The organism is Rahnella sp. BCC 1045 (assembly GCF_019049615.1).
GTDB classification, from domain to species: domain Bacteria; phylum Pseudomonadota; class Gammaproteobacteria; order Enterobacterales; family Enterobacteriaceae; genus Rahnella; species Rahnella contaminans.
Window position 1 is genome coordinate 1 of record NZ_JAFMOZ010000121.1, and the last position, 57,671, is coordinate 57,671.

Annotated in this window: 32 protein-coding genes (1 of these 32 running past the window's edge); 22 read left to right on the plus strand and 10 right to left on the minus strand. The window is 55.9% G+C overall.

Going from position 1 to position 57,671, the window contains the following annotated elements; genetic code table 11:
- Window positions 1-1,000: 1,000 nt before the first annotated feature.
- From J1782_RS10055 to J1782_RS10070, 4 genes are all read left to right on the plus strand, one after another.
- Window positions 1,001-2,227: a TolC family outer membrane protein gene (locus tag J1782_RS10055; RefSeq protein WP_254303038.1), complete on the plus strand. Its 1,227-nt coding sequence runs from the start codon at window positions 1,001-1,003 to the stop codon at window positions 2,225-2,227.
- Between the two features lie 108 nt (window positions 2,228-2,335).
- On the plus strand, window positions 2,336-20,317 hold the full coding sequence (locus J1782_RS10060) for an Ig-like domain-containing protein (RefSeq protein ID WP_217153073.1): 17,982 nt from the start codon (window positions 2,336-2,338) through the stop codon (window positions 20,315-20,317).
- Between the two features lie 107 nt (window positions 20,318-20,424).
- Window positions 20,425-22,602: a type I secretion system permease/ATPase gene (locus J1782_RS10065; protein WP_152326372.1), complete on the plus strand. Its 2,178-nt coding sequence runs from the start codon at window positions 20,425-20,427 to the stop codon at window positions 22,600-22,602.
- The gene (locus J1782_RS10070; RefSeq protein WP_152326317.1) at window positions 22,602-23,777 is read left to right on the plus strand and encodes an HlyD family type I secretion periplasmic adaptor subunit; all 1,176 of its coding nucleotides are present in this window, start codon (window positions 22,602-22,604) and stop codon (window positions 23,775-23,777) included. Before J1782_RS10065 ends, J1782_RS10070 begins: the two co-directional genes overlap by 1 nt.
- Window positions 23,778-24,541: 764 nt before the next feature.
- Here J1782_RS10070 and J1782_RS10075 read toward each other — a convergent pair.
- Window positions 24,542-25,651, minus strand: a complete 1,110-nt coding sequence (locus J1782_RS10075) for an efflux RND transporter periplasmic adaptor subunit (protein WP_193333128.1) — start codon at window positions 25,649-25,651, stop codon at window positions 24,542-24,544.
- A gap of 466 nt (window positions 25,652-26,117) precedes the next feature.
- Between J1782_RS10075 and evgA the strand changes: the two genes are divergently transcribed.
- Window positions 26,118-26,750 carry an acid-sensing system DNA-binding response regulator EvgA gene (gene evgA, locus J1782_RS10080; protein ID WP_152326314.1) on the plus strand — a complete coding sequence of 211 codons (633 nt, stop codon included), beginning with the start codon at window positions 26,118-26,120 and terminating at the stop codon, window positions 26,748-26,750.
- Between the two features lie 4 nt (window positions 26,751-26,754).
- Window positions 26,755-30,354 carry a response regulator gene (locus tag J1782_RS10085; protein WP_152326313.1) on the plus strand — a complete coding sequence of 1,200 codons (3,600 nt, stop codon included), beginning with the start codon at window positions 26,755-26,757 and terminating at the stop codon, window positions 30,352-30,354.
- Between the two features lie 189 nt (window positions 30,355-30,543).
- Here J1782_RS10085 and J1782_RS10090 read toward each other — a convergent pair whose 3' ends face one another.
- A complete protein-coding gene (locus J1782_RS10090; RefSeq protein ID WP_217153074.1) occupies window positions 30,544-32,067 on the minus strand; it encodes an EAL domain-containing protein in 1,524 nt (507 codons plus the stop codon).
- A gap of 253 nt (window positions 32,068-32,320) precedes the next feature.
- Between J1782_RS10090 and J1782_RS10095 the strand changes: the two genes are divergently transcribed.
- Window positions 32,321-32,806 (plus strand): helix-turn-helix transcriptional regulator, encoded by a 486-nt coding sequence (locus J1782_RS10095; RefSeq protein ID WP_152326311.1) that lies wholly within the window; start codon window positions 32,321-32,323, stop codon window positions 32,804-32,806.
- A 5-nt stretch (window positions 32,807-32,811) separates the two neighbouring features.
- Here J1782_RS10095 and J1782_RS10100 read toward each other — a convergent pair whose 3' ends face one another.
- Both J1782_RS10100 and J1782_RS10105 read right to left on the minus strand, forming a co-directional pair.
- Window positions 32,812-33,177, minus strand: a complete 366-nt coding sequence (locus tag J1782_RS10100; RefSeq protein ID WP_152326310.1) for a methionine-R-sulfoxide reductase — start codon at window positions 33,175-33,177, stop codon at window positions 32,812-32,814.
- Window positions 33,178-33,286: 109 nt separating this feature from the next.
- Window positions 33,287-34,018 (minus strand): SDR family NAD(P)-dependent oxidoreductase, encoded by a 732-nt coding sequence (locus J1782_RS10105; RefSeq protein ID WP_217153075.1) that lies wholly within the window; start codon window positions 34,016-34,018, stop codon window positions 33,287-33,289.
- 99 nt (window positions 34,019-34,117) lie between these two features.
- Between J1782_RS10105 and J1782_RS10110 the strand changes: the two genes are divergently transcribed.
- Window positions 34,118-34,504, plus strand: coding sequence for a helix-turn-helix domain-containing protein (locus tag J1782_RS10110; RefSeq protein WP_165057634.1), 387 nt, complete (start codon window positions 34,118-34,120; stop codon window positions 34,502-34,504).
- On the opposite strand, the gene J1782_RS10115 is transcribed toward J1782_RS10110, so the two are convergent.
- Window positions 34,501-35,406, minus strand: a complete 906-nt coding sequence (locus J1782_RS10115) for a LysR family transcriptional regulator (RefSeq protein ID WP_217153076.1) — start codon at window positions 35,404-35,406, stop codon at window positions 34,501-34,503. The two genes, J1782_RS10110 and J1782_RS10115, sit on opposite strands and share 4 nt — an antisense overlap.
- Window positions 35,407-35,547: 141 nt before the next feature.
- Between J1782_RS10115 and J1782_RS10120 the strand changes: the two genes are divergently transcribed.
- Window positions 35,548-36,846, plus strand: a complete 1,299-nt coding sequence (locus J1782_RS10120; RefSeq protein ID WP_371819763.1) for a serine hydrolase domain-containing protein — start codon at window positions 35,548-35,550, stop codon at window positions 36,844-36,846.
- A gap of 71 nt (window positions 36,847-36,917) precedes the next feature.
- On the opposite strand, the gene ychF is transcribed toward J1782_RS10120, so the two are convergent.
- Entirely contained in the window at window positions 36,918-38,009 is a 1,092-nt protein-coding gene (ychF, locus tag J1782_RS10125; protein ID WP_101079643.1) for a redox-regulated ATPase YchF, read from the minus strand.
- A 230-nt stretch (window positions 38,010-38,239) separates the two neighbouring features.
- On the opposite strand from ychF, the gene J1782_RS10130 reads away from it, so the two are divergent.
- From J1782_RS10130 to J1782_RS10170, 9 genes are all read left to right on the plus strand, one after another.
- Window positions 38,240-39,721, plus strand: coding sequence for a SulP family inorganic anion transporter (locus tag J1782_RS10130; RefSeq protein WP_165057628.1), 1,482 nt, complete (start codon window positions 38,240-38,242; stop codon window positions 39,719-39,721).
- A gap of 268 nt (window positions 39,722-39,989) precedes the next feature.
- Window positions 39,990-41,513 carry a sodium:solute symporter family protein gene (locus tag J1782_RS10135; protein WP_217153078.1) on the plus strand — a complete coding sequence of 508 codons (1,524 nt, stop codon included), beginning with the start codon at window positions 39,990-39,992 and terminating at the stop codon, window positions 41,511-41,513.
- 39 nt (window positions 41,514-41,552) lie between these two features.
- Window positions 41,553-42,329 carry a glucosamine-6-phosphate deaminase gene (locus J1782_RS10140; protein WP_217153079.1) on the plus strand — a complete coding sequence of 259 codons (777 nt, stop codon included), beginning with the start codon at window positions 41,553-41,555 and terminating at the stop codon, window positions 42,327-42,329.
- Complete coding sequence (locus J1782_RS10145) at window positions 42,322-43,479, plus strand: N-acetylglucosamine-6-phosphate deacetylase (protein WP_217153080.1); 1,158 nt, start codon at window positions 42,322-42,324, stop codon at window positions 43,477-43,479. Before J1782_RS10140 ends, J1782_RS10145 begins: the two co-directional genes overlap by 8 nt.
- 68 nt (window positions 43,480-43,547) lie before the next feature.
- Window positions 43,548-44,684 (plus strand): ROK family protein, encoded by a 1,137-nt coding sequence (locus J1782_RS10150; protein WP_217153081.1) that lies wholly within the window; start codon window positions 43,548-43,550, stop codon window positions 44,682-44,684.
- 206 nt (window positions 44,685-44,890) lie between these two features.
- Window positions 44,891-46,849, plus strand: a complete 1,959-nt coding sequence (locus tag J1782_RS10155) for an SPFH domain-containing protein (RefSeq protein WP_217153082.1) — start codon at window positions 44,891-44,893, stop codon at window positions 46,847-46,849.
- Window positions 46,846-47,883 carry a protease modulator HflC gene (gene hflC, locus J1782_RS10160; RefSeq protein WP_217153083.1) on the plus strand — a complete coding sequence of 346 codons (1,038 nt, stop codon included), beginning with the start codon at window positions 46,846-46,848 and terminating at the stop codon, window positions 47,881-47,883. The genes J1782_RS10155 and hflC overlap by 4 nt, the downstream gene beginning before the upstream one ends.
- Window positions 47,880-48,923 carry a protease modulator HflK gene (gene hflK / locus J1782_RS10165; RefSeq protein ID WP_217153084.1) on the plus strand — a complete coding sequence of 348 codons (1,044 nt, stop codon included), beginning with the start codon at window positions 47,880-47,882 and terminating at the stop codon, window positions 48,921-48,923. Before hflC ends, hflK begins: the two co-directional genes overlap by 4 nt.
- 12 nt (window positions 48,924-48,935) lie before the next feature.
- On the plus strand, window positions 48,936-50,849 hold the full coding sequence (locus J1782_RS10170) for a cation-translocating P-type ATPase (protein ID WP_217153085.1): 1,914 nt from the start codon (window positions 48,936-48,938) through the stop codon (window positions 50,847-50,849).
- Window positions 50,850-50,921: 72 nt separating this feature from the next.
- On the opposite strand, the gene pth is transcribed toward J1782_RS10170, so the two are convergent.
- Window positions 50,922-51,512 (minus strand): aminoacyl-tRNA hydrolase, encoded by a 591-nt coding sequence (gene pth, locus J1782_RS10175; RefSeq protein WP_192938081.1) that lies wholly within the window; start codon window positions 51,510-51,512, stop codon window positions 50,922-50,924.
- Window positions 51,513-51,803: 291 nt separating this feature from the next.
- Here pth and ychH point away from each other — a divergent pair, with 291 nt between their 5' ends.
- Window positions 51,804-52,082 (plus strand): stress-induced protein YchH, encoded by a 279-nt coding sequence (ychH, locus tag J1782_RS10180; protein WP_152326296.1) that lies wholly within the window; start codon window positions 51,804-51,806, stop codon window positions 52,080-52,082.
- Window positions 52,083-52,196: 114 nt separating this feature from the next.
- Here the strand turns inward: ychH and prs are convergent, their stop codons facing one another.
- The 3 genes from prs to lolB form a co-directional block, all read right to left on the minus strand.
- Entirely contained in the window at window positions 52,197-53,144 is a 948-nt protein-coding gene (gene prs / locus J1782_RS10185; RefSeq protein ID WP_013575591.1) for a ribose-phosphate diphosphokinase, read from the minus strand.
- A gap of 167 nt (window positions 53,145-53,311) precedes the next feature.
- The gene (ispE, locus tag J1782_RS10190; RefSeq protein ID WP_217153086.1) at window positions 53,312-54,175 is read right to left on the minus strand and encodes a 4-(cytidine 5'-diphospho)-2-C-methyl-D-erythritol kinase; all 864 of its coding nucleotides are present in this window, start codon (window positions 54,173-54,175) and stop codon (window positions 53,312-53,314) included.
- 1 nt (window position 54,176) lies between these two features.
- Window positions 54,177-54,800, minus strand: coding sequence for a lipoprotein insertase outer membrane protein LolB (gene lolB / locus J1782_RS10195; protein WP_152326294.1), 624 nt, complete (start codon window positions 54,798-54,800; stop codon window positions 54,177-54,179).
- A 279-nt stretch (window positions 54,801-55,079) separates the two neighbouring features.
- Between lolB and hemA the strand changes: the two genes are divergently transcribed.
- The 3 genes in view from hemA to prmC are tightly spaced (at most 32 nt apart) and all read left to right on the plus strand, a layout consistent with a single transcriptional unit that may run on beyond the window.
- Entirely contained in the window at window positions 55,080-56,342 is a 1,263-nt protein-coding gene (hemA, locus tag J1782_RS10200; RefSeq protein ID WP_217153087.1) for a glutamyl-tRNA reductase, read from the plus strand.
- Between the two features lie 32 nt (window positions 56,343-56,374).
- Window positions 56,375-57,457, plus strand: coding sequence for a peptide chain release factor 1 (gene prfA / locus J1782_RS10205; protein ID WP_152326292.1), 1,083 nt, complete (start codon window positions 56,375-56,377; stop codon window positions 57,455-57,457).
- Window positions 57,457-57,671, plus strand: partial view of a peptide chain release factor N(5)-glutamine methyltransferase gene (gene prmC / locus J1782_RS10210; protein WP_217153088.1) — the 5' portion only. 619 nt of this gene lie beyond the right edge of the window; only the first 215 of its 834 coding nucleotides appear in the window; its start codon is at window positions 57,457-57,459; its stop codon lies off the right edge, out of view. The genes prfA and prmC overlap by 1 nt, the downstream gene beginning before the upstream one ends.

Here is a 57,671-nt window from a genome sequence, read left to right on the forward strand (position 1 = left end):
GTTTAGGACTATTTTTCGTTTCTATATTTAATACTTAAATAATCCTAGACTACTCCATAAAGCTGACATGGCTATACATTAATCGATAAATCTATAGAGAGTTTTGACGCATTTAAAATGCATGAATGAATATTTTTGGCAGCTCACCTTTGACTGATACTCATTTGCGCAGGGGGCTTTCATTTAAAAATGAAAACGAAAGCCAGACGGGGTGATATGACATCGGTTTTGTCATACCAATATAACGCTGTTTCATGCTGCTGTCTTTGTCTCCAAACAGGAACCCGACGATGGGTTTTTCCTGGCTTTATTATTAAGACGATCTGTGAACGATAATTCCGCCAGAGCATGAAATTCGCTTAACTATTTTCATGATTATTTTTGAGCTTTTTTTTCACCTATAGCTGAAATGATTAAGAGGAAAATTCGGGGATTTACACTCAGAATAATCTCACCCAGACAGCGTGTTTTTCGTCCCAAAAACGCAAAATAATGCAAATTCACCCGCATTTATTTGTAAGGATTCCGCAAATTTTCCTAAGAAGTGACCGATTTTTGTAATGTTAATGTCGCTGTTGTAATCAAATTGCCATCCCTCAGACCATTTTTGGTTATCAGATTTTTCCCTTATGTTAGAAAAATAACATCATGATTTTTAAGATTAATCCATACATGTCATGAATGTCTCTAATAGGAATATTCGCCCCTCATCAATGTATTTCAAACGGATTGGGTACTTTAGGACGGCTTTTTCTGTGTCAGGAACATTGCAATAATACCCCTGTAAATCAGATGGGATGTGGGTTCCGGAAACTGTGCGAAGGCTGCACCAGGATGTTTCCGGCAAGGAAAATGACAGGAGTGTCAGATGAAGAATTCAGTCAGAAAAGTCGCAGGAAACTTAAGCGTTTTAACTGTATGCCTGGCTCTGCCATTTGTAACCCATGCGGATGTTACAAAAGGTGGGACGGAATGGGCCTCAGCACCTTCCCTGAGAGGGATGGAGTCTGTGGATCTGAAAACGGCCATCCTACAGGCATTTTCCCGCAGCCCGTCGGTCACACAGCAGGCGTACCAGATGGGGATCGGCCAGGCGCAGATCCGAGAAGCGCAAAGCGCGTGGTACCCGCAGGTAGGGCTGAACGCCAATACCGGTAGCTCAACACAGCAGGATTTCTCTAACAGCCTGAACAACGCGGCCGCCTATGGCATGACGTTGTCACAGTTGATTTATGACTTTGGCAAAACCAATGCCAGCGTGAATCAGCAGAAATCCTCTGAGGAAAGCTACCGCTACAAATTGCTGGCAACCATGTCCGACGTCGCAGAGCAAACGGCCACGGCGTATCTGGACGTGTTGAAATATCAGGAACTGACGCAGGCGGTAGAAGAGAATATCCGCGCGCTGGAAGACGTCAGAAGAATGTCCTCTTTACGTGCTGACGCCGGGTTAACCACCCGTTCTGACGTATTGCAGGCGCAGTCGCGTATTTCAGGCATGCGCTCGACGCTGAAACAATATCAGGCGAGTTTATCCGCTGCGAAAGCACAATTGACCGCGCTCACCGGCGTTGACGCGAAGTCCTATAAGCCTTTTGCCGCCAATAAATTCAGTGCGCCGGTGATGCCAAACAATATTGATTATTCCAAAATTCCGACGGTGCTTTATGCACAGGCACAAAAAGAATCCGCTTCTTATGAAGTGAGTAAAGCGAAATCTGATTATCTGCCGACGCTGAGTTTGCAGGCAAACCGTACGCGTTATGAAACCCAGAATAATCCGTACTGGAATAATCAGATTCAGTTACACGTCAGCGCGCCGCTTTATCAGGGAGGCGCGGTATCTGCGCGTGTAAGCCAGGCCGAAGGGCGGAAAAATATCGCCGGAACGGTAGTAGACCAGGCCAAGCTCGATATTCTGCAAAAAGCGTCAGTGGCTTATGCCAATTGGGCAGGAGCCGAAGGGCAGGCGCAGGCCAGCGCCGAACAATTGCAGGATTCTGTCCGCTCGCGTGATGTGTACAAAAGCGAATATAAGCTTAACCAGCGCACGTTAAATGATTTGCTGAGCGTCGAACAGGATGTATTCCAGGCGAAGTTTTCACAAATCAGTGCGAAATATGACAGCGGTTATTCGCTGGTAAATTATGCCACCGCCGTCAATGATTTATTACCGCAGTTGGGTATTAATCAGGGCGCGAAGCAATCTTTACCGGACTTGAAATGATTTGTTATTAAATGTTTGTCAATAAACGTTTTGTTATTTAAAAGCCAGTGGCTCGCATAAGCATTGGACTAACACCTATCAGGCATAATAAGGATAAAGGAAAATATCATGAGCAGAGTCATGGATATTATCTCTCGTAAAACATCATTGAAAAATGAGTTTACTGCACAAGGGAATGCAGCTGTCGCAATGAATGAATCCGGCATTGTCGTTATTCATGGCTCGGCAAAAGCTGTTGCCAGCTATGAACGTAACGGGAATGACCTGATTATTCACATGAAGGACGGCTCCGTTATTCGTTGCGTAGGATATTTCGAGAATATCGGACAGGACGACGAGAATAAACTGGTCTTTCAGGATGAAAACCAGGGGCTGACGGAAGTCAGTTTCCCGGATGCCGCTGTGGCTCATGATACGCCTGCCTTCGCTCTTCACGCGGTTGAAACGCCGCTGGCGGGTATTGAACCGCTGCTGCTGAGCAGCACTGAAGTCACGGTCGAATGGCCGTATTTGCTCGCGGGCGTGCTCGGCGCAGGTGCCGCTGGCGCATTGCTGGGGCACGGCGGCGGCACGGATGAAAAAACCAAAGTCATTGATAACACCAAAGATGTTGAAGTGGCGCAGCCAACGTTCCTCGTCACCGATACGCAGGGCGACAAGCAGGGTATTCTTGCCGATCGGGACATCACCGACGACACGCGCCCGACCTTTACCGGTACCGGTTATCCGGGCGCGGATATCTCGATTGTGGACAGCAGCGGCAACATCATTGCTACCGCGGTGGTCGGCGCAAACGGTCAGTGGACCGCCCGGCTGGCGGCGCAGTCCGCCGGTACGCACACTTACATTGTGGTGCAGGAAAGCAACGGTTCCACCACCACGGCGGGCACCATCACGCTGAATGTCGTGACGACCACGGCAGCCCTGACCATTGACACCATCGCCGGTGACAACGTGCTGAATGCCGCAGAAGCGGCGGCAAATGTGACGATTTCAGGCAAAAGTGACAACCTGGCTGCGGGCACCACGGTTACCGTGACCCTGAATGGCACGAGCTGGCAAACCACCGTGGGCGCAGACGGCTCATGGTCAGTCAGTGTTCCACACGCCAATATAAGCGCGCTGGCGGATGGCGTGCATTCCGTGCAGGTCAGCGGCGTGGATCCCGCAGGCAACACTATCACTTCAAACTCCACCCTGAATGTTGATACTCAGCCTCCTTCGCTGACCATCGGCACACTGGCGGGCGATAACATTCTTAATGCGGCCGAAGCGGGCGCAGATGTTGTGCTGAGCGGTACTTCAACGGCGGAAGCGGGTCAGGTCGTGACGATCTCCCTGAATGGCCAGACGTACACCGCCATTGTCGGCGCAGACGGCCGCTGGTCAGTTAACCTGCCTGCGGCACAGGCGGGCGCGCTTCAGGACGGTAATGTTTCCGTCAGCGCGTCGGTCAGCGATGCGGCCGGTAACAGCACGACTGCGACGCAAGATTTGCGGGTTGATACCACGGTTCCGGTGATCACCATCAACACCATTGCCGGGGATAATATCCTCAACAGCGCTGAACAGACTCAGGCGCAAATCGTCAGCGGCACCAGCACCGGCGCAGAAGCGGGCGACACGGTCACGCTGGTCGTCAATGGTCAGACTTACACTACCACCGTCGCGGCCGATGGCTCCTGGAGCGTCGGTTTACCGTCGTCTGTTTTCAGCTCCGTCGCCGATGGCAGTTACCCGATCAGCGTCAGCATTACCGATAAAGCGGGCAACACCGGCTCGCAGAACACCGCAGTGCTGGTGTCTTCAGAAGTCCCGGAACTGGCGATCAACACCGTTGCGCTTGACGATGTGATCAACGCTATCGGAAAAAGCGAAGCACTGGTCATCACCGGTACCAGCAACAGCGCCGACGGCACGCCGGTCAGCCTGACGCTCAACGGCGTGACTTATTCCGGCACCATTAACGGCGGAAACTGGTCCGTTACCGTGCCTGCTTCCGATGTCTCGAAACTCGGCGAAGCAAACTACACGCTTACCGCCACCAGCACGGACGCCGAAGGTAACACCGGCAACACGACCCACAACGTCCTCGTGGATTCCGCGCTTCCGGTTGTCACTATCGCGGTGACCGCTGGCGATGACATCATTAATGCCACCGAAATTGAAGCCGCACAGATTGTCAGCGGTAAAGTCTCGAATGCCGCAGCCGGTGATGTTGTTACTGTCACCGTGGGCGGAAATTCTTACACCACTACGGTTCAGGATGACCTGAGCTGGAGCGTCAGCGTGCCTTCCGCAGACCTGAAAGGGTTCGGCGACGGCGATCTGACCATCAATGCATCCGTGACCAATCAGCACGGCAACACCGGCACGAATGACCGTGAAATCAACATCGACGCCGGTCTGCCGGGTCTGCGTATTGATACGGTGGCGGGCGACGATATCGTCAACAGCATCGAAATTCAGCAGAACCAGATCGTCAGCGGCACCAGCACCGATATCGCGGCAGGCAGCAGCGTGACCGTCACGGTTAACGGCATTGATTATCAGGCGACCGTGGGCGCAAACGGCGCATGGTCGGCGGCTGTTCCGGCGGCAGATGTGGCGAACTGGCCTGCGGGCGCGTTGAATATCAGCGTGACCGGATCGGATGCATCGGGTAACAGCGTAACGATTTCTAATAACGTGACCGTGGATCTGAGCAGCGTGGCGATTTCCGTCGATACCATTGCGGCAGATAACATCATTAATGCAGCGGAAAAAGCGGCAGATCTCACCCTGACCGGCACCACGCAGAACGTGGAAGCGGGGCAGAATGTCACCGTAAACTTTGCCGGTGGCAGTTATTCCACTACCGTACAGGCCGATGGTAGCTGGAGCGTGACCGTTCCTGCCGCCGATCTCCGCACCCTGAAAGAGGGCGACACCACCGTCAGCGTCAGCGTGACCAATGTCGCGGGCAACAGTGCCAGTGCCGCGCAGGATGCAACGGTCGATACTCTCGCGCCGACGATCACAATGAACACCATCGCCGGTGACAACGTGCTGAACAGCGCGGAAGCGGGCGCGGACGTTGTGCTGAGCGGGACGTCTACGGCAGAAGCCGGTCGGACCGTGACCCTCACGCTGAACGGCCAGACCTACACCGCGACCGTTGCAGCGGACGGCACCTGGAGCACCTCCGTTCCCGCAGCGGATGCGGCAGCAATGGCGGACGGCACCTATTCTGTGAGCGCAACGGTTACTGACATAGCCGGTAACGGCGCCAGCGCGAATGGTTCTTTGCTGGTGGATGTGACTGCGCCAACGCTGACCATTAACACGATTTCCGGCGATGACATTATTAACGCGCAGGAGCTTCAGCAGAACCTGATGATCTCCGGCAGCAGCACCGGTGTGCCTGCGGGCGGGCTGGTGACGGTTGAAATCAACGGCGTTTCTTACACCGCAGTCGTGGACGCCAGCGGCAACTGGAGCACCGGCATTCCGGCGTCTGCGGTCAGTGCGATTACCGACGGCAGCTACACCGTCACCGCCACCGTGAAAGACGCGGCGGGCAACGACGGCGCGGCGTCTCACGCGGTTACCGTGGACACCGTTTCTCCGGTGCTGACGATTAACACCGTGGCGGCAGACGACGTCATTAACGCCGTGGAAAAAGGCGAAGCGCTGACCGTCAGCGGCACCAGCGACGGCGCGGACGGCACAACGGTTACCCTGAACTTCAACGGCCAGAATTACACCGCAACCGTCACGAACGGCGCATGGACGCTGGACGTTCCGGCGGCCGACATCGCAAAACTGGGCGAAGCGGATTACACCCTGGCCGCCAGCAGCACCGACGCGGCGGGCAACACCGGTAACACCACGCACGTTGTGCAGGTGGACAGCTCATTACCGACCGTGAGCATCAATCCGGTGGCGACCGACAACATCGTTAATGCCACCGAAATCAGCGCCGATCAGCTGGTCAGCGGCACCGTCACCAACGCGGCGGCGGGCGATACCGTCACTGTTACGCTGGGCGGTAAAACCTATACGGCTGAAGTACAAAATGACCTGAGCTGGAGTGTCAGCGTGCCTTCCGCTGACCTGAAAGGTTTCGGCGACGGCGATCTGACCGTCAATGCCTCCGTGACCAATCAGCACGGCAACACCGCCTCCAACGACCGTGAAATCAACATCGACGCCGGTCTGCCGGGCCTGCGCATCGATACGGTGGCGGGCGACGATATCGTCAACAGTATTGAGATCCAGCAGAACCAGATCATCAGCGGCACCAGCTCCGATATCGCGGCAGGCAGCAGCGTGACCGTGACCATCAACGGCGTGGATTATCAGGCGACCGTGGGCGCGAACGGCGCGTGGTCGGCAGCGGTTCCGGCGGCGGATGTGGCGAACTGGCCTGCGGGCGCGTTGAATATCAGCGTGACCGGCTCTGATACGTCCGGTAATACCGTCACCATTTCCAGCAACGTGACCGTGGATCTGAGCAGCGTGGCGATTTCGGTCGATACCATTGCGGCAGACGACATCATTAACGCCGCCGAAAAAGCGGCAGACCTGACCCTGAGCGGCACCACGCAAAACGTGGAAGCAGGTCAGACCGTGACCGTTAACTTTGCGGGCCATAACTATACGGCTCAGGTGCAGGCTGACGGCAACTGGAGCATCAAAGTTCCGGCGGGCGATATGACTGGCCTGAAAGACGGCGATGTGACGGCGACGGCCAGCGTCACCAACGTGGCGGGCAACAGCGCGAGCGCGGCGAATACGGCGGAAGTCGATGCGTCTGCGCCAGCGCTGACCCTCAACGTGATCGCCGGTGACAACGTGCTGAACAGCGCGGAAGCGGGCGCGGACGTTGTGCTGAGCGGGACGTCAACCGCAGAAGCCGGTCGGACCGTGACCCTCACGCTGAACGGCCAGACCTACACCGCGACCGTTGCGGCGGACGGCACCTGGAGCACCTCCGTTCCGGCAGCGGATGCGACGGCACTGGCGGACGGCACTTATTCTGTTAGCGCAACGGTTACTGACATAGCAGGCAACGGCGCCAGCGCGAATGGTTCTTTGCTGGTGGATGTGACTGCGCCAACGCTGACCATTAACACGATTTCCGGCGACGACATTATTAACGCGCAGGAGCTTCAGCAGAACCTGATAATCTCCGGCAGCAGCACCGGTGTGCCTGCGGGCGGGTTGGTCACGGTTGAAATCAACGGCGTTTCTTACACCGCAGTCGTGGATGCCAGCGGCAACTGGAGCACCGGCGTTCCGGCTTCGGCGGTCAGCGCAATGACCGATGGAAGTTACACTGTCACGGCGACCGTGAAAGATTCCGCGGGCAATGATGGCTCTGCAACGCATGCGGTTACCGTCGATACCGTTTCTCCGGTGCTGACGATTAACACCGTGGCGGCAGACGACGTCATTAACGCCACCGAAAAAGGCGAAGCGCTGACCGTCAGCGGCACCAGCGACGGCGCGGACGGCACAACGGTTACCCTGAACTTCAACGGCCAGAACTACACCGCAACCGTCACGAACGGCGCGTGGACGCTGGACGTTCCGGCGGCAGACGTGGCAAAACTCGGCGAAGCGGATTACACCCTGACCGCCAGCAGCACCGACGCGGCGGGCAACACCGGCAGCGCGACGCACGACATTCTGGTGGACAGCTCATTACCGACCGTGAGCATCAATCCGGTAGCGACCGATAACATCATCAACGCGACCGAAATCAGCGCCGATCAGACCATCAGCGGCACCGTCACCAATGCGGCATCCGGTGACGTTGTCACCATTACGCTCGGCGGTAAAGCCTATACGGCTGAAGTACAAAGTGACCTGAGCTGGAGCGTCAGCGTGCCTTCCGCAGACCTGAAAGGCTTCGGCGACGGCGACCTGAATATCACCGCCACCGTAACCAACCAGAATGGCAATACCGGCACCGTGGATCGCGAAATCGTGATCGACGCCGGTCTGCCGGGCCTGCGCATCGATACGGTGGCGGGCGACGATATCGTCAACAGCATCGAGATCCAGCAGAACCAGATCGTCAGCGGCACCAGCACCGACATCGCGGCGGGCAGCAGCGTGACGGTGACCGTTGACGGCATCGATTATCAGGCGACCGTGGGCGCAAACGGCGCATGGTCGGCGGCTGTTCCGGCGGCAGATGTGGCGAACTGGCCTGCGGGCGCGTTGAATATCAGCGTGACCGGATCGGACGCGTCCGGTAATACCGTCACCATTTCCAGCAACGTGACCGTGGATCTGAGCAGCGTGGCGATTTCCGTCGATACCATTGCGGCAGATAACATCATTAATGCCGCCGAAAAAGCGGCAGACCTGACCCTGACCGGCACCACGCAGAACGTGGAAGCAGGCCAGACCGTGACCGTGAATTTCGCAGGCCACAACTATACCGCACAGGTGCAGGCAGATGGCAGCTGGAGCGTCACCGTTCCGGCGGGCGACATGACTGGCCTGAAAGACGGCGATGTGACGGCAACGGCCACCGTGACTAACGTGGCAGGCAACAGCGCGAGTGCGGCGAATACGGCGGAAGTCGATGCGTCTGCGCCAGCGCTGACCATCAACGTGATCGCCGGTGACAACGTGCTGAACAGCGCGGAAGCGGGCGCGGACGTTGTGCTGAGCGGGACGTCTACGGCAGAAGCCGGTCGGACCGTGACCCTCACGCTGAACGGCCAGACCTACACCGCGACCGTTGCGGCGGACGGCACCTGGAGCACCTCCGTTCCGGCAGCGGATGCGGCAGCAATGGCGGACGGCACCTATTCTGTGAGCGCAACGGTTACTGACATAGCCGGTAACGGCGCCAGCGCGAATGGTTCTTTGCTGGTGGATGTGACCGCGCCAACGCTGACCATTAACACGATTTCCGGCGACGACATTATTAACGCGCAGGAGCTTCAGCAGAACCTGATGATCTCCGGCAGCAGCACCGGTGTGCCTGCGGGCGGGCTGGTGACGGTTGAAATCAACGGCGTTTCTTACACCGCAGTCGTGGATGCCAGCGGCAACTGGAGCACCGGCGTTCCGGCTTCGGCGGTCAGCGCAATGACCGATGGAAGTTACACTGTCACGGCGACCGTGAAAGATTCCGCGGGCAATGATGGCTCTGCAACGCATGCGGTTACCGTCGATACCGTTTCTCCGGTGCTGACGATTAACACCGTGGCGGCAGACGACGTCATTAACGCCACCGAAAAAGGCGAAGCGCTGACCGTCAGCGGCACCAGCGACGGCGCGGACGGCACAACGGTTACCCTGAACTTCAACGGCCAGAATTACACCGCAACCGTCACGAACGGCGCATGGACGCTGGACGTTCCGGCGGCAGACGTGGCAAAACTCGGCGAAGCGGATTACACCCTGACCGCCAGCAGCACCGATGCGGCGGGCAACACCGGCAGCGCGACGCACGACATTCTGGTAGACAGCTCATTACCGACCGTGAGCATCAATCCGGTGGCGACCGATAACATCATCAACGCGACCGAAATCAACGCCGATCAGCTGATCAGCGGCAAGGTCACCAATGCGGCATCCGGTGATGTTGTCACCATTACGCTCGGCGGTAAAACCTATACGGCTGAAGTACAAAGTGACCTGAGCTGGAGTGTCAGCGTGCCATCCGCAGACCTGAAAGGTTTCGGCGACGGCGATCTGACCATCAATGCCTCCGTGACCAATCAGCACGGCAACACCGCCTCCAACGACCGTGAAATCAACATCGACGCCGGTCTGCCGGGCCTGCGCATCGATACGGTGGCGGGCGACGATATCGTCAACAGTATTGAGATTCAGCAGAACCAGATCATCAGCGGCACCAGCTCCGATATCGCGGCAGGCAGCAGCGTGACCGTCACGGTTAACGGCGTGGATTATCAGGCGACCGTGGGCGCGAACGGCGCATGGTCTGCGGCCGTTCCGGCGGCGGATGTGGCGAACTGGCCTGCGGGCGCGTTGAATATCAGCGTGACCGGCTCTGATACGTCCGGTAATACCGTCACCATTTCCAGCAACGTGACCGTGGATCTGAGCAGCGTGGCGATTTCGGTCGATACCATCGCAGCCGACGACATTATTAACGCCGCCGAAAAAGCGGCAGACCTGACCCTGACCGGCACCACGCAGAACGTGGAAGCGGGGCAGAATGTCACCGTAAACTTTGCGGGTCACAACTATACCGCACAGGTGCAGGCAGACGGCAGCTGGAGCGTCACCGTTCCGGCGGGCGATATGACTGGCCTGAAAGACGGCGATGTGACGGCAACCGCCAGTGTCACTAACGTGGCGGGCAACAGCGCGAGTGCGGCGAATACGGCGGAAGTCGATGCGTCTGCGCCGGTCGTGACGATCAACAGCATCAGCGCGGGCGATGTGCTGAGCGCGGTTAATGCCGGTACGGATGTTGTGCTGAGCGGCACATCAACGGCGCAGGCGGGTCAGACGGTGACCATCGTGATGGGCACTGAAACCTTCACCGCGATCGTTGCGGCGGACGGCACCTGGACCACCAGCGTCGCGAATAGCGTATTCTCCGGTCTGAACGACGGTGCTTACACCATGACTGCCAGCGTTACCGATATTGCAGGTAACCCGGCGACGGCGACTGGCACCGCGCAGGTTGATCAGACAGCGCCTGTCGTCACTGTCAACGTGGTGGCGGGCGACAACGTCATTAACAGCACCGAGCACGGACAGGCGCAGGTCATCAGCGGCACCGTGACCGGCGTGGACATCGGCACTGTCGTGACCGTGACCATTAATGGTGTGGATTATTCCGCTATCAGCGATGCCAGCGGTAAGTGGAGCATCGGCGTTCCGGCTGACGTGGTCAGCGGGCTGGCGGATGGCAGCTACACTGTTGCCGCCTCTGTTACCGATCTGGCCGGAAATACCGGTTCTGCAAGCCAGAATGTTGTGGTCAATACCACTGCGCCTGTCTTTGTTATCAATGACATGGCGGGCGGCGATAATGTGCTGAATGCCACCGAAGCCCTGACCACACTGACCGTTACCGGTACGGTGACCGGGCTTGCGGACGGCGCGCAGGTGATTGTGACGCTGAACGGCCTGAACTATACGGGAACCGTGAACGGCGGCGTGTGGAGTGCCGATATTCCGGCCAGTGCGCTGGCGAATCTGGGGCAGGCGCTTTATCAGGTCAGCGTCAGCGGCACCGACGTGAATGGCAACACCGGTTCTGTTTCGAAAGGGCTGCAAACGGCTTCTGATAATCCTTCCGTCACCATCAATACGGTAGCGGGCGATGACGTGATTAATGCGACCGAAGTGACGCAGGATCAGGTGATCAGCGGTTCCGTCACGCATGCAGAAGCAGGCCGGACTGTCACCGTGACCGTCGGCGGGAAAACCTATACGGCGCAAGTGCAGAGCGATTTCACCTGGAGCATTACCGTTCCTGCAGCCGATCTCGCCGCGATGGGCGACGGCAGCCTGAACATTTCCGCCAGCGTCACTAACGTCAGCGGTAATGAAGGTTCCGGCGATCGCAATATCGCTATCGATGCAGCGCTTCCGGGCCTGCGTATCGGCACGATTGCGGGCGACGATATCGTCAACAGCATCGAAATCCAGCAAAACCAGATCATCAGCGGTACCAGCAACGGTCTGGCGGCGGGCAGCAGCGTCACCGTCACCGTCAATGGCGTTGACTATCAGGCAACGGTTGGTGCAGGCGGTAACTGGTCAGCGGCAGTCCCTGCGGCTGACGTGGCTAAATGGCCTGCCGGTGAACTGACAGTGTCTGTCAGCGGAACCAGTGCAGCGGGCAACAGCGTCACCATCAGCAATGACATCACCGTTGATCTCAGCAGCGTCAGCATTGCTATCGATACGGTTTCCACTGACAACATGCTGAATGCGGCAGAGAAAGCGGCGGATCTGACCCTGAGCGGCACCTCGCAAAACGTGGAAGCCGGGCAGAATGTGACGGTGATTTTTGCCGGTCATAGCTACACCGCGCAGGTTCAGACTGACGGCTCCTGGAGCCTGACAGTTCCGGCTGCGGACATGAAAAATCTGAAAGACGGCGACACGTCCGTGAGCGTCAGCGTGACCAACACGGCGGGTAACAGCGCCAGCGCTGCGCAGGATGTGACAGTCGATACCCTCGCGCCGACGATCACGATGAACACCATTGCCGGTGACAACGTGCTGAATCTGGCGGAAGCGAGCGCCGACGTCATTATCAGCGGCACCACCACGGCGGAACCGGGCCAGATTGTGACCGTGGCCGGGTATACCTCGGTTGTGGCGGCGGACGGCACCTGGAGCGTGACGATCCCGGCGGCTGACGCGGGCATTCTCACTGACGGCACGTTCACCATCACCGCGTCCGTCAGCGACCTGGCGGGCAACCGCGTCACGGTTGAGCATGATTTGCTGGTGGATATCACGCCGCCAACGCTGACCATTAACACGATTTCCGGCGATGACGTGATCAACGCGCAGGAACTTCAGCAGAACCTGATGATCTCCGGCAGCAGCACCGGCGTTCCGGCGGGTGGCCTGGTGACCATTGAAATCGACGGCAAAACCTACACGGCGGCCGTGGATGCTCAGGGCAACTGGAGCACCGGCATTCCGGCGTCTGCGGTCAGCGCAATGACCGACGGAAGTTACACTGTCACGGCTACCGTGAAAGATGCGGCGGGCAATGACGGCTCTGCAACGCATGCGGTTACCGTCGATACCGTTTCTCCGGTTCTGACGATTAACCCCGTCGCCGCGGATGACGTGATCAACGCTACCGAAAAAGGCGAAGCGCTGACCGTCAGCGGCACCAGCGACGGCGCAGACGGCACAACGGTTACCCTGAACTTCAACGGCCAGAACTACACCGCAACCGTCACGAACGGCGCATGGACGCTGGACGTTCCGGCGGCAGACGTGGCAAAACTCGGCGAAGCGGATTACACCCTGACCGCCAGCAGCACCGACGCGGCGGGCAACACCGGTAACACCACGCACGTTGTGCTGGTCGACAGTTCACTGCCAACCGTGAGCATCAGCGCATTCGCCACTGATAACATCGTTAACGCGACGGAAATCAATTCGGATCAGCTGCTGAGCGGCACCGTCACCAACGCGGCGGCGGGCGATACCGTCACTGTTACGCTGGGCGGTAAAACCTATACCGCTGAAGTGCAAAGTGACCTGAGCTGGAGTGTCAGCGTGCCTTCGGCTGATCTGAAAGGCTTCGGCGACGGCGACCTGACAATCAGCGCCAGCGTGACCAATCAGCACGGCAACACCAACAGCAGCGATCGTGAGATCAGCATCGACGCCGGTCTGCCGGGTCTGCGCATCGATACGGTGGCGGGCGACGATATCGTCAACAGCATCGAAATTCAGCAGAACCAGATCATCAGCGGCACCAGCACCGACATCGCGGCGGGCAGCAGCGTGACGGTGACCGTTAACGGCATCGATTATCACGCTACGGTTGGCGCGAACGGCGCATGGTCTGCGGCCATTCCGGCAGCGGATGTAGCGAACTGGCCAGCGGGCGCGCTGAATATCACCGTGGCCGGATCGGATGCATCGGGTAACAGCGTCACCATTTCTAATAACGTGACCGTGGATCTGAGCAGCGTGGCGATTTCGGTCGATACCATCGCAGCCGACGACATCATTAATGCAGCGGAAAAAGCGGCGGATCTCACCCTGACCGGCACCACGCAAAACGTGGAAGCAGGTCAGACCGTGACCGTTAACTTTGCGGGCCATAACTATACGGCTCAGGTGCAGGCTGACGGCAGCTGGAGCGTCAAAGTTCCGGCGGGCGATATGACTGGCCTGAAAGACGGCGACGTTACAGCAACTGCCAGCGTCACCAACGTGGCGGGCAACAGCGCGAGCGCGGCGAATACCGCCGAAGTGGACGCGTCTGCACCGGCTATCACCATCAACACCATCGCCGGTGACAACGTGCTCAACAGCGCGGAAGCGGGCGCGGACGTGGTGCTGAGCGGCACCTCGACGGCAGAAGCCGATCAGGTTGTAACGATTACGCTTAACGGCCAGAACTACACCGCGACCGTTGCGGCGGACGGCACCTGGAGCACGTCTGTTCCGGCGGCAGACGCCTCGGCGCTGACCGACGGCACGTACTCTGTCACGGCTACGGTGAAAGACGTCGCGGGCAACAGCTCGTCTGTCAGCGGTTCCATTCTGGTGGATATCACCGCGCCGGTCGTCAGCGTGAATACCGTGGCGGGCGACGATGTGCTGAACGCGGCTGAACACTCGCAGGCACAGGTCATTACCGGCGGCAGCACCGGCACCCAGCCGGGTAACGTTGTCACGCTGGTCATTGGCGGGATCACCTACACCACGGTGGTGGATGCCAGCGGCAACTGGAGTGCCGGCGTTCCGGCAAGTGTGATTAAGGGGCTGGCTTCCGGCGAGAACACGATTACTGTCAGCATCACCGACAGTGCGGGAAACACCGGCAGCAGCGATCACCTGATCACCGTGAATGCCAGTGCGGTCAGCCTGAGCATCGATACGATTGCGCAGGACGACATCATCAATGCGGCGGAAAAAGGCACCAGCCTGACAATTTCCGGCGGCAGTGACATGCTGACGACAGGCACCGAAGTGACCGTGGTGCTGAACGGAAAAAGTTATACCGCAGATGTCGGTGCGAACGGCGCATGGACGCTGAACGTTCCGGCGGGTGATGTGGCGGCGATGGCAGACGGTAATTATACCGTGACCGCAAGTGCCAGTGATACGGCGGGCAATACGGCCAGCACCACGCACAATGTGGCGGTCGATGCCACCGCGCCTGCGCTGCTGATTAACCCGGTCACCGCCGATGGCATGCTGAATGCCGCCGAACTGGGTCAGCCGCTGACACTCAGTGGCACGTCTACCGCGCAGGCGGGTCGGACGGTCAGCGTGACACTCAACAATGAAACCTACACCACGACCGTGAATGCCAACGGCACCTGGTCGGTGAATGTTCCGGCAGACGACGTGGCTGCACTGACCGACGGCACGCTGACCGTTACTGCCAGCACCACCGACGTGGCGGGCAATCCGGCATCCGCCAGCACGTCTGTGATTGTCGATACGGTTGCGCCAACGCTGACCATCAACACCATCGCCGGTGATGACATCATCAACACCACCGAGCAACTGGCGGGTCAGACCATCAGCGGCACCACCTCGGCGGAAGCGGGACAGATTGTTACCGTGACCTTCAACAACCGCGAATACCACGCCATCGTCACTTCCACCGGTACCTGGAGCGTGAACGTTCCTGCGGCTGACTTTAACGGTGCGGCAGACGGCAGTTACACCGTCACCGCCTCCGTGAAAGATGTGGCGGGCAATCCGGCGGCGACTGATTCGTCAGTCAGCCTTAGCGGAGCGGTGCCTGAAGTCACTATCAATACCTTCGCGCAGGACGATGTGGTTAACGCCGCAGAGCACGGCACGTCCCTGGCCGTTACCGGAACCTCGACGGCTCCGGCCGGTTCAACTGTGACGGTGACCCTGAACGGTCAGAGCTATACCGCGCAGGTTCAGAATGACCAGAGCTGGACGCTGAACCTGAGCGCCAATGCCGTGAACGCGCTGGCGGATGGCGAGAATTACACCATCACAGCGTCAGTGACTAACAGCATCGGCAATACCGGTACGGCGACGCACGAAATTGCAGTCGATACCTCGGCACCGTCAATGACCATTACCATTGATTCGGTCAGCGATGACACCGGCCGCAGCAACAGTGATTTCGTGACCAGCGATACCACGATTACGCTCAAAGGCTCGCTTTCTGCGGCACTGGGCAACGACGAGTCTGCGCAAATCAGCCTGGATGGCGGGTTGACCTGGGTCACATTGACCGTGACCGGAACCACCTGGAACTATGCGCAGGGAAGCGCGCTGACAGACGGCAGCTACAGCTACACCGTGCGGGTGATTGACGCCGCCGGTAATGTCGGGTCTTCCGCGTCGCAGACGGTCGTGATTGACACCGTGGCACCGGACGCCAGCCAGTCCATCAGTATCGATGCGATTTCGCAGGATACCGGGCTGAGCAGCACCGACTTTATTACCAGCGACACCACGCTCAACCTGCGCGGCACGCTTGGCGCTGCGCTGGGTGCGGATGAATACGCGCAAATCAGTCTCGACGGTGGCAACACCTGGGCTGACGTGAGCATCAGCGGCCTGACCTGGACGTACATCGACGGCCGCACGCTGACCGACGGTGATTACAACTACCAGTTGCGTGTGATCGATCTGGCTGGCAACGTCGGAGCGACGGCAAGTCAGGTGGTTACCGTGGATACCACGGCACCGGACAGCAGCAAAACCATCACTATTGATGCGATCAGCACCGATACCGGCCTGAGCAGCAGTGACTTTGTCACCAGCGACACCTCGCTGACCGTCACCGGTACGCTGGGCAAAACGCTGGCCGCCGATGAAGTGGTGCAGGTCAGCGTTGACGGCGGTGTGACGTGGTTGAATGCGACCACGATCGGCACCGGTTGGACATTTGCCGATGGCCGCACGCTGACCGACGGGGATTACACCTATAACGTCCGCGTGGTGGATACCGCCGGGAACGTCGGCAATGTGACCTCGAAAGTGGTCACCGTCGATACCGTTGCGCCGGACAGCAGCAAAACCGTGACCATCGACAGCGTCAGCACCGATACCGGCATTTCTGCCAGCGATTTTGTGACCAGCGATACCTCGCTGACCGTCACCGGATCTATCGGCGCGGCGCTGGGCGCAGGCGAAGTGGTGCAGATCAGCGTCGATAACGGCGCGACCTGGACGACCGTCTCGCTTTCCGGCAGCACCTGGACGTACACCGACGGCCGCACGCTGACCGACGGCCAGACGCTGTATCAGGTTCGCGTGGTGGATCAGGCCGGAAACGTCGGTCAGACCGCGCAGCAGGTGGTGACCATTGACACCACGGCTCCGACGCAAATCATCACCATTGGTGCGATCAGCAACGATACCGGTGATTACGCGAACGACTTCATCACCAGTGATAACACGCTGACCATGTCGGGCACACTGAACGCCGCGCTGGCGACCGACGAAAGGGCTCAAATCAGCCTCAATGGCGGTCTGACCTGGACTGACGTGGTGGTGAACGGGCAGTCATGGAGCTATGACGCAACCGGCACCGTACTGGCCGACGGCAACTACAACGTGCAGGTTCGGGTTATCGATCAGGCCGGTAACACCGGCACGGTCAGCAGCCAGACGGTGGTGATTGACACGGTGAACCCGGAAGCGGTAGCGAGCATCGTTCAGTATTCCGATGACGAAGGTGACCGTAAAGGATCGTTCGGTTCCGGCACTTATACGGATGAAACCGCACCGACGCTCAGCGGTACGCTGAGCAAGGCGCTGGCCGACGGCGAAGTGCTGAAGATCTACCGTAACGGCGTGTTTGTGGGCGTCGCGACGGTGGTCGGACTGGCCTGGACCTTCTCCGATTCCGCGCTGGCGGACGGCACTTACGTGTACGTCGCGAAAGCGCAGGATCTGGCGGGGAATACCACGCCATCGGGCGATTTCACCCTGACGGTGGATACCTCGATTCCGACCACGATTGCCACCGTCACGCCAGAGTCCACGCAGGATACGACGCCGATCATCAGCGGTACGTTGTCCGAAGCGCTGGGCGAAGGAATGTATGTTCAGGTGGTGGTGAATGGCGTGACCTACACGTCCGAAACCGGCGGCGCCGTGGTGGTCGATCCGCTGAACAACACCTGGTATCTGCAGGTTCCGGGTGCGCTGGGGCTGGCAAGTTATAACGTCACGGCACAGGTGCGCAGCAGTGCGGGCAACGGGAACGATGCAGGTATCGAAACCAGCGCCATCATTGTTTATGCCGAAACCGCCGTGGACACCAGCTGGGCGACAACCGCGGGTTCGACGTCCACCAACGCCATGGCGTTCAGCCTGAACAGCAGCGGTTTGTGGAACATTGTCACCGGGATCTCGGATTACACCAGTTCCGGCCTGAACAGCTATTCCGGCACCACGTTAACCAACACCCGCGGCAACATCGTGGTGAGTTACACGCTGGCGGATACCGACCGTAACGGCACGTCCGATATTTATGCGACGGAAACCAACTACGGCGGCAGCATTCAGGGTAAATGGACCGCGAACGCAGACGGCACGTACACCTACGGCCAGCAGGCGATCGGCACCACCATCTGGTACGGCGGCGTGATTGCCTATGACAAAACCGGCGACGGTTGGGTGGATCTGGCGTACGGCGATGCCGGGGGTGACTCACGCAGTTATCTGGTGAACAACAATGGCGTTCTGACCGCTGATGGTACCAACGGCGCGGCGGGTCTGGCGGGTGTGACGTACCGTGAAATCTCCGGGGTGGATATCAACAACGACGGTACGGTCGATATCGTTCAGCACACCAACCGTAATGGCGCGTATGCCCTGACGGTAGTGAGCAACAACGGCACCGGCTCGCTGACGGAAACGCAGAGCATCGCTAACGTGTTTATCCCGAATGCCGCCAACTCGACCACCGCAGTGTCGATGACCTGGGCAGATTTCAATGGCGACGGTCTGATGGACTTGTACATTTCAACAGGTCTGAACACCAGCGGCGGATACAACTACGGCGGCATGATCTACTACAACAACGGGACGGGCGGCTTAACTGCCACGCCAACCGCAGTAGAAACGGCAACCAACAACGCAGCATCTGGCGGTTATCTTTCAGCCGCCGTGGACTGGGACGGTGACGGTGACATGGACATCATTAAGTTCAGTACCTATTCCACCAGCCAGATCGCGACGTTGTACATGAACGACGGTACCGGAAAAGGCTGGAGCAGCAGCCAGCTGGCGTCCGCGCTGGTGAACGTGACCGGGATTGCGACCCTCGACTACGACTGGAACGGGACGCAGGATCTGCTGGTCTCGCAGGCCAACGGCAAAGTGGTGTACATCGCCAACAACAACACCATTGCCGACGGCACGGCCATCCACCTGCGCATTCTCGACGGTGAAGGGATGAACGTGTTCTACGGCAACACCGTGCAGCTGTACAACTCAGCCGGCCAGCTGGTGGCGTCGCAGATCATCAACGCCCAGTCGGGTATCGGGATTAACGATGCGTCGGCGCTGGTGAATTTCTACGGGCTGGATCCGAATGAAACCTATTCGGCGGTGCTGGTGCGTAACATCAACGGTGTGTCGTCCAATGAAACCTGGAATGACCTGACCGCGGGCGACGGCACCACCAGCTACTCGTTAACGGCGGATGCAGCGACCGGCGGTACCAGCGGCACGATCACCGGTACCGGCTACAACGATACGTTTATCGCGGAAAACGGCACCTATGTTTACGATGGCTCCGGCGGCTGGAACACCTCGTCAGACCATGCAACATGGAGTGCCACCGGCGGCGAGGACATCGTCGATTTCCGCAATGCCACCAGCGGGATCACCGTGGATCTGAGCAGCAGTAACGCCCAGAACACCGGGTTCAACACGTCTACCTTCAAGAATATCGAAGGGATCGCCGGGTCGAACTATGACGATACGATCACCGGCAGCGCGGGCGATAACGTGTTCGAAGGCCGTGGCGGCAACGACACTTTCAACCTGGGCAACGGCGGGCACGACACGCTGCTGTACAAGCTGATTAACAGTGCCGATGCCACCGGCGGTAACGGTTCTGACACCATCAACGGCTTTACGGTCGGGACATGGGAAGGCACGGCGAACTCAGACCGTCTGGATCTGAGCGAGCTGTTGCAGTCGGGCGGTTACACCGGCACCGGTTCAGCAAGCTACGTCAACGGCGTGGCGACGCTGAACGCCTCGGCGGGCAATATCACCGATTACCTGTCGGTGACGACCGAAGGCAACAACACCGTCATCAGGATTGATATGGATGGCAGCGGTTCAGCACAGTCGATGACCACCATCGCGACGCTGACCAACGTCCATACCGATCTGGCGACGTTGCTGGCGAACCATCAGCTGATTGTTGGCTAATCAGTAGCGGAAAGCGGAGCAGGGGAAACCCTCTGCTCCGCGAACCCGGATGGCCTGTTTATGCTCCGGAATGAGCGTGAAGAAAGACGATTTAGGGAAGAATGATGATGAAAAAAGACACCATGTTAGAGAAAGGTTACACCGCGTGGCTCAGCGCCATGCTTGATATCGCGAAACACTACCGGCTGGATTACTCAGAAGAACACGTGAAAGCCACCGTTGCCTGGGAGATGGGCGCACCGGCAGACGTGATTCTTGATGAGATGGCGAAAAAACTGGGGCTGGGTCGCGTAACGCGTGATTTCCACCCGAACGATCTCGATCCGATGAGCGTGCCGTTCATCCTGACGCTCGATAACGGGCGGCTGGGCGTGGTGACACATCTGGACGCCAGCGGCCAGTGTGCGGTGCAATTCACCGAAGATCAGGGGCTTGAAACCACCCTGACATCAGAACAGCTGGCGGAACGCGCGAAAAGCATCACGCTTCTGCGTCCGCTGCACAGCATTCCCGATGCGCGCGTTGATAACTACATCAGGCCGTACAAGAAAAACTGGTTCTGGGATCTGGCGCTCAAAGACTGGCGTCGTTACAGCGACATCATGCTGGCCTCAATGATTGCCAACGTGCTGGCGCTGGCAGGCATGTTGTTTTCCATGCAGGTTTACGACCGCGTGGTGCCGTCGCAGTCCGTCCCGACCTTATGGGTACTTTTCGGCGGCGTGATGCTGGCGATTACCTTTGAATTCGTGATGCGCATGGTGCGCGTCCATATTTCTGACGTGGTAGGGAAACGCGCCGATTTGCGCATTTCCGACCGCGTCTTTGGTCGTGCGCTGCGCATTAAAAACAGCGCGCGCTCGAAATCCACCGGTTCCTTTATTTCGCAAATACGCGAACTGGAATCCGTGCGTGAGCTGATCACTTCGACCACGCTCAGCGCGCTGTCGGATCTGCCATTCTTCCTGCTGTTCACGGTTATTTTGTGGATGATTGGCGGCCCGCTGGTGTTTGTGGTGCTGCTGGCGCTGCCTTTGCTGCTGATCCCCGGCATCCTCATCCAGAAACCGCTGGCGAAACTGGCAAACGAAGGGATGCGCGAATCGGCGGTGCGTAATGCCTCGCTGGTGGAAGCGGTGGAATCGCTCGAGGACATCAAACTGATGCGCGCCGAGCAGCGTTTCCAGAACCAGTGGAACCACTGCAACGAAGTGTCCGCCGAAATCAGCATGCGTCAGCGTTTTCTGACCAGCCTGCTGATGACCTGGACGCAGGAAGTGCAGTCGATTGTGTACGCCGTTGTGCTGCTGGTGGGTTGCTATCTGGTGATGCAGGGCGACATGACCACCGGTGCGCTGGTCGGTACGACCATTCTGGCGTCCCGTACCATTGCGCCGCTGGCGCAAATTTCCGGCGTGCTGTCGCGCTGGCAGCAGGCGAAGGTTGCGCGTAAAGGGCTGGACGAACTGATGCAACGTCCGATTGATCAGGAAAACGGCCAGAAGATGGTTCACAAGGCGCAGATCGCGGGTGAATACGCACTCAGTGACGCGGTGTTTTATTACGACGAAGAAGCCAAAGCGGTGAATCTGGCGATTTCACGCCTGAACATCAAACCGGGCGAAAAGATTGCCATCCTCGGCAAAAACGGTGCCGGTAAATCGACGCTCCTGCAAGTGCTGGCGGGCATGCAACAGGTTCAGCAAGGGCAGGTGGTGCTCGATAACGTTAACATCAAACAGATTGACCCGGCAGATTTACGCCGCGACGTGGCGCTGCACAACCAGCACGCCCGTTTGTTCTTCGGATCGGTGCATGAAAACATCACCATGGGCCGCCCGCAGGCGACGGACGAAGAAATCCATGAAGCGCTGGTCATCAGCGGCGCGCTGGCATTTGTTCAGCAAAAAGAGGATGGCCTGAACTTCCTCATTCACGAAGGCGGCGTCGGGCTTTCCGGCGGGCAACGTCAGGCGCTGTTGCTGGCACGTAACATCATCACGCAGCCGCAGGTTTTGCTGCTCGATGAGCCAACCGCGTGGCTGGACGAGATTTCCGAATGGAACCTGATTTCCCAGTTATCCACCTGGGGCAAAGACAAAACGCTGATTATCGCCACGCACCGTCTGGCGCTGCTGCAACTGGTGGATCGCATTATCGTCATGGATAACGGGCGCATTTCGCTCGACGGTAACAAAGAGGACATCCTGAACAAACACTTCAGGCCGAAAGGACAGACCGCTGCCGCCACTGCAAAACCGGCGGCAAGCAAGGAGGCATCATAATGAAACAGCGTAAACCCACAACCCGCCAGCGGGCTGAAAAATCCCTGCCGCGCTCGACCATTCTGGTCTGGTCGGTATCGCTGATGCTTTTGTGTTTCTTTCTGTGGGCGAATTTTTACACGCTCGACGAAGTCACGACCGGCACCGGTAAAGTGATCCCGTCGTCGCACGAACAGATTGTTCAGTCGCTGGAAGGCGGCATCGTGCACACCATCGACGTGCAGGAAGGCGAAGTGGTGGAACGCGGGCAGCGGCTGGCGCAGCTGGATCGCACCAAAACCGAATCCGGCGTACAGGAAAGCGTGGCGCGTTTGCATGCCGCGCTGGCGACGGCGGCGCGACTGACGGCGCAGATCAACAATACGCCGCTGACGTTCCCGGCAGAGCTGGATGACGAACCGGAGCTGGTGAAATCAGAAACCGAGCTGTACAACTCCAGCCGTAACAGCCTGGAGAAACAACTTTCCGGCCTGAAGCAGGGCGTATCGCTTATCCGCCGCGAGCTTTCAATGACCACGCCACTGGTCAAACAGGGCGCGGCCAGCGACGTGGAAGTGCTGCGTCTGCAACGTCAGATTAACGAGATGGAAAGCAAAGCGACCGACCTGGAAACGCAATACAACGTGCGTGCCGGTGAGGAACTCGCCAAGGCCAATGCGGAGATCGAGGCGCAGCGCTCGGTGATTCTGGGGCGTAAAGATTCACTGAACCGCCTGGAATTCTTCTCGCCGGTGAAAGGCATCGTCAAAAATATCGACGTGAATACCGTTGGCGGCGTGATCCCGCCCAACGGCAAACTGATGACGCTGGTGCCGATTGACGACCAGATGCTGGTGGAGGCGCAAATCTCCCCGCGCGACGTGGCATTTATCCACCCCGGCCAGAAAGCCAAGGTGAAAATCACTGCGTACGATTATTCCATTTACGGCAGTTTTGACGGCGAGGTAACAACGATTTCCCCGGACACCATCCAGGATGAAGTCCGCCGCGACGTGTACTATTACCGCGTCAACATCAAAACGCACGCCAACTATCTGGAAAATAAACACAAAGAGAAGTTCTATATCTTCCCCGGCATGATCGCCACGGTGGATATCAAAACCGGCAATAAAAGCATCCTCGATTACCTGCTGAAACCGCTGAACAAAATGAACGAAGCGATGCGGGAACGTTAATGACTGAGTTGTGAGAAAGAGAAAACCCACGTGTGAGCGTGGGTTTTTTTATTGGGATTTGCTGCGATAAACTGCCTAAAGCCGGAAGGTAATATTGGCAATATCTCAGCATATTTATCATTGGGGAATCGCATAATTTACCTAAACAGGCCACTTCAGCTACATCACAGCCGTCATTTTTGGTCTTATCGAACACTTTTACGCAGACGTAATTCCTGAAAAAATAGAACAATTGCAACAGTCATGACAATTGCAAAGAAAATAATATTCGAGAAATCATAATTAAAAACAGTTGTGAATCTATCGTTGTTATATAGCTCGTTGTGTCTGTAGGAATATGTAGTGTAAATGGTATCGAATACTTCGCAGAATGACCCGATAGCGATAAAAAAGCAGGCCAGGAGATAGTTTGCTGTGTCCTGGTGTCTTTTGCGTCTTTTGGTGAATATTATTAATCCAATAAAGGCAGGGATAAAAAAGGCAATTAAGTCTGTGAAAGTGAAATGTAATAAAGTATGCATCGCTAAAAGTCCTTTTGTATTCATAAAAGGCTGGCTACTGTCGAGCCATCACGGAATATCCAGCATGAGTGCTGCCGTTTTCCATAACCTTTTTCGGGAACTATTATTATTCATAACAGACTCTTTTTCCTTCTTTTTATGACCAGACATGATCCTTTGTCTGTATCAAAGCAAGGTGGGGTTTGCGATGCACCTTTGCGGCATAAGTTGATGTTATCCCGACGCATTTCCTCCACATCACCCTCAATCCCCATACCGCCTGAACGCCCGCAGCACATTGATTCCTTTTCTCACCATCGCAAACAACGCATTCCTTGAGTGCCCGTCGAGCAGTTTCACTTTTGAAGAGATGCCGATCCGCAGCGGATACTGACTCATTTGCATCGGGTTGATGGAAATGCGCACCGGGATTTTTTGTACGTCGGCGATCCACTTTCCGGCGCTGTTCAGGGGGGGAATCGCGGTGTCGGCGTCGTCATCCCATCCTTCGACCTGTCCATCGAAAACCACGTTGTTGCCGTACATTTCCGTCACAATCGCCGCTTTCTGGCCGACGAGAACGCCGGAAAGCTGTGCGACGGTGAAATTAGCGTTTATCCACATCTGATCGGCAGGCACGATAGTCAGCAGCGTTTGTCCCGGGATGACTGTTAAGCCGGTATGCACGTTTCTTTGCGCGACATATCCGGTGACCGGGCTGCGGATCGCCGTGCGATCCAGCGCCTCACCGGCTTTCTGTAAGGCCTCTCTGGCCTGCAAAATCAGTTTTTGCCGGGCCATATCCGTCTCACGCAGCACCCGTAAATTCCGACGGTATTGCAGGATCGCCGCATCCAGCGAGGCTTTGCTGTTGTTGACGTTTCTGAGGGCCTGCTGGAGATCGTCTTTGGAAATCGCCGCAGGGCCTTTTGACTGTAACCGGCGGTGGTAGTCAATCAGCGCCTGTTGGTAGGTCATCTGGGCATTCAGGATGTGAGCATTATTCTGGCCGTCGGCGATGTAACGTTCCCGTGTTTCTTTTTCCGTTTCCAGCAGCGTCTCTTCGGCCTTTTTATAGCGGAGTATTTCGCCGGAATTATCCATGTGCAGGAGAATATCGCCCTTACGCACGCGGTCGCTGTTGGTTTGTATAACGACCGCCACCCGTCCGTTTATCTCTGAGGATAGGGTGACCGGGTTTCCGGTAATGTAAGCGTCGCTGGTGCTGGGCATTTTGCGTAATGAAAAGTCCCGCCCGAGACAGCAAATAAAATACGGAACGATAATAACGATGACACAAAGCATTCGTTTTTTAATTTTTTGGTTCGGACGTTCCTTTCCGATATTAGCGACCATGCCGTGAAGTTCTTCCATGAGAAAGTTCATCTGTTCTTTCTAAACAGGAGGTGTTAAGAATATTCAGTCAGATTAATCACCGGTGCGAATTAAATACAGGGGACACATCGGAAACTTTTGCAGGGAATATCCTACACGTGAAGTCCATATGGCAGCGCAAGAAATTATTTCCCTTTAAAAACAAGCAATAAAATATCACCTTTACGATTTTTTAAACCTTTCCTTAACGGAGTGATGGCCGGGGAACACGCTTTTCTCTTATGTGATACTATTAGTCTTAATACCCGTGGAAATAAAAATGCGCAAACAGTAGAATTAATCCTTCGGATTACCCCTCATTACGGTGCATTATAATTATCGCCGAAACACGTTCATCTTCCTGCAGCACGTTATAATTACGCCATCTGTCATTGGGATGCGCGTTGTTCTGTGCATGACAGTGAGTGAGCCGGGGATCCGAAAATGTTTTTATTAAGGAGCTAAGATGAGTAAAACCAATAAGTTAAATGCTGTCATCATTGACGATCATCCGCTGGCTCGTATGGCTATTAAAAACCTGCTGGAAAATGAAGGGATCACCGTCGTTGCGGAAGCCGGCGATGGCGCGCAGGCGTTGGATCTTGTCGGCGAACACAGCCCGGACCTGGTTATTGTCGATGTGGATATTCCGGTGATGAGCGGCATAGAAGTGGTGGAGAAACTCCGCAAGCAGGCGTTCAGCCGGATTATTATTGTGGTCTCCGCCAAGAACGATTTGTTTTATGGCAAGCGCAGTGCTGACGCGGGTGCGAATGCTTTTATCAGCAAGAAAGAGGGCATGACCAATATTATTGCGGCGGTCCATGCGGCGCAAAATGGTTACAGTTATTTCCCGTTATCATTGCAGACGTTTATGGGCAGTCTTTCGTCTGAACAGGAAATGTTGCAGTCGCTGTCGAGCCAGGAAATTAAAGTGATGCGCTATATTCTGAACGGTGATGACAATATGAAAATCGCATCAGAAATGTGTATCAGTAATAAAACCGTGAGTACCTATAAAAGCCGCTTAATGGAAAAGCTCAACTGTAAATCACTGATGGACCTTTTTTCCTTTGCGCAACGTAATGCAATCGGGTAACCGTATGATGACACGGGCCATTGTGGCGCTGTTTCTTCTGTTTGTCGCGAGTGCTCCGGCGCAATCCGCCAGCCCTGAACCCGCGACGCTTCAGCTCGCCAGCGATAATCAGGTGTTTACGCCTGCGCTGCCTTTGGGGCATTACGATCTGTTGTGGCTGGCAGCGAAACGTTCCCTGACGATTGCGGTATACGGACAGGAAACGCCGCCGCTGAGCATGAATTCAACCACCGGACGTTACCGGGGAATGAACGCGGATTATCTGCTGCTGATGGAAAACTCACTACAAATCAAAGTGGTGATTAAGCATTACGACAGTCTCAGTGCAGCATTAACCGCGCTCAAGGCCGGTGAGGCGGATATAATTCTGACCTCGCCCGCCGGTGAAGCAGATCCGGACCCGGCGTTTGCCGTCTCGTTGCCGCTGATTCGGGCTTATCCGACGCTGGTGACGCGCCAGGCGGATGTCATGAAGCCACTTTCTAACGACAAGGACGACGTTTCGATTGCGATTAAGCAGGGTTATCCGTCCGAACAGTTTATTAAGATGATTTTCCCGAAGGCGCACATTACGTCTTATGCGGATAATTATCTGGCGCTGGCGTCGGTGGCCAATAACGAAAACGACTATTTTTTTGGTAATAATCTGACGTCCAGTTTTATTCTGGTTCGCGATTTTTATCAGTCGCTGGAAATGGTGAAGTTCTGGCGTGAACCGCAGACCGGAAATCATTTCATTGTACCGGCCGGTCAGAAACAACTGCTCGGCATTCTCGACACCTTTATCAGCTCCCTGACTGAACAAACCCATAAACAGATTGCCCAGTCGTGGGTCGATACCGGCAATATTTCTTTTTTAAATAAAGCGATGAAGCTGACGCCGCGGGAAGAACGCTGGATTGCTAAACATCCGGTGCTGCGCGTGCTGATTAACCCGTATTATGCGCCGCTGAGCATGGTGGACGAGCATCAGGAAATTCGCGGGCTGCTCGGTGATATTCTGAATCTGATCCAGCTGCAAACCGGGCTGGTTTTCCAGCCGGTGATCGCCAATTCGAATACGGATATGGTGGATATCATGCGCAAAGGCGGCTGGGATGTGTTACCGACGGCAACATTCAGCGCCGAACGCGAAGAAGAAATGTTGTTCACGCATCCGTTTATCGCCACGCCTTTTGTGCTGGTGACGCGGGCGTCGTCGGAGCAAGACGATTTGCTTTTGCCGGGTTCAAAAGTGGCGATCCCGGCCTACCATCCGCTGACCGATAAACTCAAAAAGAAATATCCGGGCGTGGAATGGGTGATTGCTGAGAACACCAGTACCGCGCTCAGTAAGCTGATGCTCGGGGATGTGGATGCGGTGGTGTCTACGCAGCTCGCGTCGCGGTTTATCATTGATCACTATTATCCGGGCACGATGAAATACACGCGGATTCCGGATGAACCTTCGGCGCAAATCGCCTTTGCGATCCCGCGGGAATCCTCTGAACTGCAAAGTATTCTGAATAAGGCACTGGACGATATTCCCCCGAAAGAGATCCTGAATCTGGCCGGAAAATGGACCAAAGCACCGGACGTGAAAATCGGCACCTGGAATCTGTATAACCGGCCATTTTATCTGGTGATCGGGCTGGCGGTTCTCCTGGTGATTACCAGCCTGCTGTGGGGGGTGTATTTGCTGCGTGCCATCGGTCGGGGCAAGGCCGCGCAGGCGGCGCTGAATTATCAGCTGACGTTCAGCCAGACGTTATCCAATTCCATTCCCGTGCCGGTGTATGTCATCACGCTCGAAGGCGAACTTGAAAGTTACAACAGCGCATTCAGCGAGTTCTTTATTCCTGATCTGCGCGGTTCGATGAATTATTCCCTGTTTGACCGCCGCAGCCCATTGGCAGACGTTTTTCACGCGGTTCAGCCGGACATTCAGCGCGGCCTGAAACCCGGCCATGTAATCACGCATTCGCTGACGCTCAATAATGGCGGCGGGAATCGCCAGATCCTGCACTGGCTGACGCTGTGTCTCATGCCGGAAAACCGGCCTGCGATTTTGATTTGTGGCTGGCAGGACATCACGGAGTCCCGGCAGTTGATGAAAGCCTTGCAGGTTGAGAAAGACAAAGCCATCGATGCGAATCAGGCTAAAAGCCAGTTCCTGACCAGTATGAGCCATGAAATACGCACGCCGGTCAGCTCGATCATGGGCTTCCTGGAGCTGCTGACCACGCGCAAACAAAGCGCGGAAGAAACCCAGGAAGCCATTCAGCTGGCCTACAGCACGGCACAAACCCTGATTGCGCTGATTGGCGACGTGCTGGATATGGAAAAAATTGAGTCAGGCAATTTCACGCTGACGCCGGAATGGGTCGATCTGGAACCGGTGATTAACGCCACGGTCGCCAATTTTGAAGGGCTGGCGCGGCAGAAAAACTTGCGGCTGACGGTCGATTGCCGCCTTGAAGACGGCAAAACGCTCTGGCTCGATCCGCAGGCGGTGAAGCAGGTTTTGTCAAATCTGCTGAGTAACGCCCTCAAATTTACCACCGAAGGCGGCGTGGACGTGATTGCCCATACGCAGGCGATGGGTGAAGAGCGGGTTTATCTCACGCTCAGCGTGCGCGACACCGGCGCGGGGATCAGTCATGACGAACAGCAACTACTGTTTAAGCCGTTCAGCCAGACGGATGCGGGTAAACGGCAGATTGGATCCGGCCTCGGTCTGGTGATTTGCCGCGAAATGGTGGAGCGCATGGCGGGGCAGATCAGCATTACCAGCCAGCCGGGCATGGGAACCACCATGATAGTGACGCTGGTCACGCAGACCTCGGACAACGCGCCTGCGGTGCCGCTGATTGCCGAACAGGAAGCGACGCGGCCAGCCGCGCTGCGGATTGTGATTGCCGAAGATAACCCGACTAACCGTCTGTTGCTGCGCCGTCAGCTGGATATTCTCGGGTATCACGTCGATGAGGCCGAAGACGGCCTGCATGCACTGAATCTCATCAAAAATCTGGATTACGATCTGCTGATTACCGATCTGAACATGCCCAATATGGACGGCATCACGCTGACCAGGCGGGTGCGTGAGCTGAATCAGAACATGGTGATCTGGGGGCTGACCGCCAATGCGCAGACGGAAGAAAAAGAGCGCTGTCTGGCGGCCGGTATGAATTTGTGCCTGTTCAAACCTATCGACCTGCAACAGCTCAAGGCCGCGCTCAGCGGCGTGAATATGCCCGAGGACGGGCCGCCGCTGGATGCGTTTATCGACATGCCCACGCTGGAAGCGCAAAGCCTCGGCGATAAAAAACTGATGTGTCAGATGCTGGAGCTGTCGCGGATTGAGAACGACAAAGACGTGGCGGCGGCTGTTCAGGCGCTGGCGCGTGAAGAGTGGGAATTGCTGCAACATCATCTGCACCGCATCAACGGAACGATGCAACTTCTGGGCGCGACGGTTTTGTACGAACTGGCTGAAACGCTGGAAAATCAGCTGGCCGCCGGGCTGCATCCGCCTGCGCTGGAAAAAGGTGTATTGCAGCTGGAGCAGCAAATTCAATCGCTGAATGCGGCCATTGAGGCGTATTCCCGTTCTGTGCGCCATTAATGACTGAAGTCCCGGCGGCCACTGATGCCGGTGGTTATGACTAAAGCTCCCCGGTTCCGATGGACGGCACGAAAACCAATCTGCGTACCATCACCACGGAAACGTCATGGTTCGATCCGCGGCTCTGGGTGTTGTGTCGCCCGACGACGTTGCAGGAAGAGAAGGCATTCCCTTTGGGAGATGCCTTTTTTACGGGAGGGGATTCCGTGTGTTTTGGAAAAAAGTGGCTATCTCAACCGGCTTCGAGAAGAAATATCCCTGAAAATGCGTCGCGCCCATTTCGGCCAGTTTCTCCTTTTGCGACGCGGTTTCCACGCCTTCTGCAATGGTCATGCAGCGCATATCCTGCGCGATAGCAATAATGTTGCGCACAATGGCTTCTTTACTGGTGTCGGTTTCAATGCCCGACGTAAAGACTTTATCAATCTTGATATAGTGCGGGCGAAACTGCATCAGATAGCGGTAATTGGAATTCCCCGTACCAAAATCATCTATCGAAATCTGCACACCCAGCGCGTCGAGCCGTTTACACAACGCCTGAGCAACGTGCGTATCTTCAACAGGTTCTCTTTCCGTAATTTCCAGTCCGATCTGCCAGCCAGAAAGCGGCGTTTTTCGCCTGAATTCCCGACATTCTTCCAGTAAATCGTGATTGATAAAATCAGCGGCGGAGACATTAAAAAATAACGTCATATCGCGGGCGGGAATAATGTCAGCGGAGTTAAGTGCGTCCGCTACATGACGTAATCCCGACTGCGTTATCCGGGTAATCAGACCATTTTGTTCTGCCAGCGGAATAAACTGATCAGGGGGAATATGACCCCGCTGCGGATGTTTCCAGCGCATCAATACTTCGCCGCCGACGGTATTACCGCTTTCCGCTTCGATTATCGGCTGAATAAAAGGAATGAGTTCATTTTTATCCAGCGCTTTCTCAAGCATAAACAATAAAGTATTACGTCGGGAAAGTGTTTTAGACGTGAATGTCGAGAGCAGGGCGGAGAGTAAAAACGTCAGGAAAACCCCTGACTTTTCTTCGTGCCAGATGTCTTTCAACAATAAATTCGGGCTAACCGGCTCGACCGGATTTGCGCTGATCTGGTACTGATACTCCGGGGAGAAATAGCGCAATGAGGCGGTAGGGTCCCGGTGCGTCAGAACCTGACCCGCCGCGTTAAGCGTCAGGCCATTCAGCGTCATCTGGTAATCCGTGTGCCTGTCGTTAATCTTCAGTTTGTATTGCAGATAATAACCGTCGATGCCCACCATCACGCTCTTGCCTGCATGTACGGCGTGGTAAATCAGAAGCGACCGGTAGGGCGTGAGCGCATTGCCGTCCATCAGGGAGAAGCCTGCGGGCGGCGTGCTTTGGGCAGCCAGTCTGAAGTACTGAGCCCCGAAAACAGAGGAGCAATAAATCTCGTTGCCCCTTAGCAGGCTGACCGTGCGGATATCGGGAGTGGTCGCGACGATTTTGCGAATACCGGTTTGCGTGGCTGCATCGCATTGACCGGCCAGAAGATGCGCTGCGGCGTCACTGGCGATCCTGGCATGGGTGAGAACGCGATCAATTTCGTCGCGAATGATAAGAACGTTTTTTTCAGCTTCTTTTTTCTGGCTGAATTTCATCTTTTCTATAACAATCCATCCGCCCGCAAGATTAATGCTGACAAACATAATAAAAGTAATAGAGAGTCGGTTGCTAAGACGCATGTGTTACCCGTTTTAATATTCGGGCGACAGTTGTAAGCTATTTTTCCTAAATAACAAATAAACAATGAGTGGCTTTAACGCTATTTCAGATTGTGGCTACGCCTGTAAGAAATCCCCCACGTAATAATCATCTTATGCTGATTTGTTTACTTGAATTATTATGAAAAAATTAACTTAATCTGTAAATATAAAAACAGGTTAATGACTGACGATCGGGATCGTAAACGGACAGCAAGAAAAAAAAGGAATTACTATGGACTCGCCATGCATTATTTTTTCCGAAGATAATTTTTTCAATGCCGGATTAAAAGCGATGTTTTCATCCAATACGTTTGGCGCCGGTTATGTCATTGTCGACGTGGAGTCGACCCGTCGTTCGCAGGTGGAACAGTGCTTATCTCAGGGTAAGAAAGTTTTCGCTTTTATCGACAACGACTTTGATTATTACGCGTTATGCCATCTGGAGAACGTGATTTTCATCGACAGGCGCAGCGGGATCAGCGAAGTGCTTTCGTGCCTGTCGCTGAACCATGCGCATTTCAATTACCGCGTAAAAGCCAAACTTTCCGAACGTGAAGGCGAAGTGTTGTCCTGTCTTCAGGAAGGATTAGATACCCGGCAGATCGGCGAACGTCTGGGCGTGAATATTAAAACCATCTACGCCAGCCGTTCCCGCCTGATTAACAAAATGCAGGCCGGGAACCGCATCTATCTGTACCGGAATATTGCGCGGTTGTGAGGGCGTTACTCTTTCCCGACGCTTTCAAAATTCAGGGACACGGAGTTCACGCAGTGTCTCAGGTTTTTCTCGGTTAAATACTCGCCTTCAAACACGTGGCCCAGATGCGCCTGACACGTGGCACAGACGATTTCGGTTCTGCGTCCGTCAGCATCAGGAACACGTTCAACGGCTCCCGGAATTTCATCATCAAAAGACGGCCAGCCGCAGTGCGATTCAAATTTGTGCTCTGAGGTATACAGCGGCGTTCCACAGCGTTTGCAGACATAGCGGCCTGGCGAAAAATGCTCATTGTAGACTCCCGTGTGCGGGCGTTCTGTCCCTTTGTCTTCAATAACAAAGCGTTCAAACTCGGTGAGGTCATTTTTCATGGAATTCATTCCTGTTAAATTTCGTGTTGCGACTATCATTTTATTTTACAACCGCAACACCCCAGTGACAATGCGGTTTGCTCAAGCAACGTAAAAGAATGTTTCCTTGTTAAACCTGGGTCAGACCGCCATCCACGCAGATCTCGGCACCGGCGATATAGCTGCTTTCGTCACTCGCGAGGAACAATGCGGCACTGGCAACTTCATCAGGTTTACCTAACCGGCCCAGCGGGATGGCGTCAGTTAACCCACGGCGTAATTCCTCCGAGGCAGCGGCCATCATTTCAGTATCGACAGGGCCCGGCGCAACCACGTTAATACGGATGCCGCGTGCAGAAAGTTCGCGTGTCCAGGTTCGTGCAAAAGAACGTAACGCCGCTTTACTGGCGCTGTAAACGCCATATCCTTGTGTGCCAATCACATCGGCAATTGACCCCACGAGCACCACGCTGGCACCGGGTTTCATCAGCGGAAGTGCTGCCTGTAAAGCAAAAACCGGCGAGCGCACATTGAGGCTAAAAATTTGTTCAAAATGCGCTGCGCTGATGTCATCAATCGTGGCGTATTCGGACATTCCAGCGTTGATGACCAGCACATCAATCTGGCCAGATTCAGCCTGAATCGTCTGCATAATGCGGGTTAACTCGCTTAACTGGCTCACATCTGCGCGCAGCGGGATCCTGGTTCCTGAAATTTTGCCGTCGGCGGCCTCAAGCTCTTCTTCACGCCGCGAGGTAAACCAGGTTATCGCACCTTCGATGGCAAACCGCTGGCTAATCGCCAGACCAATACCTTTCGCACCGCCCAGTACCACGGCCACTTTGTTGTCTAAATTGCCCATCTGTATTCTCCTGTTTGGTTGGAAAACAGATGATATAAAATTTATACTAAATAACAATTACGCACTTTGTTTATATCAGGTATAGAGGAGTATATCGTCTTGGCAGAAATCGATGGTAACAGCTTGAGAGATGTAGGAAAAACGCGTCCGGTGCTTGAACATATCACCAATAAATGGTCGATTTTAATTCTCACAGTGCTCTGTACCAGACCTTCGCGTTTCAACGAAATACGCCGCCGGCTGGATGGCATCACGCATAAAGCGCTGGCGGACGCTTTAAAGCGGCTTGAGCGAAATGGCCTGGTTAATCGTGAAGTGTTGCCCACCTCGCCGGTCGGTGTGGAATACAGCCTTACGCCGCTGGCGCAAACATTGCAGCAGCCATTTATCGCGCTGTATGACTGGGCGCTGGCATACGGCCCGGCTCTGGAGAGGGCACAGGCGGACTACGATCTTGTGCATGCAGATGAGGCTCAGGAGGTTTAAGAAGCGCGCGCGCCCATCGCTTTGCGCCATAACGAAGGAAGCGCGTCAATTAATGCCCCGGTGACGCGTTGTTTCGCCGCGCCGGGTTGCCAGATCGCGACCATCGTAATGTCCAGCCCCTGATTACCCACTTCACATTCCATCGCCTGCACGGTTTTCCAGCGTGAAGCCTGAAAATGTGTCGGTAAGAATCCCCAGCCCTGTGCGTTTTCCAGCAGGTAGCGCAGGGTAGAACGTTCATTGACGTACAACGTTTGCCCGGATATTTGCAGACTGCGGGTGATTTGCTCGTCGTGTGCTTTGTGCATGACGACCTGCGGAATAAGCGACAGATTCAGCAACGTCAGCGGGCGTTGCTGGCGTTGAAACAACTGTGCGGACGCGTAGAAATCAAGCCCGATGTTGCCCAGCGCCCGCCACTCCATGTCTGTCCCGAGTGCACGGTTATTGGCCTGACATACGGCAACCTGCGCTTTACCACTTTTTAATGCGGCTTCGGCTTCTTCACGGGAAGCGCTCCAGGCACTGAAACACAAGCCTTTTTTAGCCATTTCAACGATCACCGCTTCGATAAATGCCGGCGAAACGAAAGGGTCGTACACCATAACCAGCTCCTGCCGTTCCGCATCCGGTAAGGATTGGGCATAAGACTCAAAAGCCTGCGCCTGACGCAGCAGCAAATGTGCTTGCCGGTGCAATTGCTGGCCTTGTTCGGTCAGGATTAATGTGCGGCCCTGGCGCACAAAAAGCGTATAGCCCAGCACGTCCTCGAGGTAATCCAGCAGATCGCGCACCGTGGTGCGATCCTTTCCCAGCAAAAGGGCAGCTTTGGATAAACTTCCTGAGCCCGCGACGCAGGCGAAGGCCTCAATTTGCGAGAAGGAATAACGTAAGGCAGACATAAACTCTTCCAGTTCATCAATTTATAGGGGGGATTTTCCCCCATAACGTGATTTCTTCAAGGGGTTTTTCCTTTCTATACTCCGGTTTTCTGATACAGGAGTCATTCAATGAAAAACAGACAAACCTTTCTTCCGGCGGTAATGAAACCTCTGGTGCTGGCCGTGGCTTTGGGTTCCGCCTGGTCATTTGTGCCCTCCGCGCTGGCGAAATCCGCGCAAAATTGTGACGGTGTGATGCTCAGCAGTTGCCCGACGCCGCAGGACAAAACGCTGCCTGACCCGAAAAATATGCTGAACTGGGATCAGACCGCGCGCGTCATCGGATTTCGTAATGACTACCGCAATTATGCGGGCGATGTGTTTAAGCACGGTCAGTCCACGCCGTTTCTGCGGGCGGATAAGCCGCTGAAAGAAGCCACGTACAGCGTCAGGGGGAAAACGTATACGTTGCAGGATTACCTCAAACGCCAGAATGCCACCGGAATGCTGGTGCTGAAAAACGGCAAGGTAGCTTATAAATATCTGGGCGAAGGCAATACTGACCAGACACTGTGGACATCGCGTTCTGTGGGGAAATCCGTGGTTTCAACGCTGGTGGGGATTGCGATTAAAGAAGGGAAAATCAGTTCTCTGGATGACCTCGTCACGCGTTATGAGCCTGACCTGAAAGGCACGGCTTGGGATGGCGTCACACTAAAACAACTTATTCAGCATACCTCCGGCGTGGCGTGGAATGAGGACTACACGAATCCGCATTCCGATTTTGCCAATCTCACGCAATGTGAGGCCAGACCGGGAACCTATGACTGTGTGCGTAAAATTATTGTTGGCCTGAAGCGTGCGCATCCGGCCGGGCAGTCATGGTCTTACTCCTCCGGCGGCGCGTGGTTACTGGGCGATGTGCTGGAAAAGGCCACCGGAATGCCGCTGGCCGCCTACCTGCAACAGTCCATCTGGCAACCTTACGGCATGGCGCACGATGGCGTCTGGCACTCCTATGAACCGGGAAAACACGATGTCGGCGCACACGGGTTTAATGCCACACTGGAAGACTGGGGACGCTTCGGCGAGTTTGTGATGGGCGGCGGACGTCTGCCGGATGGCAAGAAAATCCTGCCCGAAAACTGGATTGAGCAGGCAGGTAACTGGACAAAAGCAGAAAATTCCGTGTCGGCGGCCCATCCGGACGGCCTTTATGGGTTTGAATGGTGGAATAATGAAGTGCCTGTCAATGCTACAAATGTCATCCCGGCACCTTCGGATTCACTGAAAGGATCGCTGTGGGCGTTAGGGATTTATGGCCAGATTATTATGGTCAACCCGGCTGAGGATCTGGTGATTGTTCAGTGGTCGACATGGCCAAAAGCAGAGCCTGATTTCAGCGCTCAGCCTCTTGAGGCATCGCTCATGTTCAGCGCCATTGCAGAAAAACTTCGCTGAGATTTATTGCGCGAATGAGAATAAAAAAATCCACGCAAGGGCGTGGATTTTTAATTGCAGCAGGGAAGAGATCAGACGTTGAACAGGAAGTTCATCACGTCGCCATCTTTGACAATGTACTCTTTGCCTTCAGAACGCATTTTGCCGGCTTCTTTAGCGCCTTGCTCACCTTTGTAGGTGATGAAGTCTTCGAACGCGATGGTTTGTGCGCGGATGAAGCCTTTCTCGAAGTCGGTGTGGATTTTACCTGCGGCCTGTGGCGCGGTAGCACCGACAGGGATCGTCCATGCACGGACTTCTTTCACGCCAGCGGTAAAGTAGGTTTGCAGGTTCAGCAGCTCGTAACCGGCGCGGATCACGCGGTTCAGGCCCGGCTCTTCTATGCCTAACTCGGCCATGAATTCTTCACGGTCAGCGTCGTCCAGCTCGGCGATATCAGATTCAACCGCGGCGCAAACGGCAACGACAACAGAACCTTCGGCATCTGCGATTTTACGCACAACGTCGAGGTACGGGTTATTTTCAAAACCGTCTTCGTTAACGTTGGCGATGTACATGGTCGGTTTAAGCGTCAGGAAGCTCAGGTAACGGATGGCCGCTTTGTCTTCTTCGGTCAGATCCAGCGCGCGCAGCATGCCCGCGTTTTCGAGCTGTGGCAGACATTTTTCCAGCGCAGCCAGTTCAGCTTTGGCATCTTTGTCGCCGCCTTTGGCACGTTTCTGTACACGGTGAATGGCGCGTTCACAGGTATCCAGGTCAGACAACGCCAGTTCGGTGTTGATGACATCGATGTCGTCAGCCGGATCCACTTTGTTATTAACGTGAATGATGTTGTCGTTTTCGAAACAACGCACAACGTGGCCAATCGCTTCGGTTTCACGGATATTGGTCAGGAACTGGTTGCCCAGACCTTCACCTTTGGAAGCGCCTTTTACCAGACCGGCGATGTCCACGAATTCCATGGTAGTCGGCAGGATACGCTGCGGTTTTACGATCTCGGCCAGCTGGTCAAGACGCGGATCGGGCATTGGCACTACGCCGGTGTTAGGTTCGATAGTGCAGAACGGGAAGTTTGCTGCTTCGATACCCGCTTTGGTCAGCGCATTGAACAGAGTGGATTTACCGACGTTCGGCAGGCCGACGATACCGCATTTGAATCCCATGTTTTTCTCACCTTAATATCTTAATTATCAAGCAATTAAACGTAATTGCGCGATGTAATGACCATAATTCCCCGCATTATACACGAGAACGGCATTTTTCTCGATCCGGTTGTGATCGCGATGAACAGCCGCTACATCATTGACCGGATTGATTAAACCTTGCCTCGTTCCGGCCATTTTTAGATACTTGTCACAATTTTTTAACTGACAGGAAGTAAACCGGATGTCTTATGTTTAGCCCGCGTGGTCTTAAGTTGTCGGAAGTGAAGAACGAAACGCTGGCCGGATTTGTTGTTGCGGTGTCGATGATCCCCGAGGCCGTCGGGTTTTCGCTGGTGGCGGGGCTTTCGCCCATTGTCGGCTTGCACACCGCTTTTATCATCGGGCTGGTGACCGCGCTGTTTGGCGGCAAACCGGGTATGGTGTCGGGCGCAGCGGGCTCCATCGTGGTGGTGCTGATGAGTCTGGCAGCGCAGCACGGTATGGGATACGTGCTGTGGGCGACGATATTTGCCGGTGTGATTCAGATTCTGATTGGCGTATTTCGGCTCGGTAAGTTTATCCGGCTGGTGCCGCTGCCTGCGGTACACGGGTTTGTGAACGGGCTGGCGATTGTCATTATGCTGGCGCAGCTCCACATGATTGCCGGGCAGGGGCCGCTGATGTACATGCTGGTGCTGCTGGCGATCCTGGTCGTCGTGCTGTTCCCGAAGCTGACCAAAATCATTCCCTCTTCGCTGGCGGCGTTGATTGTGGTTTCCGCCGTGGCAATTGGATTTAACCTGCACACGCTGCGGGTCGGGGATCTGGCGGATATCTCCGGTGCATTGCCGCACTTCAGCCTGCCGGTCGTGCCGTTCAGCCTGGAAATGCTGAAAGTGGTGCTGCCTTATGCGGTAGTGATTGCGCTGGTCGGGCTGATTGAATCGTTGCTGACCATGACGGTGCTCGATGAAATGGGTGGCCAGAAAGGTAACGGTAATCGCGAAAGCATCGCGCAGGGGGCGGGCAATACGATTTGCGGTCTGTTCGGCTGTTTCGCCGGTTGTGCGATGATCGGACAGTCGATCATAAACTTCACGTCGGGCGGGCGCGGGCGAATTTCCGGCACGGTCGGCGCAATTTTGCTGATTCTGTTTGTGGTGAGTCTGTCCGGTTACATTGGGCTGCTGCCGGTCGCGGCGCTGGCCGGGATTATGCTGGTGGTTTGCTACAACACGTTCGAATGGAGTTCTTTACGCCGTCTGCGACGCATGCCGAAAGCCGATGCGCTGGTGATGCTGATTGTCACCGTCATTACGATTTTCACCGATCTGGCGGTTGCGGTCATCAGCGGTGTGATTATCTCGGCGCTGGTTTTTGCCTGGCAACAGGCTCGCATCCGCATCCGCGAGAAGAAAACCAAGGGCGCGCTGACGGTGTATAAGCTGGAAGGGCCGTTGTTCTTTGGCTCAGCGGCGTCGTTTTCAGAACTGTTTGAACCGCAGAATGATACGCAAAACGTGGTGCTGGATTTCGCCGGTACGCGGGTGATGGATTCGAGCGGCGTCGAGGCGATTGATAAGCTGACCACGCGGTATCTGGAGGCCGGAAAGACAATACGTCTGCGCCATCTGAGCAACGACTGCGTAAGCCTGCTGAAAAAAGCGGGGCCGTTTTGCAGCCATGAACTGGATGACCCGCAGTATTATGTCGCGGAAGATAACCTCTGACATTCAACAGGTGCCGCTCAAAACGGCACCTTTTTTATTCTGGCTCCGGCACGTTGTCCGGCTCACCGCGTTTTACCGATCTCCGTCTCATCCATAAGAAAGTCCTATAACTCACTCATAAATATCGAAAAGAACCGTGATCCTGTTCACGTTTTGTTCGCATTTCATCATGCTAGGGTTTAATTAGTCCTTAGTTAGGATTAATTAAAAAAACCGGCAAGTTTTCCCGCCGGACTTCGACAACGCAAGATTGCCACCGGAGTTAACGATGAACGGGATAGACTATTTTGTCATGGCGCTGTACGCGCTGATGATTGTGATGACCACGCTGTGGGCCATGCGGCGCGTGGGTAACACCAGGGATTTTTTTGCAGCCGGGGGCAAAATGCCCTGGTGGCTTTCAGGGATTTCACACCATATGTCAGGATACAGCGCGGCGGTTTTTGTCGCCTACGCCGCCGTGGCCTATAAGTACGGGCTGACTATTTATTTCTGGTGGGCGTTCCCGATTTCAATTGCGGTTTTCATCGGGTCAGTCATTTTTGCGCCACGCTGGGCGCGACTGCGCATTCATATGAATATCGAATCGCCAATGGAATATCTCGCCACACGATATAACGTGCCGACGCAGCAGATTCTGGCGTGGAGCGGGGTGTCTCTGAAAACCTTCGACGTGGGCGCTAAATGGGCGGCGATCGCCATTATCATCAATGTGTTTACCGGGCTGGATCCGCTGGTCGGGATTGCGATTTCCGGGGTGTTGTGCCTGTTTTATACCGTGCTCGGCGGCTTATGGGCCGACGCCTGTAACGACTTCGGGCAGTTTATCGTCCAGTTTATTGCCGCGATTGTGATGGTGGTGGCCGTGGCCTTTCATCTGGGCGGATTCAGCAACCTGCTGACCATCTGGGACCGGCTCCCCGCAGGTCATACGGACATTGTGGCCGGGCCGTATTCGATGGGCTTTATTCTGGCGTATTTCGTTATTTATACCCTGAGCTACAACGGCGGTACCTGGAATTTAGCGCAGCGTTTTATCGCCTCTCCGCGCGGAAAGGATGCCCGCAAAGCGGCGTTGCTGTCTTCCGCGCTGTATCTGGTCTGGCCGCTGATTTTGTTCTATCCGATGTGGGCCGCGCCGTTGTTATTCCCGGATATCGCCGACCCCTCTCAGTCTTATTCCATCATGGCGATGCAGTTGCTGCCCAACGGCCTGATCGGGCTGGTGCTGGTGGCGATGTTTACGCACACGTTGTCGATGACGTCTTCGGATTCCAACGCGATCACGGCCGTCGTCACCCGCGATATTTTGCCGGTATTGCTGCCGAAACGCTTTGGTCAGGGACAATCTTCGCTGCTGGTGGCGCGCGTCACGGTGGTGTTGTTTATCCTCACCACGTTGCTGATTGCCATAAATGCCAGCCGTTTTGGCGGCGTGTTGTCGCTGCTGATTGTCTGGTTCGGCGGGCTGGTCGGGCCGATTTCTATCCCGATGCTGCTGGGGCTGTTGCCGTGGTTCCGTAAATGCGGATCAGTGGCGGCGATTACGTCATGGGCAGCCGGCGTTTCGGCCTTCTTCCTGGTGAAATTCGTCGTTCCGGACATGAGTACGGCTCAGGTCGTCGCCATACCGGTGCTGTTATCACTGGCGGTCTTTGTCCTTGGCGGTTTACTTCGCCGCCGCCCGGTCAGCGCGGAGGTTGATGTATTACTGAATGCGCTTAATCAGGATCAGGCAGAAGAGTTGCCTGCGCCGGAAGTCGCTTCCGCTTATCAGACCGAATCCCGGTAACCAGAATCACGTTAAATAAATAACAAAGCAGGTTTTACTATGACATCACCACTGTACGTTACGCAGGCGGGACGCCTGAATGTTGAAGTCTTCACCCGTCGCGAAGACATGGGGCAAGCCGCTGCCCGCGATGCGGCGGAACATTTGCGGCAACGTCTTCAGCAACAGGCGCGCGTGCGGATTATTTTCGCCGCCGCGCCGTCACAGAATGAGTTCCTGGCGCATCTGGCGCAGGCCGCAGATATTGACTGGGCGCGGGTGGACGCGTTTCACATGGACGAATATGTCGGGTTACCGGAAAATTCTCCGGCGCTATTCAGCCATTATCTGACGGAGCATCTGTTCGATATCGTCAGGCCGGGCGCGGTTTACAAAATTCCGGCGGCGGGTGAACCGGTGCAAAACTGCGCGGAATATGCCCGCCTGCTGCAGCAGGCTCCGGTCGATATGGTCTGTCTGGGAATCGGGGAGAACGGGCATTTAGCTTTTAACGATCCGCCGGTGGCGAATTTTGACGATCCGCTGCCGATGAAAATCGTTGAGCTGGATGGGGTATGCCGTCAGCAACAGGTGAACGATGGCTGTTTTCCGTCGCTGAACGATGTGCCGGTGCATGCACTGACGCTGACAATCCCGACGCTGATGGCGGCGGCACGATTATTTTGCATGGTGCCCGGCAAGAATAAGCATCAGGCGATTAAGCAGACGCTGACCGCACCGCCGTCGGCGGCCTGTCCGGCGACGGTGCTTCGCACGCATCCGGCCTGCACGTTGTATACCGATATCGCGGGTTTCGGGGAGTTAGCGGATGAGTGAAATCACGTTACGCGGCAGGGATTATCGTACACAACAGCCGGTTGAGATTGTGGCGCATAACGGCAATATCAGCCAGATTCGCCCGGTAACGGGTGGTGAAAATCTGCCGCTGATCGCACCGGGTCTGGTGGATTTACAGGTCAATGGTTACGGTGGCGCTGACTTTAACAGTTTTCCTTTCAGCGTCGGTTCCGTTAAGCAGGTGGTGCAGGCGCTGTGGCAGCAGGGCGTAACGACGTTTATGCCGACGGTGATCACCAACGGCGCGGATGAAATTACGGAAATGGTCAGCACGCTGGCGGCGGCTTGCCGCGAGTTTCCGTCCGTCGGGGCATCGGTTGCCGGTATTCATCTGGAAGGCCCTTTTTTATCCGCGCAGGACGGCCCGCGCGGCGCACATAACCAAGCGCATATTCAGGCCCCTGATTATGCTTTATTTCAGCGCTGGCAGACGGCGGCGGACGGACGGATCCGCCTGATCACTCTGTCGCCGGAATGGCCAAATGCGGACGATTTTATTCGCCAGTGTGTCGCGGATAATGTGGTGGTATCCATCGGCCATACCGCCGCCAGCGCAGAGCAAATTGCCTCGGCGGTGAAAGCGGGCGCGCAGATGTCGACGCATCTGGGGAACGGTGCGCATCTGACGTTGCCGCGGCATCCGAACTACATCTGGGAGCAGCTGGCGCAGGATGATCTGTGGTGCGCGATGATTGCCGACGGCGAACACCTGCCGCTCTCCGTGCTGAAAACCTTTATACGGGCTAAAAATGGCAGGGCGCTGCTGGTCAGTGATGTCACCAGCCACGCCGGAATGCCGCCGGGACATTATCATTCGCATATCGGCGGGGATGTGGTGCTGAGCCCTGAAGGACGGCTGTCGATGGCGAACAATCCGGCGCTGCTGGCCGGTTCGGTTCAGGGGCTGTTATACGGCGTCAACACGCTGCTAAAAAATGGCATCGTTCCGCTGCCGGAAGCGGTTCAGATGGCGTCAGTCCGGCCAGCTTCCCGGCTGAATCTTCCGGTCGCTCAGGGGCTTATTCCCGGTGCACCGCTGGATGCCATTCTTCTGCGCGAGGATGAAAGTCACGCACTCCGGCTGCTGGCGACGTACAAAAACGGGGCGGAAGTCTGGCGGGGTGAATAGGTTGACGGGCGGATCCTCAGTCATGTAATAATGCGACGCTACGGTGTAACGCGATGGAAAGTCATGACATGAAAGACTCAGGCAAAGGACCCGCGCTGCTGCGCCAGTACAATGAAAAGCGTGTACTGGCTTATCTCCGCCAGCAGAAAATCAGCTCCCGTCTGGATATTTCCCGGGCGCTGGCGTTAAGTAAAAACACCATTTCCCTGATTGTTGATGACCTGCTGGCGATGGGCTACGTGGAAGAACAGGGCGTGGCGCAGACCAGCAGTATCGGACGTCCGAAAATTCACATTGCGCTGAACCCGTCGTCAATCAAAGCCGCAGGCATCATGATCGAGCGCCAGCGTCTTCACTGGATGGTCTGTGATTATTTCTCGCAGACCATTGATGAAAAAACCTTTTCCCTCGACACCTCCCAACCGCAGTCCGTGTTGGCGGAAATCATGCGCCATTGTCAGCAGCTACAGCAGGCGTGGCCCGGTCTGGTCGGCATTGGTGTCGGTTTTCCCGGCATCATCGACCATCAGCAGGGCATTTTGCATGTGTCCTCGCATCTGGGCTGGGGCGAAGTCAACCTGCAACCTTTACTGACCTGTGCAGATAACGTGCCGGTCAGCGTCTGGAATAACGTCAAAGCGGCGGCGCTGATTGCCCGCGAAGGCGAAAGCGCCAATGACAATGACGCCCGTTTTTATCTGCGAATTGGCGAAGGGATTGGCGGCGCGCTGTTAACCGGACATGGCGTATATTCCGGCGGAAGCTGGACGGCGGGCGAGGTCGGCCATTTAGCGGTACTGCCTGACGGGCCGTTATGTTCATGCGGTCAGCGGGGCTGTCTGGAATCCCTGATCGGCCTTTCGGCCATCAACCGGCAACTGGAACAGCGTCAGCCGGGGCTGAACTGGGATAACCGCCAGCAGTCGGCCGAAATTGTGAATGAGGTGATGTCGCAGGCCGGGCAACTTCTGGGTAAAGCGCTGAGCCAGATTATTCATTTAATGAATCCGAAAACGTTGCTGATTGATTGCCCCTATAACGTTCATCCTTTATTTGTTGAAAATACGCTGGCCGCAGCGCAGCAATTTACGCTGACGTTTCCGTTCAGTCGCACGCAAATCACCTTTGTTACCGAACGGTTCAATCCCGCGCGTGGCCTGGCGCTGGCGATGTTCCGGCGTTTTGAATCCGTCTCCCTTACGTAATCCCTTCAGACACCAAACCGCCGACAGCGGCTGCGCCTGGCAACCGGCGTGCCGTAAGATAATCGCTTACATTTAGTGGCAAAAAAGCGGCTAAATTCATATCGCCGAAAATTCTGTAATGTTATACGGTTACGCTCGGTTAATTCGACACGAACTGGCGCACAGCCAGCATGGCGGATTATTTTTTCTCCTCTGCCGGAGCGGACATGATTCTAAATAAAGCATCAGGAACGGACGATGCCAGCAGGCAGCTGCGCTTTCAGTCCGCCGCTTCCCACACGCGCTGGCTGAGCGGGCTGATCCACGCCGTGATGGTGATCAGCAGCGTGTTGTATCTGATATTGCTGATGTTGTATCTGGTCACGCCGGAGTCGGTCTGGCCGTGGGTGGTCGGGAATATCATGGCGGCGATGTGGGTTTGCGCTGCCTCGCTGCAATGCGCCCGGCGCATTACCCGCTGGCGCGAGCAACACTTTGCCTCCCGTAACGGCCTGGCCGGGCCGCAAATTCCCCCCGGATTTTCTCAGCGTCTGGCCTCCCGCGCGTGGATGCGCCCGCTATTACGCTATGTCGATGCGCACGTTTTCTTTCAGGCACTTCCCGCATTAGCCGCTTTGCTGCTCATCGCGCTGCTGTGGCAGTTGCCGTTACCGGTCAATGAAACCGGGAATACGGGCTATTTCGCCGGTTCTTTCTTTATTCTTTGCGCCTTCGCCGTGCTGGTGCTTGAGCGTCACTGGACGTTAAAAAATCCGCAGGAATGGCCGGAAGCGGCAAAACTGGCACCGCTGATGCGCATGTTAATTGGCGTCTTTTTGCTGACGGCGCTGGCCCTGATGTTTGCGCGAGGAACCGCGGTATGGCCCGCACACCTGCTGGTGCTCACCGGATTGTTACCGGCGCTGGTGGCGCTGGAGCTTTTCCTGCGGGCGCTGATCGCGGTATTTTCACCGCCGCGAGAAGACAAAGAGCCGGAGTTTATTGCCGGCAGCCTGCTGGCGGCGCAACTCTGCTGGCCGCCGCGTCCGCTACAATTTGTGCAAAACGAACTGCATCAGCACTTTGGTATCGATCTCCGCCAGATTTGGGCGCTCCGCTTTATGCGTCGCGCGCTGTTGCCGCTCGGCGCAATCCTCCTGCTGACCGGCTGGCTGCTGACGGGAATCAGCGAGGTACCGCTGACCCAGCGCGGGATCTATGAATCCTTCGGCAAACCGGTGGCCGTCAGACAGCCCGGTTTACATGCCGGGCTGCCGTGGCCTTTTGGCCGCACGCTGATGGTGGATAACGGCGAAGTGCATGAACTCACCACGGGTTCAGAAGAACCGCTAACCGCCACACCCGCCGCGGTGGCAGACACAGCTGAAGGTCCCGCGCCGGAAAGCGCGAACCGGTTATGGGATTCCGGCCACAGCAGCGACAAATCACAAATCATCGCCAGCGCAGCGAATGACCGGCAAAGTTTTCAAATCATGAATATGGACGTCCGCTTCGTGTACCGCATCGCCATGAATGATGACGCGGCGATGGCGAGCCTGTATCACACCGAAAATATGCCGGTGCTGATCCGCAGTATTGCCAATCAGGTGCTGGTGCATGATTTCTCCTCGCGCACGCTCGACAGCCTGCTGGGCAGCGATCAGACCCGTCTGGCCGGAGATATCGGGCAAAAAGTGCAGGCGCAGCTTGATCATCTCAACAGCGGGGTGGAACTGCTGGCGACGGTGATCGAGTCGATCCATCCGCCTGCGGGGGCGGCGGACGCTTATCACGGCGTGCAGGCGGCACAAATTCTGGCGCAAAGTGCGATTGCCGGTGAGAAAGGTCAGGCCGCACAGCAGCTGAATGCCGCGCAGCAATTTGCCGGGCTGGCGCAGGATGCGGCCACCGCACAAAGCCATGAAAATCTGGATCAGGCGCAGGTCATGGCGCTCTCCTTTAACGCCGAAAATCAGGCGTATCAGACCGGAGGACAGGCGTTCCTGACCGAACGCTATTTCAGCCGTCTGACGCTGGCCATGCAGCAACATCCGAAGGTGTTGATTGTCGATCATCGCATGGGGGGCGGGACGCCGCCGGTGCTGGATCTGAGAAATTTTACCCTGCCATTTACGCCCGGAGCGGATAAAGCGGCGCATTCTGTCAAAGCGGAGACTACCCGGTGAGTGATTACCAACAACCTGAAGGCCACGGACACGATCACGACGCGCACCACGGGCATCATCACGGTGCCGGTCATCACCATCATCATTCCGGCCCCGCGGCGCCCAAACTCTGGCGACGGGTCACGATTGCCACCGTCCTGGTGGCGCTGATTGCCGCCACGGCCTGTCTGGTGCAGGTGCGTTCCGGCGAAGCCATGGTGATCACGCGCTTTGGCAATCCGGTGCGCGTACTGTTGCAACCGGGGCTGGCGTGGCATCTGCCGGTTCCGCTGGAAACGGCGATCCCGGTGGATTTGCGTATCCGTACCACTTCCAGCGGTTTGCAGGATGTTGGCACGCGCGACGGGCTGCGGATCATCGTTCAGGCTTATACCGTCTGGCAGGTGAAAAACGATCCTCAGCACGTGCAGCGTTTTATCCGCGCGGTACAAAATCAGCCGGATATGGCGGCTGCGCAGATACGGACGTTTATCGGCTCGGCGCTGGAAACGACCACCAGCGGTTTTGCGCTGGCTGACCTGGTGAACACCGACGCCAGCAAAATCCGGCTTTCCGGTTTTGAGCAACATCTGCATGACCAGATCGCCCGCCAGCTGCTCGACAGCTACGGCATCGAACTGGTGCAGGTTGGCGTTGAGCGGCTGACGCTGCCGTCAGTGACCTTAGATGCCACCGTTGACCGCATGCGGGCTGAGCGGGAAACCATTGCTACCGAGCGCTCTGCCGAAGGCAAGCGTCAGGCGGCTGAAATCCGGTCTTCCGCTGAACGTGACGCCCGCGTTATTAAGGCGGATGCCTCAGTCAATGCGGCCAATATCGAAGCGCAGGCACAGGTGCAGAGTGCGGCAATCTACGCCAGGGCCCGCGCCGGTAATCCTGAACTCTACGATCTGCTGCGCTCGCTCGACACGCTGAGCAGCGTCATCACGCCGGGCACGCAACTGGTGCTGGGCACCGATGCGGCACCGTTCCGCCAGCTGGTCGAAGGCCCGCCTGCATTACCCGCTGCCCCGGCTAACGGAACGCGCCCATGAATCCGTTATCCCGTTTTCAGGGAAATGCGTGGTTTCAGGCGGGGCGTCTGGCGTATCTGGCGCTGTTCGCCATGACGCTGATTGCTGCGGCGAGCTGGCTGTTTTCCAACGTCCGGCAGATAGAGCCGGACAAGCGCGCGGTGGTGATGCGGTTTGGTGCCGTTTCGCGCACGGCGGGAGCCGGGCTGTTGCTGGCATGGCCGGAACCGCTGGAACAGGTTGAAATCTTACCCGCGGCCGATCGGGTGATCGAACATCATGTCACCGCCTTGCTGAGAACCGACATTGTGCCCGCATGGAACAATACCGGTGGCGAGAAAAGTGATGCCGTCGCCGGTGCGGGATATTTACTGACCGGAGATTCCGGCGTGGTTCAGCTGGATGTACAGGTGTACTACGTGATAACCGATCCGGTGGCATTTGTGCTGCAAGGCGAACACGTGTTACCGGCGCTTGACCGTTTAACCGGGCATGCGGCGGTGGCGATTTGTGCCTCACGGGATCTCGACACCATTCTGGTCGCCCGGCCGGAAATAGCTGGCAACGGCAACAATATCGCCGAACGCCGCGAACGGCTGCGCGGCGATTTGCGTCAGGGCATAAATCAGCAACTGGCGGCGCTGAGCGCGGGCGGGAGCAGTACCGGTATCGAAGTCCGCCGCGTTGACGTGCAGTCGTCCCTGCCACCGGCAGCAGTGGATGCGTTCAATGCGGTGCTGACGGCCAGCCAGCAGGCGGATCAAAACATCGCCAGCGCCAGTAATGAGGCGGCGCGTGTTCATCAGGACGCCGTTCAGTCGGCAGACCGCGCTTTACAGGTTTCCCATGCCAGAGCCAGCGAGCAGATTGCCCGGGCGTCCACAGATACCGCGACCATAGTACAGCTGGCCGGCGACCATTCGCCGGAATTGCTGTGGCGTTTGTGGCGTGAACGGATGCCTGCGATCCTCGCGCATGCCGGCAGCGTCACTGCTGTTGATCCCCACGACGACGCGCATCTGATCCTGCCGGGGCCAGACCGTCCGACATCTCAACCCTGAGGTATTGCTTCCGTGACTTCTTTTTCCTCTGAAGAACCGCACACGTCGCCCGCAAAAAGCGTGCTGTTAACGCGCCATGAACAGCGAAATATGGCGGTGCAGCTTTTGCTGGCGATGGCCGCATTTGGTCTGTTGCTGTGCGGCTGGCTCTGGAAGTGGCTGTATCCGCAGCAAAGCGACGTCGGGCAAATTCTGTTTGGCGTGGCGTCACTGCTGGTCGCGGTGCCGGTGCTGCGTTCGGCAATTTACAGCTTACGCAGCCCCAGTCTGCACGGCGTGACCGATCAGCTGATTGCCATCGCGATGCTGGGGGCGTGGGCAACCGGCGACCTGATGACCGCCGCATTGCTGCCGGGCATTATGATTTTTGGTCATATTCTGGAAGAGCGTAGCGTGATCGGTTCGCAGGAAGCCATTGACGCGCTGAGCCATCTGACGCGCAGCCGCGCCCGGCGGATTTTGCCTGACGGTGAAATTGAAGAAATCGATAACCACCAGCTGCGAACCGGCGACCGGGTTGAAGTCCGCGCTGGTGACCGGTTGCCCGCCGATGGCCGTGTGTTATCCGGCAGCGCCAGTCTGGATACTGCGCCGATCACCGGCGAATCCGTGCCACAGGAAGCCCGCGCAGGCGATGACGTTTTCGGCGGGGCCATTAATCTCGACGGATTACTCAACGTTGAAGTCACGCGCACCGGCGCGGACGCCACGCTGGGTAAAGTGATTGCGCTGATGCAAAAAGCCGAACACGCCAAACCGCCGATCACCCGTTTGCTCGAACGCTATGCCGGGCAATATCTGGTGCTTATTTTACTGATTGCCGCCGCGACCTGGTTTATCACGCGTGATGCCCATGCCATGCTGGCGGTACTGGTGGCGGCCTGTCCGTGCGCGCTGGTGCTTTCCGCGCCCGCCACGGCCATTGCCGGGATCGCGGTGGCGGCGCGTCACGGGATCCTGATCCGCAGCTCCGCATTTCTGGAAGAACTGGCGGACCTGAACGCCATCGTTGTCGATAAAACCGGCACGCTGACGCACGGTGAACTGCATTTGCAACGCACGGTGCTGGGCGCAGAGGCGTCTTCGGATGCGGTGTTCCGGCTGGCGGCCAGCCTGGGTGCGGCGAGCAGCCATCCGGTCAGCCGTGCGCTGGCAAAATTACTGCCGCGTGAACAATATTTACCGCTGGACGACGTGTCAGAACAGCAGGGCATGGGCGTGCGTGCGCGTACCGCACAGGGCGACGCGCTGTTAGGGCGCCCGGCATTTTTCAGCCAGAACAATATCCCGGTGAATAACGAACCTGAACACGACGGGCCGCTGGTCGGGCTGGCACTTAACGGGCGTTTTCTCGGCTGGCTGCTGCTGGCCGATTCGCTCAGGCCGGAGGCGCAAACGGCGCTGGCTGAACTGCGTCAGCTTGGGCTGCAAAGACAACTTTTGCTGACCGGCGATCGCGCCAGCGTAGCCAACCGTATTGCCGGAGAACTGGGCATCAGTGATGTCGTTGCGCAGGCGTTACCGGAAGATAAACTGCATCAGGTTTCAGCCGAAATCGCACAAGGGTTCCGGCCAATGGTGGTCGGGGACGGTATCAATGATTCTCTGGCGTTAAAAGCGGGCGTGGTGGGCATTGCAATGGGGGCGGGTGGCAGCGATATTGCGCTGGCTTCCGCCGACGTGGTGCTGATCGGCAGCGATCTGCGGCGTCTCGGGACTTGCGTTCGGCTGAGCCGTGCCTGCCGTAAGACGCTCAAAATCAATGTTTTCATCGGGCTGGGCTGGACGCTGGTAGTGATGGCAGCGGCGGCTATGGGGTTACTCGGCGTGGCCGGTGTACTGATTGCCGCTTTATTGCATAACCTGAGCACCTTGCTGGTGCTGGGCAATGCCGGACGCTTACTGCGGTTTGACGAACCCCTGTAAGTCAGTCAGTGAAAATTAAAACGGGCGCAAAAGTTGCGCCCGTCAGCAGGAATAGCGGTCAGCCTGCGCGGATTAAAGTTCGGCTTTAAACGTGTGCAGACGACGCATGGTTTTTTCCAAACCGTCTTTCATCAGCAATTCAGTGCAGCGCAGTGATTCATCAATCGCATCATCAATCAGCTTCTGTTCACTGGCTGGCGGCTTGCCCAGGACAAATCCCACCACTTTGCTTTTATCGCCCGGATGGCCGATGCCAATGCGCAGACGGTAGAAATTCGGATTACCGCCGAATTTGCTTTGAATATCTTTCAGGCCATTGTGGCCGCCGTTGCCGCCGCCAAGCTTAATTTTCGCCATGCCCGGCGGGATATCCAGTTCATCGTGCGCGACCAGAATTTCGTCCGGCTCAATGCGGTAGAACTGCGCCATCGCCAGAACGGCTTTACCGCTCAGGTTCATGAAGGTGGTCGGCACCAGCAAACGAACGTCCTGACCTGCCAGGGATAAACGCGCGGTATAGCCAAAAAACTTACTTTCTTCTTTTAACTGCTGGTTGTGCTGGCGGGCCAGAAGATCAACATACCAGGCGCCCGCGTTGTGGCGGGTTTGGGCATATTCGGCTCCGGGATTGGCCAGCCCGACGATCAATTTAATGCTGCTCACGGTTTTCGCTTCTTAATCGGGTGAGGTTTAGCGGGGTAGTTTACCTGTCCGTTTTCGCTGTGCCAAATATCCGGCCACGTTATTCGGTTAAATGGGGTCGTTTCTGAATAGTTTCCAAAGTTAATTATTAACTCTCCGAATGTATCTGACTGGAAAACGTAAAGAATTGTCATCTAATGTTCTCTGTCTGTGATCGTGACCGCAAAGTGAACCGGATGGGACGTCTATAGTTAAGGCAGGAAATGACAAGACAGCAATGATGCTAAGACTATCGACAACCGGAGGTGACAGATGAAACGTAAAACCGCAATGAGACTGGGCAATGCCCTGATGGGACTCGGTTTGCTCACAATGGTCGGTGGCGTTGGTTATTCCATTTTAAATCAATTGCCTGAACTGGGATTACCGCAGTTTATGGCTCACGGTGCTGTCGGCAGTATTTTCATCGGGGCTATTTTGTGGCTGGCCGGTGCCAGAGTCGGCGGGCGCGAACGCGTTGCAGATCGCTACTGGTGGGTGCGTCACTACGACTCACGGTGTTCAAACAGTAAGACACATCGCCATTCCTGATTAAACGGCCTGAAAAGAAAAAACCGTTGTCGCTCACGCTTCAACGGTTTTTTGCATTTCTGAATCAGTCAGTTTTTACAGAAAACAAAACGCCCCTGAAAAGGGGCGTTGTGATTAATGCTCGAACATTGCAGAAATGGATTCTTCATTGCTGATGCGGCGGATAGCCTCAGCCAGCATGCCTGACAGGGTCAGGGTGCGTACTTTTTTCAGTGCGCGGATTTCTGCGGACAGCGGAATGGTGTCGCATACAATCACTTCGTCGATGACGGAGTTTTTGATGTTTTCCACTGCGTTGCCGGAGAAAATTGGGTGAGTTGCGTAAGCGAATACGCGCTTAGCACCGCGTTCTTTCAGTGCTTCAGCGGCTTTACACAAGGTGCCACCGGTGTCGATCATGTCATCAACCAGCACACAGTCACGGCCCGCGACGTCACCGATGATGTGCATCACCTGAGAAACGTTGGCACGTGGACGGCGTTTATCGATGATAGCCATGTCGGTATCGTTAAGCAGTTTCGCCACGGCACGGGCACGAACAACGCCGCCGATATCCGGGGAAACAACGATTGGGTTTTCCAGATTTTGTTGCAGCATATCTTCGAGCAGGATAGGGCTGCCGAAAACGTTGTCTACTGGTACATCAAAGAAGCCCTGAATCTGCTCTGCGTGCAGGTCAACGGTCAGAACGCGGTCAACACCGACGCTGGACAGGAAGTCAGCCACAACTTTCGCGGTGATTGGCACACGGGCAGAACGCACCCGGCGATCCTGACGTGCATAGCCGAAATAAGGAATAACGGCTGTGATACGACCAGCGGAGGCGCGGCGTAAGGCATCAACCATGACGACCAGTTCCATCAGGTTATCGTTAGTAGGCGCGCAGGTGGACTGGATAATGAAAATATCTCCGCCACGTACATTTTCGTTAATTTGCACACTTACTTCACCGTCGCTGAAACGACTGACGGCGGCGTCACCAAGGCTGGTGTATAAACGGTTGGCAATACGTTGTGCTAGTTCCGGGGTGGCGTTACCAGCAAAAAGCTTCATATCAGGCACGAGAAGAACCTCAGGCTTGCGTCCAGGGAAGACATTGGCTTTTGGCACCACCGGGCGGTGAGCGGTACCAAAGCATTATGCTCACGATACTTCTAAATCTTACTGCTTAAACAAAAACCGGTGAATAATTCGCTGGCAAAGAACAGACACATAGCCGCTGTGACTCTCTACGCTTTGCCCGCAGTTCTCAACCCGGCTTCGCGAAAACGGTGTAACGGTGAAACGTTGACACCGCGTGCAACAAAACCCCGACTCCATGCCGGGATTTCATTTAAAACCTGACGGGCTTCGGATTCGGTGTCGAATTCGGCAAACACACAAGCACCTGTTCCGGTCAGTCGCGACGGCGCGTATTCTAACAGCCAAGAAAGTAGCTGTTCAACCTCGTAAAAACGTTTTCTCGCAATCGGTTCGCAATCATTTGCGTAAGGCGTGTTCAAAAGCACATTTACAGGGCGTTTTGGTGTATTTCTGGTCAGTTCCGGATCGCCGAAAATTACCGGGGTCGGAATGTGAACACCGGGATGAACTACCAGGAACCATTTTTCGTCCGGTGTGACCGGCTGCAAGATTTCACCAATGCCTTCGGCAAACGCGGCAAAACCCATCACAAATACCGGCACGTCCGCGCCCAGCCTGATGCCGAGTTCGGCCAGTTCCGTATCTGTCAGCCCGCAATTCCACAAGGTGTTCAGGGCAACCAGAACGGTTGCGGCGTTAGAGGAGCCGCCACCCAGGCCGCCGCCCATCGGGATCTGCTTTTGCAGGGAAATATCTGCGCCAAGCGGGTTTCCCGTGTGTTTCTGCAAAAGACGAGCGGCGCGCACCACCAGATTTTCGTCGTCTGAAACGCCTTCAACCGGTGTGGTCAGGGCGATAACGCCGTCGGTGCGCACGTTAAAACTCAGGCTGTCGCCGTAATCGAGAAACTGAAACAGCGTCTGCAAATCATGGTAGCCGTTGGGGCGCTGCCCGGTGATATAAAGGAACAAATTGAGTTTAGCCGGAGACGGCCACAATTGCTGCGTCATCTCAGTTTAATGTCCAGTTATCCATTTTCAGCTTGATGCGCTGTTCGCCCTGGGTCATTTCCAGACGTTGCGGCAGGGACGGTTTGGCGTCGTCGTCATAGGCCTGATACACCACGGTGCCGCTCTGACCATTCTGGCTGAACTTAACCTGGGAGAGACGATACTGGCTGTCGAGGGTGAAATCAGTGCCATCACCCGGCAGGCCAAGCATCCACAAACGCAGGTTGGACAGCGGAATCGACATGCCGGTCAGCTTACGGATCATATCGTCAGGATTGTCGCTGGTGTAATGCTTTCCTTCGTTATTGGTCAGCTGCGCGATACCACTTTGCACTTTCAGCTCCATTTCGGTGCTGCCAAGCGGATTGGTCAGCAGCAGACGGTAGCTTTCCGGGGAGTATTGTTGCCAGAAGAAGCGGGCATAGACTTTCTGTTTATCGGAAATGTAAGCGAAAGAGCCGCGGGTCTGATAATGCTCGAGTTGTTTGACCTGAGCTTCATGTTCACGCCATTGCGGAGACGTCGGGCTGGTCGCCGGACCTTTCGGCGCATTAATCGAACACGCAGCAAGCACTAAACTTGCCAGAGGGAGGAGGCGAACAAAATGTGTTTTACGCATTGGCATAACAGGTTAAATCCTTTGTGCTTTGGCGGCGGTGGCTTTTATAAACAGAAAAGGGGCCAGTCAAATACGGCGTGCGCTAGTTTAGCACAGCCAGCGCATCGGGTGATCGGCACCCGGTACAGATGATCGACGATCGGAGAGTTTTGGGACAATACTGATTTGTAAATGGATTTAACGTTAGATGCTGTACGGCTTTTATTGATCCCGCGCATCTTGTAGAATGCGCAGCAGACGTAAACCCATACTATTATAAAGTATAAGTCGATAATCGCTTCCCATATGACCCTGCTTGCATTAGGTATCAACCACAAAACCGCCCCGGTGTCTCTGCGTGAACGGGTAACATTTTCACCCGAGACTCTTAATCAGGCGCTCTCCAGTCTGCTCCAGCAACCGCTGGTGCAGGGCGGAGTCGTGTTGTCTACCTGTAACCGTACGGAGCTCTATCTGAGCGTCGAACAACAGGAAAACCTGCAAGAACAGCTGGTTAAATGGTTATGCGATTATCATCATCTCAGTGAAGATGAAGTCCGTAAAAGCTTGTACTGGCACCATGATAATGACGCCGTCAGCCATCTGATGCGCGTGGCGAGCGGGCTGGATTCGCTGGTATTGGGCGAACCGCAGATCCTCGGGCAGGTCAAAAAAGCCTTCGCCGAATCGCAAAATGGCCGTGCCGTTTCCGGCGAACTGGAACGTCTGTTCCAGAAATCCTTCTCCGTTGCCAAGCGTGTCCGCACTGAAACGGATATCGGCGCAAGTGCTGTTTCCGTCGCTTTCGCCGCCTGTACGCTGGCGCGCCAGATTTTCGAATCCCTTTCTGAAGTGAATGTGTTGCTGGTCGGTGCGGGTGAAACCATCGAACTGGTGGCGCGTCATCTGCATCAGCACAATGTCCGTCATATGATGATTGCGAACCGTACCCGCGAACGTGCGCAGGCGCTGGCAACGGAAGTTAACGCGGAAGTAATCAGTTTGCAGGATATTGATTCCCGTCTGGCCGAAGCCGACATTATTATCAGTTCTACCGCCAGCCCGCTGCCGATTATCGGAAAAGGGATGGTGGAACGAGCGCTCAAAGCGCGCCGTAATCAGCCGATGCTGATGGTCGATATCGCCGTTCCGCGTGATATCGAACCGGAAGTCGGTAAGCTTGCCAACGCGTATTTATACAGCGTTGATGACCTGCACAGCATTATTCAAAACAATCTTGCCCAGCGCAAAGCCGCTGCGATTCAGGCGGAAACCATCGTTGAGCAGGAAAGCTCAAACTTCATGGCCTGGCTGCGTTCGCAGGGAGCCGTTGAAATTATTCGTGATTATCGCTCACGTGCTGATATTATTCGCGCCGACGCACAAGCAAAAGCCTTAGCCGCCATCGCGCAGGGCGCTGACGTCGAAGCGGTGATCCAGGAATTAGCCCACAAATTGACCAATCGCCTTATTCACGCGCCAACCCGTTCTCTGCAACAGGCAGCCAGCGACGGTGATGTGGAGCGTTTGCAAATTTTACGCGACAGCCTCGGGCTGGATCAGCAGTAATTCTCCTTTTCTCACAGGGTTAAACACCACGCATGAAGCCTTCTATTGTTGCCAAACTGGAAGCGTTACAAGAGCGCCACGAAGAAGTGCAGGCGATGCTCGGCGATGCCAGCGTCATTGCCGATCAGGATAAATTCCGCAGTCTTTCCCGCGAATACGCTCAGTTAACGTCTGTTTCCGAATGTTTTCTGGCCTGGCGTCAGGCGCAGGAAGATTTAGAAACTGCCGAAATGATGCTCGACGATCCCGAGATGCGCGAAATGGCGCAGGACGAAATCAAAGACTGCAAAGCTACCCTCGAAGATCTCGAACAAAAATTACAGCTTCTGTTACTGCCGAAAGACCCTGATGATGAACGCGGGTGTTTCCTTGAAATTCGTGCAGGAACCGGTGGTGATGAAGCGGCGATTTTTGCCGGTGATTTATTCCGCATGTACAGCCGTTACGCAGAATCGCGTCGCTGGCGTGTGGAAATCGTGAGCGCCAACGAAGGCGAGCACGGTGGATATAAAGAAGTCATCGCCAAAGTGAGCGGTGAGGGCGCGTACGGCCAGTTCAAATTTGAATCCGGCGGCCATCGCGTTCAGCGCGTTCCGGAAACCGAATCTCAGGGACGTATTCATACGTCAGCCTGTACCGTTGCCGTGATGCCGGAAATTCCGGAAGCCGAATTGCCGGAAATCAACGCCGGTGATCTGCGCATTGATACGTTCCGTTCCTCCGGCGCGGGTGGTCAGCACGTTAACACCACCGATTCTGCCATCCGTATTACCCATATTCCGACCGGGATTGTGGTGGAATGTCAGGACGAACGTTCTCAGCACAAAAACAAAGCCAAGGCGATGTCCGTGCTCGGTGCGCGTATCCGTGCGGCAGAGGTGGCGAAACGTCAGGCGGAAGAAGCCTCTACGCGCCGAAACCTGCTGGGCAGCGGTGACCGTTCTGACCGTAACCGTACCTACAATTTCCCTCAGGGCCGCGTGACCGATCATCGCATCAACCTGACAATTTACCGTCTGGATGAAGTAATGGAAGGCAAACTCGACTCGCTGATCCAGCCGATTGTGCAGGAGTATCAGGCCGATCAGCTCGCAGCACTTTCTGAGCAGGACTAATGGATTTTCAGCGCTGGCTGCGTGAGGCTACGCGCCGTCTGGCTGCGGGTGAAAGCCCGAAGCGTGACGCTGAAATCCTGCTCGGCTTTGTGACTGGCCGGGCAAGAACCTACATTATGGCTTTTGGCGAAACACCGCTGACGGCCACTCAGCTTTTACAACTGGAAACCCTGCTGGCGCGACGCGAGCAGGGTGAACCCGTTGCCTATCTGAC

What these genes read in the sequence shown, in the direction of transcription:
- J1782_RS10150 (WP_217153081.1), top strand. Translation starts at nt 43,548, where the DNA reads ATGAAAGACTCAGGCAAAGGACCCGCGCTGCTGCGCCAGTACAATGAA.
- J1782_RS10095 (WP_152326311.1), top strand. Translation starts at nt 32,321, where the DNA reads ATGGACTCGCCATGCATTATTTTTTCCGAAGATAATTTTTTCAATGCC.
- J1782_RS10135 (WP_217153078.1), top strand. Translation starts at nt 39,990, where the DNA reads ATGAACGGGATAGACTATTTTGTCATGGCGCTGTACGCGCTGATGATT.
- ispE (WP_217153086.1), bottom strand. Translation starts at nt 54,175, where the DNA reads ATGACGCAGCAATTGTGGCCGTCTCCGGCTAAACTCAATTTGTTCCTT.
- J1782_RS10100 (WP_152326310.1), bottom strand. Translation starts at nt 33,177, where the DNA reads ATGAAAAATGACCTCACCGAGTTTGAACGCTTTGTTATTGAAGACAAA.
- J1782_RS10130 (WP_165057628.1), top strand. Translation starts at nt 38,240, where the DNA reads ATGTTTAGCCCGCGTGGTCTTAAGTTGTCGGAAGTGAAGAACGAAACG.
- J1782_RS10145 (WP_217153080.1), top strand. Translation starts at nt 42,322, where the DNA reads ATGAGTGAAATCACGTTACGCGGCAGGGATTATCGTACACAACAGCCG.
- ychH (WP_152326296.1), top strand. Translation starts at nt 51,804, where the DNA reads ATGAAACGTAAAACCGCAATGAGACTGGGCAATGCCCTGATGGGACTC.
- hflK (WP_217153084.1), top strand. Translation starts at nt 47,880, where the DNA reads ATGAATCCGTTATCCCGTTTTCAGGGAAATGCGTGGTTTCAGGCGGGG.
- J1782_RS10055 (WP_254303038.1), top strand. Translation starts at nt 1,001, where the DNA reads ATGGAGTCTGTGGATCTGAAAACGGCCATCCTACAGGCATTTTCCCGC.
- J1782_RS10120 (WP_371819763.1), top strand. Translation starts at nt 35,548, where the DNA reads ATGAAACCTCTGGTGCTGGCCGTGGCTTTGGGTTCCGCCTGGTCATTT.
- J1782_RS10115 (WP_217153076.1), bottom strand. Translation starts at nt 35,406, where the DNA reads ATGTCTGCCTTACGTTATTCCTTCTCGCAAATTGAGGCCTTCGCCTGC.
- J1782_RS10075 (WP_193333128.1), bottom strand. Translation starts at nt 25,651, where the DNA reads ATGGAAGAACTTCACGGCATGGTCGCTAATATCGGAAAGGAACGTCCG.
- evgA (WP_152326314.1), top strand. Translation starts at nt 26,118, where the DNA reads ATGAGTAAAACCAATAAGTTAAATGCTGTCATCATTGACGATCATCCG.
- J1782_RS10085 (WP_152326313.1), top strand. Translation starts at nt 26,755, where the DNA reads ATGATGACACGGGCCATTGTGGCGCTGTTTCTTCTGTTTGTCGCGAGT.
- J1782_RS10155 (WP_217153082.1), top strand. Translation starts at nt 44,891, where the DNA reads ATGATTCTAAATAAAGCATCAGGAACGGACGATGCCAGCAGGCAGCTG.
- J1782_RS10090 (WP_217153074.1), bottom strand. Translation starts at nt 32,067, where the DNA reads ATGCGTCTTAGCAACCGACTCTCTATTACTTTTATTATGTTTGTCAGC.
- J1782_RS10105 (WP_217153075.1), bottom strand. Translation starts at nt 34,018, where the DNA reads ATGGGCAATTTAGACAACAAAGTGGCCGTGGTACTGGGCGGTGCGAAA.
- J1782_RS10060 (WP_217153073.1), top strand. Translation starts at nt 2,336, where the DNA reads ATGAGCAGAGTCATGGATATTATCTCTCGTAAAACATCATTGAAAAAT.
- lolB (WP_152326294.1), bottom strand. Translation starts at nt 54,800, where the DNA reads ATGCCAATGCGTAAAACACATTTTGTTCGCCTCCTCCCTCTGGCAAGT.
- hemA (WP_217153087.1), top strand. Translation starts at nt 55,080, where the DNA reads ATGACCCTGCTTGCATTAGGTATCAACCACAAAACCGCCCCGGTGTCT.
- J1782_RS10140 (WP_217153079.1), top strand. Translation starts at nt 41,553, where the DNA reads ATGACATCACCACTGTACGTTACGCAGGCGGGACGCCTGAATGTTGAA.
- ychF (WP_101079643.1), bottom strand. Translation starts at nt 38,009, where the DNA reads ATGGGATTCAAATGCGGTATCGTCGGCCTGCCGAACGTCGGTAAATCC.
- prfA (WP_152326292.1), top strand. Translation starts at nt 56,375, where the DNA reads ATGAAGCCTTCTATTGTTGCCAAACTGGAAGCGTTACAAGAGCGCCAC.
- J1782_RS10070 (WP_152326317.1), top strand. Translation starts at nt 22,602, where the DNA reads ATGAAACAGCGTAAACCCACAACCCGCCAGCGGGCTGAAAAATCCCTG.
- J1782_RS10065 (WP_152326372.1), top strand. Translation starts at nt 20,425, where the DNA reads ATGAAAAAAGACACCATGTTAGAGAAAGGTTACACCGCGTGGCTCAGC.